The 57,671-nt window shown below is 29.8% G+C and carries 51 protein-coding genes (1 of these 51 running past the window's edge); 30 read left to right on the top strand and 21 right to left on the bottom strand.

Annotation, left to right across the window (positions count from 1 at the left end):
• Positions 1-213 precede the first annotated feature (213 nt).
• From Q1A46_RS10195 to Q1A46_RS10225, 7 genes are all read left to right on the top strand, one after another.
• Complete coding sequence (locus Q1A46_RS10195; protein WP_299677677.1) at positions 214-1,011, top strand: RNA methyltransferase; 798 nt, start codon at positions 214-216, stop codon at positions 1,009-1,011.
• Between the two features lie 7 nt (positions 1,012-1,018).
• Complete coding sequence (locus tag Q1A46_RS10200; protein ID WP_299677680.1) at positions 1,019-1,753, top strand: hypothetical protein; 735 nt, start codon at positions 1,019-1,021, stop codon at positions 1,751-1,753.
• A 28-nt stretch (positions 1,754-1,781) separates the two neighbouring features.
• Entirely contained in the window at positions 1,782-2,654 is an 873-nt protein-coding gene (locus Q1A46_RS10205; RefSeq protein ID WP_299677683.1) for a helix-turn-helix domain-containing protein, read from the top strand.
• A 103-nt stretch (positions 2,655-2,757) separates the two neighbouring features.
• Entirely contained in the window at positions 2,758-3,639 is an 882-nt protein-coding gene (locus Q1A46_RS10210) for a nuclear transport factor 2 family protein (protein WP_299677686.1), read from the top strand.
• Between the two features lie 165 nt (positions 3,640-3,804).
• A complete protein-coding gene (locus Q1A46_RS10215; protein WP_299677689.1) occupies positions 3,805-6,021 on the top strand; it encodes a bifunctional (p)ppGpp synthetase/guanosine-3',5'-bis(diphosphate) 3'-pyrophosphohydrolase in 2,217 nt (738 codons plus the stop codon).
• A 75-nt stretch (positions 6,022-6,096) separates the two neighbouring features.
• Entirely contained in the window at positions 6,097-6,546 is a 450-nt protein-coding gene (locus Q1A46_RS10220; protein WP_095072286.1) for a Fur family transcriptional regulator, read from the top strand.
• 34 nt (positions 6,547-6,580) lie between these two features.
• Entirely contained in the window at positions 6,581-7,852 is a 1,272-nt protein-coding gene (locus tag Q1A46_RS10225; protein WP_299677692.1) for an adenylosuccinate synthase, read from the top strand.
• A gap of 37 nt (positions 7,853-7,889) precedes the next feature.
• On the opposite strand, the gene Q1A46_RS10230 is transcribed toward Q1A46_RS10225, so the two are convergent.
• Complete coding sequence (locus tag Q1A46_RS10230) at positions 7,890-9,332, bottom strand: aspartate aminotransferase family protein (protein ID WP_299677695.1); 1,443 nt, start codon at positions 9,330-9,332, stop codon at positions 7,890-7,892.
• Between the two features lie 124 nt (positions 9,333-9,456).
• Between Q1A46_RS10230 and Q1A46_RS10235 the strand changes: the two genes are divergently transcribed.
• The 3 genes from Q1A46_RS10235 (at position 9,457) to Q1A46_RS10245 (ending at position 14,229) form a co-directional block, all read left to right on the top strand.
• Entirely contained in the window at positions 9,457-11,082 is a 1,626-nt protein-coding gene (locus tag Q1A46_RS10235; RefSeq protein WP_299677698.1) for an OstA-like protein, read from the top strand.
• A complete protein-coding gene (locus Q1A46_RS10240) occupies positions 11,079-12,275 on the top strand; it encodes an aspartate aminotransferase family protein (protein WP_299677701.1) in 1,197 nt (398 codons plus the stop codon). The genes Q1A46_RS10235 and Q1A46_RS10240 overlap by 4 nt, the downstream gene beginning before the upstream one ends.
• Positions 12,276-12,456: 181 nt before the next feature.
• Positions 12,457-14,229, top strand: a complete 1,773-nt coding sequence (locus Q1A46_RS10245; RefSeq protein WP_299677704.1) for a long-chain fatty acid--CoA ligase — start codon at positions 12,457-12,459, stop codon at positions 14,227-14,229.
• A gap of 45 nt (positions 14,230-14,274) precedes the next feature.
• Here Q1A46_RS10245 and Q1A46_RS10250 read toward each other — a convergent pair whose 3' ends face one another.
• A complete protein-coding gene (locus Q1A46_RS10250; RefSeq protein ID WP_299677707.1) occupies positions 14,275-14,634 on the bottom strand; it encodes a DUF3887 domain-containing protein in 360 nt (119 codons plus the stop codon).
• A 141-nt stretch (positions 14,635-14,775) separates the two neighbouring features.
• Positions 14,776-16,422: a M1 family metallopeptidase gene (locus Q1A46_RS10255; protein WP_299677710.1), complete on the bottom strand. Its 1,647-nt coding sequence runs from the start codon at positions 16,420-16,422 to the stop codon at positions 14,776-14,778.
• A 167-nt stretch (positions 16,423-16,589) separates the two neighbouring features.
• Here Q1A46_RS10255 and gcvT point away from each other — a divergent pair, with 167 nt between their 5' ends.
• Positions 16,590-17,672, top strand: coding sequence for a glycine cleavage system aminomethyltransferase GcvT (gcvT, locus tag Q1A46_RS10260; RefSeq protein WP_299677713.1), 1,083 nt, complete (start codon positions 16,590-16,592; stop codon positions 17,670-17,672).
• 20 nt (positions 17,673-17,692) lie between these two features.
• Here the strand turns inward: gcvT and Q1A46_RS10265 are convergent, their stop codons facing one another.
• Positions 17,693-18,253: a 1-acyl-sn-glycerol-3-phosphate acyltransferase gene (locus tag Q1A46_RS10265; RefSeq protein WP_299677716.1), complete on the bottom strand. Its 561-nt coding sequence runs from the start codon at positions 18,251-18,253 to the stop codon at positions 17,693-17,695.
• A 221-nt stretch (positions 18,254-18,474) separates the two neighbouring features.
• Here Q1A46_RS10265 and rmuC point away from each other — a divergent pair, with 221 nt between their 5' ends.
• The 7 genes from rmuC to Q1A46_RS10300 all read left to right on the top strand — a co-directional run bounded on the left by rmuC (position 18,475) and on the right by Q1A46_RS10300 (position 27,220).
• The gene (gene rmuC, locus Q1A46_RS10270; protein WP_373456511.1) at positions 18,475-19,740 is read left to right on the top strand and encodes a DNA recombination protein RmuC; all 1,266 of its coding nucleotides are present in this window, start codon (positions 18,475-18,477) and stop codon (positions 19,738-19,740) included.
• Between the two features lie 18 nt (positions 19,741-19,758).
• Positions 19,759-20,463 carry a DUF4178 domain-containing protein gene (locus Q1A46_RS10275; RefSeq protein ID WP_299677722.1) on the top strand — a complete coding sequence of 235 codons (705 nt, stop codon included), beginning with the start codon at positions 19,759-19,761 and terminating at the stop codon, positions 20,461-20,463.
• A gap of 6 nt (positions 20,464-20,469) precedes the next feature.
• Positions 20,470-21,369 carry a DUF350 domain-containing protein gene (locus Q1A46_RS10280; RefSeq protein ID WP_299677725.1) on the top strand — a complete coding sequence of 300 codons (900 nt, stop codon included), beginning with the start codon at positions 20,470-20,472 and terminating at the stop codon, positions 21,367-21,369.
• Complete coding sequence (locus Q1A46_RS10285) at positions 21,370-22,926, top strand: polyamine aminopropyltransferase (RefSeq protein ID WP_299677729.1); 1,557 nt, start codon at positions 21,370-21,372, stop codon at positions 22,924-22,926.
• Positions 22,927-22,928: 2 nt separating this feature from the next.
• On the top strand, positions 22,929-23,231 hold the full coding sequence (locus Q1A46_RS10290; RefSeq protein WP_299677732.1) for an S-adenosylmethionine decarboxylase: 303 nt from the start codon (positions 22,929-22,931) through the stop codon (positions 23,229-23,231).
• A 332-nt stretch (positions 23,232-23,563) separates the two neighbouring features.
• Entirely contained in the window at positions 23,564-24,301 is a 738-nt protein-coding gene (locus tag Q1A46_RS10295) for a hypothetical protein (protein WP_299677735.1), read from the top strand.
• Between the two features lie 297 nt (positions 24,302-24,598).
• The gene (locus tag Q1A46_RS10300) at positions 24,599-27,220 is read left to right on the top strand and encodes a starch-binding protein (protein WP_299677738.1); all 2,622 of its coding nucleotides are present in this window, start codon (positions 24,599-24,601) and stop codon (positions 27,218-27,220) included.
• 88 nt (positions 27,221-27,308) lie between these two features.
• On the opposite strand, the gene glyA is transcribed toward Q1A46_RS10300, so the two are convergent.
• Genes glyA through Q1A46_RS10315 form a run of 3 tightly spaced genes read right to left on the bottom strand, consistent with a single transcriptional unit; the run spans position 27,309 to position 30,049 of the window.
• A complete protein-coding gene (gene glyA / locus Q1A46_RS10305; protein ID WP_299677741.1) occupies positions 27,309-28,583 on the bottom strand; it encodes a serine hydroxymethyltransferase in 1,275 nt (424 codons plus the stop codon).
• A gap of 12 nt (positions 28,584-28,595) precedes the next feature.
• Entirely contained in the window at positions 28,596-28,886 is a 291-nt protein-coding gene (locus Q1A46_RS10310; protein ID WP_299677744.1) for an LETM1 domain-containing protein, read from the bottom strand.
• On the bottom strand, positions 28,886-30,049 hold the full coding sequence (locus Q1A46_RS10315) for a proline dehydrogenase family protein (RefSeq protein ID WP_299677747.1): 1,164 nt from the start codon (positions 30,047-30,049) through the stop codon (positions 28,886-28,888). The genes Q1A46_RS10310 and Q1A46_RS10315 overlap by 1 nt, the downstream gene beginning before the upstream one ends.
• 100 nt (positions 30,050-30,149) lie before the next feature.
• Between Q1A46_RS10315 and aroB the strand changes: the two genes are divergently transcribed.
• On the top strand, positions 30,150-31,208 hold the full coding sequence (gene aroB / locus Q1A46_RS10320) for a 3-dehydroquinate synthase (protein ID WP_299677750.1): 1,059 nt from the start codon (positions 30,150-30,152) through the stop codon (positions 31,206-31,208).
• 35 nt (positions 31,209-31,243) lie between these two features.
• On the opposite strand, the gene bshA is transcribed toward aroB, so the two are convergent.
• Both bshA and Q1A46_RS10330 read right to left on the bottom strand, forming a co-directional pair.
• The gene (gene bshA / locus Q1A46_RS10325; protein ID WP_299677753.1) at positions 31,244-32,365 is read right to left on the bottom strand and encodes an N-acetyl-alpha-D-glucosaminyl L-malate synthase BshA; all 1,122 of its coding nucleotides are present in this window, start codon (positions 32,363-32,365) and stop codon (positions 31,244-31,246) included.
• Between the two features lie 126 nt (positions 32,366-32,491).
• Positions 32,492-33,337 carry a transketolase gene (locus tag Q1A46_RS10330; RefSeq protein WP_299677756.1) on the bottom strand — a complete coding sequence of 282 codons (846 nt, stop codon included), beginning with the start codon at positions 33,335-33,337 and terminating at the stop codon, positions 32,492-32,494.
• A gap of 313 nt (positions 33,338-33,650) precedes the next feature.
• On the opposite strand from Q1A46_RS10330, the gene Q1A46_RS10335 reads away from it, so the two are divergent.
• The 3 genes from Q1A46_RS10335 to Q1A46_RS10345 all read left to right on the top strand — a co-directional run bounded on the left by Q1A46_RS10335 (position 33,651) and on the right by Q1A46_RS10345 (position 39,108).
• Positions 33,651-35,351: an AraC family transcriptional regulator gene (locus Q1A46_RS10335; RefSeq protein WP_299677759.1), complete on the top strand. Its 1,701-nt coding sequence runs from the start codon at positions 33,651-33,653 to the stop codon at positions 35,349-35,351.
• 78 nt (positions 35,352-35,429) lie between these two features.
• On the top strand, positions 35,430-38,672 hold the full coding sequence (locus Q1A46_RS10340; protein WP_299677762.1) for a S41 family peptidase: 3,243 nt from the start codon (positions 35,430-35,432) through the stop codon (positions 38,670-38,672).
• Between the two features lie 16 nt (positions 38,673-38,688).
• Positions 38,689-39,108, top strand: a complete 420-nt coding sequence (locus Q1A46_RS10345) for a hypothetical protein (protein WP_299677765.1) — start codon at positions 38,689-38,691, stop codon at positions 39,106-39,108.
• 68 nt (positions 39,109-39,176) lie between these two features.
• On the opposite strand, the gene Q1A46_RS10350 is transcribed toward Q1A46_RS10345, so the two are convergent.
• The 3 genes from Q1A46_RS10350 to dnaB form a co-directional block, all read right to left on the bottom strand.
• Positions 39,177-40,436, bottom strand: coding sequence for an asparagine synthetase B (locus Q1A46_RS10350; protein WP_299677768.1), 1,260 nt, complete (start codon positions 40,434-40,436; stop codon positions 39,177-39,179).
• A 72-nt stretch (positions 40,437-40,508) separates the two neighbouring features.
• A complete protein-coding gene (locus tag Q1A46_RS10355) occupies positions 40,509-40,700 on the bottom strand; it encodes a hypothetical protein (protein WP_299677771.1) in 192 nt (63 codons plus the stop codon).
• A 9-nt stretch (positions 40,701-40,709) separates the two neighbouring features.
• Entirely contained in the window at positions 40,710-42,239 is a 1,530-nt protein-coding gene (gene dnaB / locus Q1A46_RS10360; protein ID WP_299677774.1) for a replicative DNA helicase, read from the bottom strand.
• Between the two features lie 126 nt (positions 42,240-42,365).
• On the opposite strand from dnaB, the gene Q1A46_RS10365 reads away from it, so the two are divergent.
• From Q1A46_RS10365 to lysA, 4 genes are all read left to right on the top strand, one after another.
• Complete coding sequence (locus tag Q1A46_RS10365; protein ID WP_299677777.1) at positions 42,366-43,433, top strand: DUF3810 domain-containing protein; 1,068 nt, start codon at positions 42,366-42,368, stop codon at positions 43,431-43,433.
• A 2-nt stretch (positions 43,434-43,435) separates the two neighbouring features.
• The gene (locus Q1A46_RS10370; RefSeq protein ID WP_299677780.1) at positions 43,436-43,984 is read left to right on the top strand and encodes a hypothetical protein; all 549 of its coding nucleotides are present in this window, start codon (positions 43,436-43,438) and stop codon (positions 43,982-43,984) included.
• A 26-nt stretch (positions 43,985-44,010) separates the two neighbouring features.
• Positions 44,011-45,249: a peptidase T gene (gene pepT / locus Q1A46_RS10375; protein WP_299677783.1), complete on the top strand. Its 1,239-nt coding sequence runs from the start codon at positions 44,011-44,013 to the stop codon at positions 45,247-45,249.
• A gap of 276 nt (positions 45,250-45,525) precedes the next feature.
• Positions 45,526-46,728 carry a diaminopimelate decarboxylase gene (lysA, locus tag Q1A46_RS10380; RefSeq protein WP_299677786.1) on the top strand — a complete coding sequence of 401 codons (1,203 nt, stop codon included), beginning with the start codon at positions 45,526-45,528 and terminating at the stop codon, positions 46,726-46,728.
• Positions 46,729-46,995: 267 nt separating this feature from the next.
• Here lysA and rplI read toward each other — a convergent pair whose 3' ends face one another.
• From rplI to rpsF, 3 genes are read right to left on the bottom strand one after another with little or no spacing between them, the layout of a single operon-like run.
• Entirely contained in the window at positions 46,996-47,445 is a 450-nt protein-coding gene (gene rplI, locus Q1A46_RS10385; RefSeq protein WP_299677789.1) for a 50S ribosomal protein L9, read from the bottom strand.
• Between the two features lie 15 nt (positions 47,446-47,460).
• Complete coding sequence (gene rpsR / locus Q1A46_RS10390; protein WP_072554894.1) at positions 47,461-47,757, bottom strand: 30S ribosomal protein S18; 297 nt, start codon at positions 47,755-47,757, stop codon at positions 47,461-47,463.
• Between the two features lie 6 nt (positions 47,758-47,763).
• Positions 47,764-48,105, bottom strand: coding sequence for a 30S ribosomal protein S6 (gene rpsF, locus Q1A46_RS10395; protein WP_299677792.1), 342 nt, complete (start codon positions 48,103-48,105; stop codon positions 47,764-47,766).
• Positions 48,106-48,225: 120 nt separating this feature from the next.
• Between rpsF and Q1A46_RS10400 the strand changes: the two genes are divergently transcribed.
• Positions 48,226-49,110 (top strand): sterol desaturase family protein, encoded by an 885-nt coding sequence (locus Q1A46_RS10400; RefSeq protein ID WP_299677795.1) that lies wholly within the window; start codon positions 48,226-48,228, stop codon positions 49,108-49,110.
• 27 nt (positions 49,111-49,137) lie between these two features.
• On the opposite strand, the gene Q1A46_RS10405 is transcribed toward Q1A46_RS10400, so the two are convergent.
• The 5 genes from Q1A46_RS10405 to mqo all read right to left on the bottom strand — a co-directional run bounded on the left by Q1A46_RS10405 (position 49,138) and on the right by mqo (position 54,957).
• Complete coding sequence (locus tag Q1A46_RS10405) at positions 49,138-50,214, bottom strand: hypothetical protein (RefSeq protein WP_299677798.1); 1,077 nt, start codon at positions 50,212-50,214, stop codon at positions 49,138-49,140.
• A 74-nt stretch (positions 50,215-50,288) separates the two neighbouring features.
• The gene (locus Q1A46_RS10410) at positions 50,289-51,095 is read right to left on the bottom strand and encodes a hypothetical protein (RefSeq protein WP_299677801.1); all 807 of its coding nucleotides are present in this window, start codon (positions 51,093-51,095) and stop codon (positions 50,289-50,291) included.
• Positions 51,082-51,642, bottom strand: a complete 561-nt coding sequence (locus Q1A46_RS10415; protein ID WP_299677804.1) for an RNA polymerase sigma factor — start codon at positions 51,640-51,642, stop codon at positions 51,082-51,084. Before Q1A46_RS10415 ends, Q1A46_RS10410 begins: the two co-directional genes overlap by 14 nt.
• Positions 51,643-52,032: 390 nt before the next feature.
• Positions 52,033-53,466 (bottom strand): YgcG family protein, encoded by a 1,434-nt coding sequence (locus Q1A46_RS10420; RefSeq protein ID WP_299677807.1) that lies wholly within the window; start codon positions 53,464-53,466, stop codon positions 52,033-52,035.
• Positions 53,467-53,481: 15 nt separating this feature from the next.
• The gene (gene mqo / locus Q1A46_RS10425) at positions 53,482-54,957 is read right to left on the bottom strand and encodes a malate dehydrogenase (quinone) (protein WP_299677810.1); all 1,476 of its coding nucleotides are present in this window, start codon (positions 54,955-54,957) and stop codon (positions 53,482-53,484) included.
• Positions 54,958-55,017: 60 nt separating this feature from the next.
• Here mqo and Q1A46_RS10430 point away from each other — a divergent pair, with 60 nt between their 5' ends.
• From Q1A46_RS10430 to Q1A46_RS10440, 3 genes are read left to right on the top strand one after another with little or no spacing between them, the layout of a single operon-like run.
• On the top strand, positions 55,018-55,539 hold the full coding sequence (locus Q1A46_RS10430; protein WP_299677813.1) for a hypothetical protein: 522 nt from the start codon (positions 55,018-55,020) through the stop codon (positions 55,537-55,539).
• Positions 55,540-55,554: 15 nt separating this feature from the next.
• On the top strand, positions 55,555-56,055 hold the full coding sequence (locus Q1A46_RS10435) for a hypothetical protein (protein ID WP_299677816.1): 501 nt from the start codon (positions 55,555-55,557) through the stop codon (positions 56,053-56,055).
• A 7-nt stretch (positions 56,056-56,062) separates the two neighbouring features.
• Entirely contained in the window at positions 56,063-57,061 is a 999-nt protein-coding gene (locus tag Q1A46_RS10440; protein ID WP_299677819.1) for a hypothetical protein, read from the top strand.
• A gap of 23 nt (positions 57,062-57,084) precedes the next feature.
• Here the strand turns inward: Q1A46_RS10440 and Q1A46_RS10445 are convergent, their stop codons facing one another.
• Positions 57,085-57,671: the 3' portion of a hypothetical protein gene (locus Q1A46_RS10445; RefSeq protein ID WP_299677822.1), read on the bottom strand. 100 nt of this gene lie beyond the right edge of the window; 587 of the gene's 687 nt are visible here — the last part of the coding sequence; its start codon lies beyond the right edge, outside the window; its stop codon occupies positions 57,085-57,087.

Raw genomic sequence — 57,671 nt, forward strand, 5'->3', positions numbered from 1 at the left:
TTCGCTTTTTCTTGGGTACAGTGTTATTCATAAAATAAGTCTAAATTGTGTAAACTTATTTCAGGACGGGACAGTTTTTAAATAAAAAGCTCGGTTAATTCCGAGCTTTTTGTATCCTTCTCCTATTCTATTAATTTTTCCCAATTAATTTAAATACAATATAGTTTAAGCTCTTATCAGAAAAAATAACCATAAATAGGTATTTTTGTCGTAATGAAAAATATATCAAGCTTACAGAATCCATTCATTAAAAACCTATTTAAACTTCAAGAAAAGTCTAGAGAACGAAAAAAACAAGGACTTTTTATTGTTGAAGGACAACGAGAAATTACTTTAGCCATTAACGGTGGATATACTATTGAAAATATTCTTATAGCTAAAGATATTTTCCAAGAAAAAGAGCAACTTGAAGAAAACCTGAACACAATTCCAACTATAGAAATCTCAAAAGAGATTTATCAAAAGTTAGCGTATAGGAATTCTACAGAAGGAATTATTGCTGTTGTAAAAACAAAAAACACAACCTTTAAAGATTTAAAATTACCTTCAGAAAACCCTGTAGTTTTAGTAATGGAAGGAATTGAAAAACCTGGAAATGTTGGTGCTATGTTACGTACTGCAGATGCAGCAAATGTTGATGCTGTATTTTTAGCAGATCCTAAAAGTGACTTATACAATCCTAATATTATTAGATCTAGCGTTGGTTGCGTATTTACAAATACAATTATTACAGATTCTTCAGAAAATATTATCAACTACTTAAAAGAGCAAAAAATAAATATTTATAGTGCTACTTTACAAAATTCTAATGCATATCATGTAGAAGATTATACTAAACCTACTGCAATTGTCGTTGGTACAGAAGCGACAGGTTTAACACAAGTTTGGAGAGAACAAGCTACACAAAATATTAACATACCTATGCAAGGTGAAATAGACTCTATGAATGTTTCTGTTGCCTGTGCTATTTTAATTTTTGAAACGAAGAGACAACGTAATTTTTTAAACTAAAAACCAAATGAAAACTACATCCCCTTTATTAACCCTATTAATCATTTTATTATTTTCATGTTCTTCAGATAATGAAAATACAGGAGAAAATCCAAATACTGGAAATCCTGGAAGTCAGACTTGTGATGATCCTACAAGTTTTATTTTTAACGAAAAAGATAATTTTGTTCTAGTAGAATTTGAAAACAATGAGTTTCCTTCTGAATGGGAATTAAAAACAAGTAATTCTGCTACAGGAAAAGGATATCATGTTTGGGCTGGAAATCAGTCTTTAGGCACTCCTGGAAACGGATTAGTCGAATTTAAATTAAGCATTAACAATCCTGGTATTTATCGTTTTTTGTGGAATTCTGCTGTAACAACAGGAACAAACGGTTCTGACCATAACGATAGTTGGTTAAAGTTTCCTGATGCAGATGATTTCTACGGAGAAAAAGATGGAAGCAAAATATATCCAAAAGGAACAGGAAAAACTCCAAACCCGAATGGTTCTTCAGCAGACGGATGGTTTAAAGTATACAGAAGCGGAAATGATTTAGACTTTAAATGGCAAGCTGCAACATCAGATAATGATGCGCATAAAATTTATGTAGAATTTAAAAATGCTGGTGTATACAAAATGCAAGTTTCTGCAAGATCTTCAGGACATGGAATAGATAAATTTATGCTATTCAATGAAGCTAATTATAGTCAGAACGAAGCAACACAAAAAACTACGTTTAGTGAAATAACTTGTAACTAAACCTAAAAATTAAGTTGACTAAATCGAAATGAAAGAAGATATTAAAAAAATAAAGTTTAATAACGTACAGAAACCTAACTTTCAATTCGATTTAGTTGAACTTAATGAATTACTGACTCGAGATTTAGACCACGATCTTACACAAATACATAGAGTTGAGTTTTATCATATTTTTTTAATTACAGAAGGTACAGGCTCACACACTATAGACTTTTCTGAATATTCTTACCAAAAAGCAACACTTTTCACCTTAAAAAAAGGACAATTACATTGTTTTAATTCCAACACAAAAGCGAACGGCTACCTTCTTTTGTTTACAGAAAATTTCTTATTAAGCCATTTTAATAAAATAGAAGTTTCTAAATCTATTCAATTATTTAACAACTTATTATCAATGCCTAAGATCGTTTTAGACAATGACGATTTTAATGATATTTTAAGTTTAATAGAACGTATAAAATCAGAATATTTTGACACTTACGATGAATTCTCTGTAGGAATAATTCGTAGTGCATTACATATGATTATCACAAAATTATTTAGAATAAAAACCAGAGATAATCAAAAATTACTTCAAAGAAAATACTTTAATGAGTTTATTGAGTTTCAAAAATTAGTTGAAGAAAATTACACTAAAACAAAAAAAGTAATTGACTACGCTAACATGATGAATTGCTCTACAAAAACATTAAATAACATTTGTCATAATATTATTGGTAAATCTGCTAAAGTTGTGATAGATGAATTAATTATCACTCAAATCAAGCGTTTTTTAATAAGTACATCCTTATCTGTAAAAGAGATTGCTTACAATGTAGGTTTCGATGAACCTTCTAACTTATACAAGTATTTTAAAAAATACACATACATGTCTCCAGAGTCTTTCAGAAAAAACAACTAAACTTAATTTTCCCATTTTTACAGTACAAACAACTTTTTTTACAGGGTTTACACTAGATTAAACTTATAATTTTGAACTCGTTATAAATTATGAATTTAATCTAATGAGAATTAACACCTATTCTACTTTACTAATAGTTACACTAACATTAAGTAATTGTAAAACAACTAACAACGAAATTAAAACAGAACAAAAACCAATAAAAAAAGAAGTAAAAATGGAATTATCAAACAAAGAAAAAGTTGTAGCACTATTAAACAGCTTTAATACCGGAGACAAAACTCCAATCTCTTACATCAATCCTGAAAAATACATTCAACATAACTTAGCTGTTGGTGATGGTTTAGCTGGTTTTGGAGAAATTATGAAAGCTGCTCCTCCACAAGGTTTTAAAGCTAACGTAGTTAGAGCTTTTGAAGACGGAGATTTTGTTTTTACACATACAGAATATGATTTTTTTGGTCCTAAAGCTGGTTTTGATGTATTCCGTTTTGAAGATGGAAAAATAGTAGAACACTGGGATAATCTTTCTGAAGTAACATCAGCAAATCCTAGTGGAAGAACTCAATTCGACGGAACTACTGAAATTACTGATATAAATAAAACTGAAGCTAATAAAGCTGTGGTAAAGCAGTTTACTGAAGAAGTATTAATGAATGGTAAAATGGATAATTTAACAACATTAATCAATCCAAATAAATACTTACAACACAATTCTCAGGTAGCAGACGGTTTAGATGGTTTAGGAGCGGCATTAAAATATTTTGCAGAAAACGGTTTAGTTATGGAGTACGAAAAAGTTCATAAAGTTTTAGGTGAAGGTAACTTCGTTTTAACTTTAAGTGAAGGTAAATTTGGCAAAGGAGACCATGTAGCATATTATGATTTATTTAGGTTAGAAAACGGACAAATTGTAGAGCATTGGGATGTGATACAACCTATTCCGGTAAAATCTGAATGGAAAAATGAAAACGGTAAATTTTAATCCCTATTTTTAAATAATGCTTGTTAAGAGAGTCAGTTTATACTGGCTCTCTTTTATTTTAAATCAGTATGAATTACCTCCCATTTCCTAAACATTTTTGTGTAATACAAATCTTTATAGTAACTTCACTTTACAATCTTAATTTGTATAGAAATACCCCTGTAAATGAAGTATACGGCAACTGTAGAGGAAGAAAACAAAGAAATCGCAAACAGATATAAAGATTTACTAAAAGGTACGTATCAAACCTTATCTGAAGATGATAAGAAATTAATACGTAAAGCCTTTGAAGTTGCTGTTGAAGCTCATTCAAGTCAAAGAAGAAAATCTGGTGAACCTTATATCTTCCATCCTATTGCAGTTGCAAAAATTGTAGCTTATGAAATTGGTCTTGGAGCGACTTCTATTGCCGCTGCCCTACTTCACGATGTTGTTGAAGACACACATTATACAGTTGAAGATATGGAGCAACTTTTTGGTGAAACCGTAGCACGTATCGTTAGTGGTTTAACCAAAATTTCTCGCTTAAAACAAGATCAAGATTACTCTATACAAGCAGAAAACTTCAGAAAAATGCTATTAACATTACATGACGATGTTCGTGTAATTTTGATAAAAATTGCCGATCGTTTGCACAATATGCAAACTATGGATGCAATGCCACCGCATAAACAAGTTAAAATAGCTTCTGAAACATTATACATTTATGCTCCACTTGCACACAGATTAGGATTATATAATATTAAGACTGAACTTGAAGATTTAGGATTAAAATATACTGAACCAGAAGTATACAACGATATTTTAATCAAAATAAAAGAGAGTAAAGAAGAACAACAAAAATATATAGATCTTTTCAACTCTAAAATTAGAGAAGCCTTAGATAAAGAAGGATTTAAATATGAAATAAAAGGTAGATTTAAATCGATATTCTCTATCAGAAGGAAAATGCGTAAGCAAAATGTTTCTTTCGACGAAGTGTACGATAAATTTGCTATTCGAATCATTTACACTCCTACTTCCGATGATGAAAAATTCGATGCTTGGAAAATTTACTCTATTGTAACCGACTTTTATAAACCAAATCCTGCTCGTTTACGAGATTGGATTTCTCAACCTAAATCAACGGGTTATGAAGCGTTACATATTACTGTAGTTGGACCAGAAGCTAAATGGGTAGAAGTTCAAATTCGTTCTCAACGTATGGACGAAATTGCTGAAAAAGGTTACGCAGCCCATTTTAAATATAAACAAGGAAATGTTCGTGAAAATGGTTTAGAAGGTTGGTTGAATAAACTTAAAGAAACCCTAGAAAACAATACGTTAAATGCTGTAGATTTTGTTGAGGATTTTAAACTGAATTTATACGCTAAAGAGATTTATGTTTTTACTCCTAAAGGAGATTTAAAATCTTTACCAAAAGGAGCTTCTGCTTTAGATTTTGCATTTGCTATTCATACTGATGTCGGATTAAAATGTAGAGGTGCTAAAGTAAATGGTAAACTTGTTCCCTTAAGTCATGAATTAAAAAGTGGTGATCAAGTTGATATTCTAACTTCTGCTACAAACAAACCTAACTCTCGTTGGTTAGATTTTGTAATGACTGCAAGGGCTAGAACAAAAATAAAATCTGCTCTTAAAGCCGATGAAAAGAAAATTGCTGAAGAAGGAAAAGCAATTTTAATGAGAAAGTTAAGACACTTAAAAATTAACTACGACGAAAAGTTAGTACATGAAATAGCAAGCTTCTTTAATTTGCAAACTAGTTTCGATTTATTCTTTAGAATTGGAAACGGAGCTATCGACAATACTCAACTTAAAGAGTTTGTTGCACAACGTTCTAGTCCAATTATGAGTTTCTTAAAGAATCCTTTCAAAAGAAATGCTCATAAAAATGTTACTGATAATGAAGAAGTAACAGACAAATACGACGCTTTAGTTTTTGGTCAGGATGAAGAAAAACTAGAATATTCACTTTCTGTTTGCTGTAAACCAATTCCTGGAGATGCCGTTTTTGGTTTTGTAACCATTAATGACGGAATTAAGGTTCATAAAAACAATTGTCCGAATGCCATTTCTTTACAATCCAATTTTGCGTATAGAATCATTAAAGCAAAATGGATAGATTCTACAAAACAAGAATTTTCTGCTATTTTAAAAATTAGTGGTGTTGATAATAAAGGAATTGTAAATAATATTACTCGAATTATTTCGAACAATATGAATGTTTATATAAATAGCATTAACATCTCTGGAAATGCTGGAATTTTTGAAGGTAAAATATCACTTACTGTAAAGAATAGAAACCAGTTAACTAAGTTGATTAACAACATTAAAAAAGTAGATGGAGTTCAAAAAGTAACTCGTGTTAATACTTTGTAAATATTATTCCTTACATCATTACTTTTTATATCAAGAAATAAACGTAAATTTGTCTTTTGGTAAAATTCTAGATATATGAGTAGCACGGCTGAAAATCAAGAAATCGTAAAAAAAGTTTTCACTTCTTTCTTAGAGGAAAACAAGCACCGTAAGACACCTGAACGTTACGCTATTTTACAAGAAATTTATGATGCCGACGAACATTTTGATATCGAATCTTTATATATCAAAATGAAAAATAAAAACTATCGTGTTAGTAGAGCAACACTTTATAACACAATGGATTTACTTTTAGATTGTGGTTTAGTTCGTAAACACCAATTTGATGGACAATCTATGGCACGATATGAAAAAAGTTACTTCGATAAAAATCACGATCACGTTATTTTAACTGACACAGGAGAAGTAAAAGAATTTTGTGATCCAAGAATTCAAATTATCAAACAAACAATTGAAGAGGTTTTCGATATAGATATCCATAACCATTCTTTATACTTCTACGGAACTAAGAAAAAACCGAATTAAACTTTAAATACACATAACACAACACACTAATATAATGGCAGTAGATTTATTACTAGGCTTGCAATGGGGAGATGAAGGTAAAGGTAAAATCGTTGACGTTCTTACTCAAAATTACGATATCATCGCTCGTTTTCAAGGTGGCCCTAACGCTGGTCATACTCTAGTTTTCGACGGAAACAAGTATGTTTTACATACTATTCCTTCAGGTATATTCCACAAAACAGCTTTAAATGTAGTTGGTAATGGAGTTGTTATCGATCCTGTAATTTTTAAAAAGGAATTAGAAAATTTAGATCAACATAATATCGATTATGCTGGTAAACTTTTAATTTCTAGAAAAGCACATTTAATTTTACCAACACATAGATTATTAGACGCAGCTTCTGAAACTTCTAAAGGAAAAGCTAAGATTGGTTCTACTTTAAAAGGAATTGGACCAACTTACATGGACAAAACAGGAAGAAACGGAATGCGTGTAGGTGATTTAGAATTAGATAACTGGAAAGAAAAATATAAAGCATTAACAGAAAAGCATATTAAAATGCTTAATTTCTTTGATGTTGATATTCAGTATGATCTTGATGAGTTAGAACAAGAATTCTGTGATGGAATTGAAAAATTAAAATCATTACAATTTATCGATTCTGAAGCCTTTTTAAACAACGCAATGAAAGAAGGTAAAAAAATTCTAGCGGAAGGTGCTCAAGGATCTTTATTAGATATTGATTTTGGAACATATCCGTTTGTAACTTCAAGTAATACTACAGCTGCTGGTGCTTGTACTGGTTTAGGTGTTGCTCCAAACAGAATTAAAGAAGTTTTCGGAATTTTTAAAGCATACACAACTAGAGTTGGTTCTGGTCCATTCCCTACTGAGTTATTTGACGAAGTTGGAGAAACTATGGGAAAAGTTGGACACGAATTTGGTGCTACAACTGGTAGACCAAGACGTTGTGGTTGGTTAGATTTAGTAGCTTTAAAATATGCTGTTGAAGTAAACGGAGTTACACAATTAATGATGATGAAAGGTGATGTACTTTCTGGTTTCGACACTTTAAAAGTATGTACTGCTTACAAATATAAAGGAGAAGAAATTACGCATTTACCATATAATATTGAACCTGAAAATGTAACCCCAATTTACTCTGAATTTAAAGGTTGGGAAGCTGATTTAACTGGAATGACAGATGAAAAGTCTATGCCAGAAAACTTAGTTAATTACATCAACTTTATTGAAAAAGAAACAGGTGTACCGATTAAGATTGTATCAGTTGGTCCAGATAGAAAACAAACTATCGTAAGATAATTCATAAAAAAAAGAGTTCTTTTCAGAACTCTTTTTTTTATTTAGTTATTGATGTTTCAGTAGCGTAACTTTCGCATTGTTGTAATGTTTCTAAAACATCATCTAAGGTAGTTCTTGGATTAATTAAACACATTCTTAAAACCACTTGTTTATTTAAAACCGTAGTAACAAAAACTGCTTCTCTAGAATCCATTACTTTCTTAGAAATTTCTTGATTAATTTTATCTATTTCTTCTTCAGAATACTGTTTATCAATAGGATTATATCTAAAATTAATTACAGCTAAAGTAGCAGGAGAAACCACTTCCCATACCCTACTCTTTCGTAAATAATCTTCAACTTGTTCAGTTAAATCAATATTATACGTAATTGCCTTTCTAAAAGCTTCTAAACCGTAAGTCTTAATAGACATATAAAATTTTAAGGCACGTAAACGTCTTGTTAACTGTACTCCATAATCATAGAAATTAATTTCAGATTCATTTCCTTCTATATCTCTTAAATACTCAGGTTTTTCACTAAATGTACTACTTAACCAAGAAGCATCTTTCACTAATAAACACCCAATTTCATAAGGTTGAAAAAACCATTTATGTGGATCTACGGTAAGTGAATCTGCTCTTTCAATTCCTCTTAACATTCGCTTTCCTTTTTTAGATAAAATAGCTGCTCCTCCATAGGCTCCATCAATATGCATCCAAATATTTTCAGCTTCACAGATATCTGCAATTTCATCTAAAGGATCTACAGTTCCTGTATTTGTAGTTCCTGCATTTGCAATAAAACAAAAAGGTTGTAAACCTTCTAGTTTATCTTTAGCAATAGCATTTTTTAATTTGTTTACACCTAACCTAAATTCAAAATCAGTAGGAATAATACGAATTTGTTCTTTTTTAAATCCTAATACTCGAATTGCTTTAATATTAGAAGAATGCGCTTGGTCTGAAAGGTAAATTACTGCTTTAGAGAAATCATCTCCACACTTTTGTCTTCTAGCAGTTACTAATGCTGTTAAATTCGCCATAGAACCACCACTCGTAAAAATTCCTCCACCTTTTTTTACAGGAAAATCATACATTTTTAACAACCAGTTAATCGTTACAATTTCTAACTCTGCAGCTGCAGAAGAAACCAACCATCCACCAGAAAAAATATTAAATCCTGTTGCTAAGGAATCCGACATTGTGCTGATAAAGTTACTTGGTCCAGGCACAAATGAATAAAATTTAGGATGTGATGCTATTGTACTATTTGGCACAACATTTTGCATTACAAAATCTAATATTTCATTAGCATCAGTAGGTTGCTCTGGAGCTTCTTGTAAAAATATAGCATCTAATTCTTTACGGTTCTTAAATTCTGGAACCGGTTTCTTTTGATTCATGCTATCCCAATGTTCAGCAATTAAATCTACTATTTTATATCCATAAGACTTCATCTCTTCTAAAGATAGATCGAAGTAATTTTCCATGTTTGTCATTAAATTTGTTGCAAAATTATACTTCTTTTAACGAATAGAAATAGGAATTCAAACTAATTTTATAACATCATTTAGAAATTTGGCATGTTCTTTTCTTTATTTTTGTGCATTAAATTGAAAAATTTTGAAGAGAATACTTCTTTTTATTTTAATAATAACTTCATTACAAATTTGTTCTCAAAATAAGAGAATAAAGATACTATCATCTAAAATCTCAACTTTTGATGAAAAAAGATGGCCTGGAGCAACGATATTAATAGGAAACGTTAAAGTAGCTCATGAAGGAGCGACACTGGATTGTAAGCGAGCTCTTTTATACAGAGAACAAAATATTTTTAAAGCTATTGGTGAAGTAGTTATCGAACAAGGTGATAGTATTATTCAGTACTCTGACTTTGCCAATTACGATGCAAACACCAAAATTGCAAAATCTTGGGGTAATGTTGAAGTAAATGACAAAGAAATGAAGTTAACTACAGATACTTTATACTTTGATAGAAGCCAACAAAAATTATTTTACCCAGCAAAAGGAACAATCAGAGATAAAAAAAACACTTTAAAAAGCGATAGAGGGACTTATTATTTAAAAGACAAAAAATTTACTGCTAAAACTCAAGTAAATGTTCTTAATCCTGATAATGAATTAAACTCAGATCATTTAGATTATTATACGAATACAAATTTGGCTTATGTTTATGGTCCATCAACAATTTTTAACTTTAAAGATAGTACAAAGGTTTATGCTGAAAGAGGTTTTTTCGATACCAACACAGATATTTCATACTTTGTAAAAAACGCAAAATTATATTTAAAAGATAGAACTGTAGCTGCCGATAGTTTATATTACGATAAAAGAAAAGGATTTGCTTCTGCAAACAATAAAATTAAAGTGATTGATACTGTTCAAAAAATGGTAATTAAAGGAAATTATGCTGAAATTTTTGAACTAAAAGATTCTATGTTTATTGTAAAGAAACCCGTTGCTATTTCTATTATGGAAAAAGACTCTCTTTACATTCATGGTGACACTATATTAGTTACCGGAAAGAAAGACAACAGAATTGTGAGAACTTATCATCATGTAAAAATTTTCAAATCAAATTTACAAGGTAAATGTGATTCTATACACACAAACCAAGCTACAGGTTTAACCCGAATGTTTAAAAATCCTGTTTTGTGGTCTGGTAAAAGTCAAATTACAGGTGACAGTATTCAATTTACAACTCATAAGGAAACAAATAAACTTGATTCTCTTCGTGTGTTAAGAAACGCATTTGTTATAGAGAATGATTCTTTAGATCCAAAAAATTTCAATCAAATTAAAGGTCGAGACATCTTTGGAAAATTTGAAGAAAATGACTTAAAAGTTCTATTAGTAAAAGGAAATGCTGAGTCTTTGTACTACAATCGAAACGAAGAAACGTTAAAACTGGAAACGGTTACTAAAGAAATCGCTAGTGATATTGAATTTTTATTAGAAAATAACGAAGTTATTCAAACAAAATACTTCAAAAAATCTGAAGGAAAAACATATCCTCCATCTGATTTCCCTAGTGATAAAGCTAAATTCGCTGGCTTTATTTGGAGAGAAGATGAACAACCTAAAGTAATGGAAGATATTTTTAAAAGAGATACTCCAAAAGTGAAAACTGAAACTAAAGTAAATTCTGCTGTTCAAAAAGCAAAAGATCAACTTATAAAAGAGAGCAAAAAACGCGAACTACAACAATTAAAGGAAGAAGAGGAATGAAAAATGATTTCTTAAAATATCAGGGACAAACTACTCCTCATCCTTTAAGTATTGAAATATCTCATGCATCTGGAAGCTATATATACAGTAATGATAATAAAGCATATTTAGATTTTGTTGCCGGTGTTTCTGCAAATAGTCTTGGACACAACAATCCAATTGTAAATAATGCCATAAAAGAACAAATAGATCAATACACACATGTTATGGTCTATGGAGAGTTTATTCAAAAACCTCAATTAGAACTTTGCAAAGCTTTAGCCAATACATTACCTGAAAGCTTATCGTGTGTATATTTGGTAAATTCTGGTACAGAAGCAACAGAAGGTGCTTTAAAATTAGCTAAACGTTTTACAGGCAGAACAGAAGTTATAGCGGCTAATAATGCTTACCACGGAAATACTGCAGGAGCTATGAGCGTTTGTGGCGCAGAAGAGCAAAATAGAGCTTTCCGCCCATTAGTTCCTGGTAGTAAGTTTATACAATTCAATAATGAAAATGATCTAAATAGAATTACTAGTAAAACTGCTGGAGTAATTTTAGAAACAATTCAAGGTGGTGCCGGTTTTGTTATTCCAAAAAACAACTTTCTAGCTAAAGTGAAAAAGCGTTGTATAGAAGTTGGTGCTTTATTAATTCTAGATGAAATACAAACTGGAGTTGGAAGAACTGGTAAATTTTGGGGTTTTGAAAACTTCAATGTTATTCCTGATATTATAATTACAGGAAAAGGTCTTGGTGGAGGAATGCCAATTGGTGCATTTATTTCTTCTAAAAAGATTATGGATTGCCTAAAAGACAACCCTAAATTGGGTCACATCACTACTTTTGGTGGACATCCTGTTATTGCTGCTGCTGGATTAGCAACTGTGAATGAAATTAATTCTAAAGCTTTAACTAAAGAAGCGCTTAGAAAAGAACAATTATTCCGCAAACATTTACAACATTCTTTAATAAAAGAAATTAGAGGTAAAGGCTTGATGTTGGCTTTAATTGTAGAATCACCTGAAATTGCAAATACTATAGTTTTAAATACTTTAGAAAATGGTTTAATCTTGTTTTGGTTATTATATGAAAAAAGAGCTGTACGAATTACTCCTCCGTTAACTATCTCAGATGAAGAGATTATTAAGGGTTGTAAAATTTTAACAGAAATTTTAGACAATATAAAAAAGTCCCCTGCGTTTTATTAATACTTTATAGTTGATTGGGGATTTTATTAACTATTGAAATCGGTTTAAGAGATTTTTCTTAGCCGATTTTTTTTTACATATGTTAAACAAAAGGCTCTAAGACCAAGCAAATCAAGGATAAACATTTTTTGTCTAAACAAGTTAATTTGTTTAATTTGGAACACACAAATTTTAGGTTTATATGTCGATTGAAATTACGCGTTTATTTGACTTTCCATACTACCAATTGGAAAAGTACAATCTTGAAAAATCACTAACTACTAAGTATAACGGAAAATGGGAATCCGTTTCTACAAAAGAATACATTGATAAAGCTAACGCTATAAGTCGTGGACTTTTAAGATTAGGTGTTCAACCTAATGATAAAATAGCTATTATCTCTACAAATAACTGCACAGAATGGAATATTTGTGATATAGGTATTTTACAAACAGGAGCTCAAAATGTTCCTATATATCCTACAATCTCTAAAGAAGATTACGAATATGTTTTAAATCATTCAGAATCTACGTACTGTTTTGCTTCTGATGAAATGATTATAGAAAAACTAAATCAGATTAAAGGAAATACAAAATTAAAGGGAGTATTTACTTTTGATCAAATCGCTGGAGAAAAAAACTGGAATGAAGTTTTAGAGTTAGGAAAAGATGAAAGCAATCAACAAGAAGTTGAAGAAAGAAAAGCTAATGTAAAACCTGAAGATTTAGCTACATTAATATATACTTCAGGAACTACAGGTAGACCTAAAGGTGTAATGCTTTCTCATAACAATATCGTTTCAAATGTTTTAGCAAGTTCTTTACGTGTACCTGTAGATCAAGGACAAGGTAAAAGTTTAAGCTTCTTACCAGTTTGTCATATCTTCGAACGTATGATCTTGTATTTATATCAATACTGTGGTATTTCAATCACTTTTGCTGAATCTATTGAAAAATTAAGTGAAAACGCACAAGAAGTTAAACCTAATGTAATGACTGCTGTTCCTAGGCTTTATGAAAAGATTTATGACAAAATCTATGCTAAAGGAACTGAATTATCTGGTATTAAAAAAGCTTTATTTTTCTGGGCTATAGAACTTGGATTAAAATATCAACCATATGGAGCTAACGGTTGGTGGTATGAAAAGCAATTAGGTATCGCTAGAAAATTAATTTTTTCTAAATGGCAAGCTGCTTTAGGAGGAGAACTTAAAATTATGGTTTCTGGTAGTGCTGCTTTACAACCGAGATTAGCTAGAGTTTTTGCAGCTGCTGGAATGCCTGTAATGGAAGGTTATGGATTAACTGAAACTTCTCCTGTTATCTCTGTAAATGATGAAAGGAATGGTGGTTTTAAAATCGGAACTGTAGGAAGATTAATTGAAGGAGTTGAAGTTAAAATTTCTGAAGAAGATGAAATTTTAGTAAAAGGACCTAATGTTATGATGGGCTACTATAAAGATCCAGAAAAAACTGCTCAAGTTTTAAAAAATGGTTATTTCCATACTGGTGATAAAGGTAAAATTGAAGACGGATTCTTAAGTATTACTGGACGTATTAAAGAAATGTTTAAAACTTCTGGTGGTAAATATGTTATTCCTACTTTATTAGAAGATAAATTAAAGCAATCTCGCTTTATCGAACAAGTTATGGTTGTTGGTGAAGGTGAAAAAATGCCTACAGCTTTAATTCAACCTAATTTTGAATTTGTAGGTGAATGGGCTAAACGTAATAATATCAATGCTACTTCAGAAAAAGATTTGGCTAGTAACGAAAAGGTTATCGCTAGAATCCAAGAAGAATTAGATGAATGTAATTGTCACTTTGGAAAATGGGAACGTATTAAACGTTTTGAGCTTACTCCTGAGCAATGGACAATTGATGGCGGACATTTAACTCCAACAATGAAAATGAAACGTAAAATCATTAAAGATATTTACAAAGATCTGTACGAAAAAATGTACGACAGAGCTTAACAATAAAAAAGCCTTCTCTAATCGAGAAGGCTTTTTTTATCATCATTAGTATTCTTCTATATTAAAAACAGATATTTTATTATCTGGAAGTAACTTTACTATTAAAACCATTGAAGCTTGTTCAAACTCTAGCAAGTAACAATTTCCTAATTCACCTTCCATCCAAAATTCTGTGGAAGTAATCTTACCTAGCTCTTCTTGGTAAGCTAAAATAGATTTCTCAAAGTTTTCTAAACTATTTTCTTTTTTTAAAGTCTCTGAAAATAAATTATAAATACTTTTTACATCCTTAGTATTTATCAAATTCGTAACCTTTTCAACTAATTTTTCATAATCAGCATCTGCTTGAGAAAAAGATACTTGACTAAAGCATAACAACAAGATTATGCAAATCATTTTCTTCATAAATCTATGAATATTTCTGTTAATATTGGGGCTTTAATAAGTTATAACTAACTATTAATCAATTATAAATATAATATTTAACTTTTAATTTCAAGTTAATATGTACAACTATTTAATTAAGAAACAGAAAGTATTTTAAAGTCACTTTTTCTCTTTTTTTATGTAATAATTATTGTCTATTGAAATACTATTATAATTAATATTTACTTTTTTCCATGATGTTGTGGGGTGTAACGTAGTTTCTTTACCATCAAATTTCGTTCTTAATGGCATATCAAAACCTTTAACAACATTACTCCATTTGTAAAAAAGTTGTTTGTTTTCAACTTTATATTCAAAAGAAGGAATTTGTACAGTTCTTAAATACTGATCGAAAACTTTAGATAAATCAATTCCAGCCATTTTACTGATATAATTTTCAATTTCTTCAGTAGTAACTGTCTTATGAAAAAAAGTTTTATTTAAACCTCTTAAAATCTCTCTCCATTTTTCATCGTTATTAATTATTGTTCTTATTGTATTAATCATGTTTGCTCCTTTATAATACATATCCCCTGAACCTTCATGATTTACATTATAAACACCAATTATTGGTTTGTCATTAGCAATACTTCTTCTTGTTCCAATTACATATTCTGAACCTGCTTTTTTTCCATAGTAATATTCTAAAAATAAACTTTCAGAATACGCTGTAAAGCTTTCATGAATCCACATGTCAGCAATATCTTTATTGGTAATGTTATTTGCAAACCATTCATGACCAGCTTCATGAATAATGATAAAATCAAACTTAAGTCCCCAACCTGTTCCAGATAAATCACTTCCTTTATATCCTTTTAAATATTTATTCCCATAAGTCACAGAACTTTGATGTTCCATTCCCAAATACGGTACTTCTACTAATTTAAAACTATCCTCATAGAAAGGATATTTACCAAACCAATATTCAAAAGCTTTCATCATTTTTGGTGCATCTGTAAAATGTTCTTTAGCTTCTTCTAAATTATCTTTTAAAACATAATAATTCATATCTAACTCCCCTCCTTCTCCATTAAACTTTTCAGAAAAATTGGCATAATCTCCTATATTCACATTTACTCCATAATTGTTAATTGGATTCTTTACATACCAATGATAACTTGTTGTGTTATCTTTATGTTCTTCTACTTTACGTAATCTTCCATTAGCAACACCTGTTAAATCCTGTGGTACTCTAACACTTATAGCCATACTATCTACTTCATCATACATATGATCTTTATTCGGCCACCATACACTAGCACCTAAACCTTGACAAGAAGTCGCTACAAAATGTTTTCCATTCATATCTTTTTTCCAAGAAAAACCTCCATCCCATGGTGCATTTCTAGCGGATTTAGGTTTTCCTTCATAATACACAGTAATTGAATTTTCTTCTCCTTTTTTCTGCTTCTTTTTTAAGTTTACAAAATGTGCATTTATATCTGAAGTAAATTTTAATTCTTTTCCATCTTGGGTAATTTTGGTAATTTTTAAAGGCGGCTGTAAATCAACTTGTAGTGTTTGAGATGAGTTTAAAACCTTATATCTAATTTCATTTTTTCCTTTAATAAATTTCTTATCTGGATCTACAGCAACATCTAAATGATAAAATGTTAAATCCCACCAAGCTCTTTCAGGAGTTATACTTCCTCGTAAAGTATCTTGTTTTGAAAATTTATGGCCATGACTAAACAAACCATCTTGTGCGTTAACAGCGTATAAAAAACATATAAAAACTACTAAAAAGCTACTTCTTTCTTTAATCATTATTTAAAAAATTTTGTAATCACGAAGATATTGTATTTGTAAAACATAACTACAGATTACTATGAATAATAAAGTTTATATAAAAAATTAAGAGAATTCCTAAAAAGATTATAGTCTTTAAAAAGGATTCAATATTTTTGAATCATCTAAAAAACAAACAATTCAAAATGAAAGATACTGCGTTATCACACGTACATGAAGCTCTTGGTGCAAAAATGGTTCCATTTGCTGGATATAACATGCCTGTGCAATACGAAGGTGTAAATATTGAACATGAAACGGTTAGAAAAGGTGTTGGTGTTTTTGATGTTAGCCACATGGGAGAATTTTTTCTTAAGGGAGAAAATGCTTTAGCTTTAATTCAAAAAATTACGACTAATGATGCTTCTAAATTAGTTCCTGGAAAAGCGCAATATACATGTATGCCTAACAATACAGGTGGAATTGTAGATGATTTAATTATCTACATGATTCAAGAAAATGAATACATGCTAGTTGTAAACGCTTCTAATATTGAAAAAGACTGGAACTGGATTTCTCAACATAATGATTTAAATGTTGAAATGGAAAACAGATCTGAAGATTGGTCTTTATTAGCAATTCAAGGCCCTAAAGCTGCTGAGGCTATGCAGTCTTTAACTAAGGTTGATTTATCTGCTATCAAGTTTTATACATTTGAAATTACTGATTTTGCTGGAATCCCAAATGTAGTAGTTTCTGCTACTGGTTATACAGGTTCTGGAGGATTTGAAGTATATGTAAAAAATGAAGATGTAGAAGCTTTATGGAAAAAAGTATTTGAAGCTGGTGCAGATTGGGATATAAAACCTATCGGATTAGCAGCTCGTGATACGTTACGTTTAGAAATGGGATATTGTTTATATGGAAATGATATTACAGATACCACTTCTCCTATTGAAGCTGGTTTAAGTTGGATTACTAAATTCTCTAAGGATTTTGTAAATGCTGAAACTTTAAAAGCTCAAAAAGAAAACGGTGTTTCTAGAAAGTTAGTTGCTTTTGAAATGACTGAACGTGGTATTCCTCGTAAAGATTATGAAATTGTAGCTACAAGCGGAGAAGTAATCGGAGAAGTTACTTCCGGAACTATGAGTCCGAGTTTAGGTAAAGGAATTGGTTTAGGATATGTAACAATCGAAAACTCTAAAGTAGATTCTGATATCTTAATACAAATACGTAAAAAACAAATTCCTGCTAAAGTGGTTAAACTACCATTTTATAAAGGATAAAACATAAAAAAAGCTGCTTTTTAAAGCAGCTTTTTATTATTAAATTGTTCTGGTTTTGCTGGAACAATATCTTTATAAAATGCTAAAAAAGCATCGAAATCTTTTTCTATACTATCTGTTAAATAATAAGGTTCTGCAACTACGATTTGCTTATTTTCAAAATCAAAAGCAAACATTACAACAGGAATATTAGCTCCTTTGGCGATGTAATAAAATCCTGTTTTCCATTTCTTTGTATATTTTCGTGTTCCTTCAGGAGACAAAGCCAATCTAAACTCTTCTTTTTCATTATAAATTTGCACAACAGAATCTACAAAATTGTTACTTTTTGTTCGATCTACTGGTGTACCTCCTAACCATCTGTAAATAAAACCAAATGGAGGTTTAAAAAGTGAAGCTTTACCAACGAAATCAATTGGAATTTGAATTACATTTCGAGTTAAAATTGCAATAGGAAAATCTTTCCAGCTAGTATGCGGAGCTCCAATAATAATATACTTTTTTAAGTCTTTAGGAAACGCTCCAACGATCTTCCATCCTAAAATTTTATGGAAAATAAATTTAGAAATTGCTTGTGTCATTAATTCATGTTAAAGTGGTAAATTTACCGTTTTAATTTTTTATGCAGATGAGCGAACAGCTATTATACATTTTAGCAACTGGTTTTGTAGGAATTATCATAGGTTTTTTGGTAGGTTTTATCATTCAAAAAAATAAAGCTTCTGTTCTAGAAAAAGACAATTCTAGTCTTCAAGAACGAAATTCAATGCTTTTAGAGCAAAAAACTGTTGCAGAAAGTGAAATGATGACTTTAAAAGAAGAATTAAAAACTATACAAACAGAAAAGGATACTTTAAAAGAAAGAAATCAATCTTTAACTGAATATAAATCTTCTTCTGAAAAAAATGTAGAAGAATTAAAAAGCGAATTAAAGTTTTTACAAACAGAGAAAGAAAGTTTAATAAAGGTCAATACGCGTCAAGATGTTGATCTAAAAAACTTACAACATAAGCTTACTGAACAAAAAGGTGAGTTAGAAGGATTACAAGAAAAATTCACAAAAGAATTCGAAAACTTAGCCAATAAAATTTTAGAAGAAAAGTCGAATAAATTTACTGTTCAGAATAAAGAGAATATTCAAAACATTTTAAATCCGCTAGAAAAGAAAATTAAAGATTTTGAGGATAAAGTAGATAAAACTCACAAAGAGAGTATTGATTACCACTCTGCTTTACGTCAACAAATTCTTGGTTTAAGAGAATTAAATGCTCAAATGAGCAAAGAAACTTTAAACTTAACTAGAGCTTTAAAAGGTGATAGTAAAACTCAAGGAAATTGGGGAGAATTAGTTTTAGAACGTGTTTTAGAAAAATCTGGTTTAGAAAAAGATAGAGAGTATTTTGTACAACAATCGTTTACAAATGAAGAAGGAAAACGTATTTTACCTGATGTTGTAATTCATTTACCAGATAACAAAAAAATGGTAATCGATAGTAAAGTGTCATTAACTGCGTACGAAAAGTTTGTAAATTCTGATGATGAAACAGAAAAAACAACTTTCTTAAAAGAACATTTAATTTCTTTAAAGAGACACGTTGAACAACTCTCTGAGAAAAAATATGAAGATATTTACAAAATAGAATCTCCAGATTTTGTATTACTTTTCGTTCCTATAGAACCTGCTTTTGCTGTAGCTTTAAATGAAGACAATACGTTATACAACAAAGCCTTTGAAAGAAATATTGTAATTGTAACTCCTACTACGTTATTAGCGACTTTACGCACAATCGATACGATGTGGAATAATGAGAAACAACAACGTAACGCTATAGAAATTGCTCGTCAAGCTGGCGCTTTATATGATAAATTTGAAGGTCTTTTAAAAGATTTAATTAATATTGGTAAAAAAATAGACGCAACTAAAAGTGATTATAGTTCAGCTATGAATAAATTAGTTGAAGGTAGAGGAAACTTAATTACCAGCGTAGAAAAACTTAAAAAAATGGGAGCTAAAGCTAAAAAAGCACTTCCTGAAAGCATTATTGAAAGAGCAAACGACAATAGCTAACCAAAAATTGAAATGTAAATGCAAGAGTTAAAAAAAGGATACTTATTCAATTATAAAACTCAGACCTGGAAAGTCACTGATATTTATAAAATTAATTGGGACGACGGTTCTAATACTACAGAGTATAAAGTAAAAGATAAGAACGGTATTGTTAGATACTTAATGATCGAATATGTTAGAAAGGAATCTCCTAAATACACATTTTGGGAAAAACTACATAACATAGATCATTTCTTATCTCAAATTACTAAAACTGAAACTGATTACGTATCTATTAACAATGCTAAGTTTCCTAAGAAATTCAATTACAAAAATGTAGCGTATGATTTTGATGAGCGTTGCGATGGAACTTGTTATTATGATTACGAATCGGAAAGAGTAAATTCTTTAGATTATACGAACACAGACGATACAAAATTTTTCTCTATTCAATTATGGGATGATGAAATTGAAATTTGTACTGGGAAATTGATTTCTAAAACTGAAATCAAAAATATTCAAGAAAGAAAAACTTTTGTTGATACTAGTTCTTTAGGAAGTTTTATTAGTCGATATTTTGTAGGGTTAATATTTGGAGCTTTTATTTTAATGACATTAATGCTTGGAAAATGCTCAAATAATAATTCTTGGAATGGTAACGGAGATTATAATGACTCAACGAAAGTTTATAGAAATACAAACAATTACTACAGAGGTAGAAGCTCAAGAGGATTTGGTAAATAAAAAATTATGGAAGAAAACACGCTTATTTGGCTTACTAAAACCGTAACATATGTAACGTTATTTTATGCCTCATTTATTATTGCTAAACTGTTTTTTAAATTTAAAAACAGAAAAATAAACATTGAAAACGAATTAACCATAAAAGATAATGTAGCATTTGCTGTAACTGCTACAGGTTATTTTATTGCTACTTTAACCATTTTTGTTGGCGTTCTGCATGGTGAATCACACGGATTAATAAAAGATGTTATTTTAATCTTATTCTATTCTTTCTTCGGAAATTTACTATTAATTCTTACATCTATTATTAATGAAAAAATAGTTTTTGGTAAGAAGTTCCGATTTTATAAAGAAATTATAAAAGATGAAAATTTAGGAACTGGTTTTATGGAAGCAGCCAATTTTATTGGAGCAGGATTAATTATTTATGGTGCTATTTCTGGTAGAAACATCAATTTATTTCCAGATCAAGGAGAAATGGGTCATTATTTATCTGACTTTTTAAGTTTGTTATTCTTCTGGTTATTAGGTCAAGTTATCTTATACATATTTTTAAAAATATATCGCAAATTTGTGAAATACGATTTCATCAAAGAAATTCAAAAAGACAATAATGCTGTAGGAATAGTATATGCTAGTATTTTTGTGGCTGTTTCTTTCTTATATTCATTTGCTTCTAGAGGAGATATAGAATCATGGGAAATAGCTTTAGAAGATATTGCATATCATTTAGGTTTAGCTATTATTTTACTACCATTATCTAGAATTTTTGTTGAAAAAATAATACTACCTAAGAGTAATTTAACTCACGAAATTGTACATCAAGAAATTCCGAATAAAGGAGCTGCTTTAATAGAAGCTTTTGCTTATATCGGTAGTGCAATCATTATAAGTTATTGTATGTAAATGGCATCCATAAAAGTTAAAAGAAGAATTTTATTTCTTGCCTTGTTTGCAACAGGATTATCTGGTATAGTTGCAGAATATTGTTTCGCCACATTATCTACTTATTTTATTGGAGATTCTGTTAAGCAGTGGTCTATTGTAATTTCTTTGATGCTATTTAGCATGGGATTAGGTAGTCGAATTACAAAATCTTTTGATGGAAATGTATTTAAACTTTTCATTTTTACAGAATTCGCTCTTTCCTTATTAGTTTCTTTCTCGGCAGTTACAACCTATTATCTAGCTACTCAATTAGAATATGTATCTATTTACATTTATTCAATGGCTATTTTAACAGGAATGTTAATTGGTATGGAACTTCCTTTGGCCATGCGATTAAACAACGATTTTCAATCACTAAAACTAAACGTAGCTAATATTTTAGAAAAAGATTATTACGGAAGTCTAATTGGTGGATTATTTTTTGTGTTTATTGGTCTTCCTTATTTAGGACTAACTCATACGCCTTTTATCTTAGGTTTTATTAATCTTTTTGTAGCCATTCTTTTACTTATATTTTTTAAAAATAAATTGAATAAGCAAGAGAAAAACATGCTATTCTCTTTTGCAGGAGTATTGGTTACCATATTAATTATCGGAAATATTTTTGCTGGAAAAATCATTTTACATGGAGAACAAAGTAAGTATAAAGATAAAATTGTTTTTCAAGAACAATCTATTTATCAGAAGATTGTAGTTACCAAATGGAAAAAAGATTACTGGTTATATTTAAATGATAATTTACAGTTTTCTACTTTTGATGAACCTATGTACCATGAAGTTTTAGTGCATCCTATAATGCATATTTTGAATAAACCTAAAAAAGTTTTGATTCTTGGTGGTGGAGATGGTTGTGCTGCTAGGGAATTATTAAAGTATCCTTCTTTAAAACAAATAACTCTTGTCGATTTAGATAAAAAACTAACCGATCTTTTCATTAATGAATCAGAATTGGTAGCTATTAATGAAAAGTCTCTAACCAATGAAAAAGTTCGTATTGTTAATCAAGATGGATTTAAATATGTTACGGATACCAAAGAGTTTTTCGATTTAATTCTTATCGATCTTCCTGATCCTAGAAATGTAGAATTAGCTCGTTTGTATTCTAAAGAATTTTATGAATTGTGTCGATTAAAATTAACTCCAAATGGTGGTTTAATTACTCAAGCTGGTAGTCCTTATTATACTCCTTATGCATATAAATGTATAGAAAAAACGATGAAAAAAGCTAATTACAGTGTTCTAGCATTACATAACCAAGTACTTTCTATGGGAGAATGGGGTTGGATTTTAGGAACTAAAAATCAACTTTCTAAACAAGAAATGATGACTAAATTGAATCAATTAGATACGCAAGTAATCACAACAAAATGGTTAAATAAAGAAGCCATGCAATTAATTACTTCCTTCGGAAAAGACTTTTTTAAAAAGAAAAAATTAGATTCAATAGAAATCAATCAGATTAGTAATCCTGTGCTCTACGAATATTATAACAAAGGAAACTGGGACATTTATTAATTATGAAAAAAAATAACGAAAAATACATTGCTTTAAAGGCAGAAATGTTCCACTTTGATACTTGGTTATCTACCACTAATACTGATCAATTAAAACATGAATTAGAAAGGTTATTAATCAATTCGGGATTTAACATTGTCAACTTCATAGAACATAATTTTCCTATTAAAGGATACACTGCTGTTTGGTTATTAGCTGAAAGTCATTTAGCGATTCATACTTTTCCAGATCAAGAAAAAACATATTTGCAAATCAGTAGTTGTAATGAAAATAAGCTATCTTTATTGAAGAAAAAGTTAGTTTAGTTATGAAAATTAAAATTACATGTTTAATATTTTCTTTAGTCTTTCTATTTTCTTGTAATTATAATAAGGATGAAATATATTTTAAAGACAGTAATAAGTTAAGTAATAAAACTAAAAAAGCGGTTTCTAAGTTAATTAATTATGGAGCAATTACGGGACCTCTTTTGGGTTAGACTGGTGATAAATCAGAACAATGGGATAACTTTATTGAATTTAAAAAAAACGTAACTGATTCTGAATTAATTACTCTATTAGAATTTCCCCACCCCGTTGTTCAATGTTATAGTTTTGATATTTTAGTGAGAAAGAAACATAACAATTGCTTTGAAATATTGAAGAAAAAGCTTAATGATTCTACTAAGTTTGGTATACAATATGGATGTGTTGGATGGGAAGCTAGAGTTAATGACTATTTCATAAATTCATATTTTTCACGAACATTAAATTACAAATTAAAAGAAAAAGAAGAACTTGATAGCTTAGTTATCTTTAACAGTAATCTAACTACAAATTACAAGAATAAATTATTAGAAAAAATTAAACCAAAACCTAAATTTTATAATAAAATTAGAGAATTAGCATTGCAAAATAACTACTCAGCAGTTATAGCTTTATCTAAATTTAAAAAAAATAAAGATGTATTTATTATTAATTCATTACTCAAAAACAAGGAAAAAAGTATCCAATATTTTGGATTAGTTGCTGTAAAAAATTTTCCTAACAAAGCTTTCTTCAAAAACATTATAAACATACACCAAAAAGAAATAAATATTCCTGGATATAATTATCAACATACAAAAGCTTTATATAAAGCTATAGTAAGTTATAAAACACCAGAATCAAGAAAATTACTAGAAAAGTCCATTAACAAAATACGTGAGTCAAAAGATCATAAACACAAAGGTCATATTTGGAAGACTTTAAAGGCAAAACCAGATTACATGTATAAAGGCCTTATAGAGCAAATGGAATTTTCTAAATATGAATTAATGTCTCTAAAATATGAATTACATAGCTACAATAGCACTATATTCGATACGATAGTTAATAATTATCTATTCTCATTGTAATCTTACAAATCTACAACGGTATCGTAATACATAAAACTTAGTTTTTAAGGTTAAAAATTTCATTTTCCACAAGTAATATAGAACGAAATCGATTTATTTATCAACACGAAATCGATTTAGTACCCTCCTTCTTTTTTTTGATTGATTATTTCACAATAAATTCGTTAAAAAATGGTTAACCTTCATTTTTTTAACATTTAAAAAACCATATCTACAACGTAAGTTTTTCACAATGTTTTTTAAACAATAGCGGCCCTATTTTAACCTTTTTCAAAAAAACCTAATAACACAAACACAATGAAACAAACCCTAAAAACTTTACAGCTTGTCTTCATATTCTTCTTTGCGTGGAATATACAAGCACAAGACGAAGATGTAATGTTCCAAGCTTTCGATTGGAATGTTCAAAATCAACCTGCCGGACAAACATGGTTCAATGTTGTCACTCAAAATAGTGCAGAAATAAGTAGTGCTGGTGTCGATTTAATTTGGTTACCTCCAGTGAGTGATTCTGCAGCTCCACAAGGATATTTACCAAGAGAATTATATAATTTTAATAGTGCTTATGGTACAGAAGCTCAATTAAGAGGCTTAATTAATCAATATCATAATTTAGGAATGAAAATTATTGGAGATATTGTAATTAACCATAGAGTTGGTACTAGTGACGCTGTTACTTTTACTAATCCTGCTTGGCCAACTACATTTATTACTGCCGATGACGAAGGAAGAAACTTTGTAAACTTTCCTGTAGAGTTTAGTATTAATTCAGATTACTTTCCTGGTACAGCTTTAAAAGCTGATGGTTCAAACGGAACTTATGGTCCTGCTAGAGATTTAGATCATAGAAATCCAGCTGTTAGACAAGAGATAAAAAACTGGATGAATTTCTTAAAGAATGATTTAGGATTTGACGGTTGGAGATATGATTTTGTTCATGGATATGATCCAATATATAACAAAGAATATAATGACGCTACACAGCCTTACTTTTCTGTAGGAGAGTTATTAGAGAGTAGTAGAGTTCAAACAAATAACTGGGTAAACTTTACACAACAGTCTTCTTCTGCATTTGACTTTAATACTAAAGTTACTTTACAAGATGCTATTAGAGACAACAATATGTCTTATTTAAGAGATGGACAAGGAAGACCATCTGGTATGATTGGTATTAATCCAGGAAAATCGGTAACGTTCTTAGATAATCACGATACTGGTTTTGCGCAACAATGTTGTGGTTCTAACTATGTTTTCCCAGGTGGTGAAACAAACTTAAGAAAGGGATATGCTTACATTCTTACTCACCCAGGTAATCCTATGATTTTCTGGACACATTATTTTGATGCTGGAAATGGTGTAAGACAAGCAATTAAAGATTTAATAGCAATTAGAAAAGATGTAAGAATTTTTGCGAGCTCTTCTATTAATATTGCTGAAGCTAGAAACGATGTTTATGCAGCTTACATTGATGGAAGAAATGGAACTATTGCAATGAAACTTGGTGGTGGTAATTGGTCTCCTCAAGGTTCAGGTTGGACTTTACGTACTTCTGGAACAGATTATGCGGTTTGGACAAAAGGCGGAACTGTTACGCCTCCTCCTCCACCTCCAACTCAAGTAGATCCTTTTACTGTAAACTTTAAAAAACCTAGTGGATGGGGAAATAATCTAAATGTATATTTATTTGATGCTTCTACAAATGCTATTATTCCTGGAACTTCAGGTTGGCCAGGACAATCAGCTACTAATATTAATGGAACTCCATGGTATTCATTACAAGTTAATCCACCTTCTGGTGTTGCTGCTCAAAATATTAGAGTGATTTTTAACGATGGAACTAACCAAACTGATGATTTAAGCAGAAGTACTAATGGTTGGTATGATAATGGAACATGGTCTAATACATGTCCGTCTGATTGCAGTGGAAGTACAAATCCACCGACAACTAATACTAGATTTATTGTTAACTTTAAAAAACCAAATGGTTGGGGAAATGGTGTAAACGCTTATTTCTTTGATGCTGGTTCTAATACTACAATTTCTGGAACCGCAGGTTGGCCAGGACAGGCAACAACTAACATTTCTGGAACACCTTGGTATTCTTATGAAGTTGCTATTCCTTCTGGAACTTCATTAAATAATGTTCGTGTAATTTTTAATGATGGAAATAACCAAACTGATGATTTAACTAGAAGCTCAACTGGTTGGTATGATAATGGAACATGGACAAATACATGTCCGTCTGACTGTGATGGCGCTACTCCACCACCTCCAAGTAATAATAATGTTACATTAAACTTTTTAAGAACATCTTCTTGGGGAAATACTGTAAATGTATATTTATATAATAGGAATACAAATTCTACTTTAGCTGGAACTCCTGCTTGGCCAGGTAGAACAATGCAAAATCAAGCTAGTACTTCTTGGTCTTCAACTTCATTTACATTACCTAGTAATGTTTCTACAAATAATGTTGGAGTTGTTTTTAACAATGGAAATGGTCAGCAAACTGTAGATTTAAATAGAGGAACTTCAGGATGGTTTAGAATTACTGGAAGCTCAAGTGGAAAAGCTACAGGAGTTTGGTCTAATTCATGTCCTAGTGGATGTGTTTCTTCAAGACAAATATCAGTAAATAATGATTCTGATTTAATAACAGAAAACTCTGTAAGAATAGCACCTAATCCAATTAATCAGAATGGAAACTTATTTATCACAACAACTCAAAAAGGTGTTTTAAAAGTATCTGTAATGAATTTATTAGGACAATCTAAAACAGTTTATGAGAAGACTAATAATGCTGGAAAGCATACAATTCAATTAAACAATGATGATTTTGGAGCAAAAGGAATTTATATTATCTCAACTACTTTAGATAATGTAAATATTACGAAACCTATCAAAGTAATTAAAAATTAATTCCTTTCAATAGTTTTAATATAATCCCAATAAAAAACGGTTGTTTTAATTAACAACCGTTTTTTTAATTATATATTTTTATAAAAAATTACATTACAAATAATCTTCTGTGGTGCATTAAATCTTGTACCTTTTCTCCTATTTCGTGTAATTTCTCATCATTATCAGCATTTTGTATTGCTTCGTCAATTAAATCAACAACAACAAGCATATCTTCTTCAACTAAACCTCTTGTTGTAATCGCTGGAGTTCCAATTCTAATTCCTGAAGTTACAAATGGAGATTCTGTATCAAATGGAACCATATTTTTATTTACAGTAATTTCTGCTTTACCTAAAGCTAATTCAGCATCTTTTCCTGTAATTCCTTTATTTCTAAGGTCAATTAACATCATATGATTATCTGTTCCTCCCGAAATAATATGATACCCTTTCTCTACAAATGCTGAAGCCATAGCTTGAGCATTTGCTCTAACTTGAATTTGATACTCTAAGAATTCATCAGTTAAAGCTTCTCCGAAAGCAACTGCTTTAGCTGCAATTACATGCTCTAATGGTCCTCCTTGGTTTCCTGGGAAAACGGCACTGTTTAATAACGTAGACATTTTCTTTAATTTTCCACTCTTTAATTTTAAACCGAATGGATTTTCGAAATCTTTACCAATCATAATCATACCACCTCTTGGCCCACGTAATGTTTTATGAGTAGTAGTAGTTACAATATGACAGTGAGGTAATGGATCACTTAAAATACCTTTAGCAATTAATCCAGAAGGGTGAGAAATATCTGCCATTAAAATAGCTCCAACGCTATCTGCAATTTCACGGAAACGTTTAAAATCCATATCTCTTGAGTAAGCAGAAGCTCCAGCAATAATTAACTTTGGCTTATGTTCTTTTGCTTGACTTTCGATATGATCATAATCTAGTAAACCAGTTTCTTTATCAACTCCATAAAAAACAGGATTGTATAATTTTCCTGAGAAATTTACTGGTGATCCATGAGTTAAATGTCCACCGTGTGATAAATCGAAACCTAAAATAGTATCTCCAGGTTGTAAACAAGCTGCAAAAACAGCAGTATTTGCCTGACTACCAGAGTGAGGTTGTACATTTACATATTCAGCTCCAAAAAGTTCTTTTGCTCTATCTATGGCAATTTGTTCTACGATATCTACAACTTCACAACCTCCATAGTAACGTTTACCTGGATATCCTTCAGCATATTTATTCGTTAAAACAGAACCTTGTGCTTGCATTACTTGATCACTAACAAAGTTTTCTGATGCAATTAGTTCTAAACCATTTAACTGACGTTGTTTTTCTTCCTGAATTAAATCAAATATTTGATGATCGAACTGCATTTATTATTGTTTTTAGTTGTTGTTATTCTTTTTTTGAAAAGAGCTAGGCAACAGTGTTGGAAATAATTTAAAGAACAAAAATAACCATAAAGTTCCAGCGGGTAGCATAAAAATTAGAAAAGCTGGTATTACTTTTAATATGTCTATTGTTTGTTCTTTAACTTTCTGTTTTTCTTCAAGATTCAATTCCTGTTTAAAGGATTTTTTTATTAAGAAAAACCACTCTATAGTCTCTTTATATTCTTGTATAAAACTAGTTTTGTAATGATGAAGTAATGCTTTAATTTCTTCAATAGTTAACATTACAGTTTTCTACGTTTCTTTTCTGTTTTTATAAGATTTAACTCTCTAGAAGTTTGTCCTTCTACAGATGTATTTTCTTCTGCTCTTCTTATTAAATAAGGCATTACATCTCTAACTGGTCCAAATGGAACATATTTAGCTACATTGTATCCTTCTTTAGCAAGATTAAAACTTATATGATCGCTCATTCCATATAATTGTCCAAACCACATTCGTTTATCTCCATTCTCTATATTATATTTCTCTGCTAATTCCATTAATAAGTAAGAACTTTCTTCATTATGCGTACCTGCAAATAAAGCCATATTCTTATGTTCCATCATATATAAAATGGCTTCATCGTAGTTCTTATCAGTAAGCTCTTTTGTTTTACATATTGGAGATAGATAAGCGTATTCTTCTGCTCTATCTCTTTCTTTCTCCATGTATGCACCACGAACTACTTTCATTCCAATATGAAATCCTTTCTGATGTGCTCTTTGATGTAAAGATTTTAAGTACTCCATACGATCATGACGATACATTTGTAGTGTGTTAAAAACTAATGCTTTCTCTTTATTATATGTTTCCATTAGTTCTTCTACTAAATCATCTGCTGCATCTTGCATCCAGCTTTCTTCAGCATCAATTAATAATGGAACATCTTTACTAAAGGCTAATTTGCATACTCTATGAAATCTAGCTTTTACACGTTCCCATTCTTGCTCTTCTTCTTCGGTCAATGCTTTTTTCTCTCCTATCTTTTGATATAAAGCAAATCGACCAAATCCAGTTGGTTTAAAAACAGCAAAAGGAATTGAGTTTTTTTCTTCTGAGAATTTAATAATATTTTCAATAGTTTCTACTGCACTATCGAAGCTTTCCTCCTCTTCTTTTCCTTCCACAGAATAATCTAATACACTATGTACATTACCTTGATTGTACATTTTTTCGATATTAGGAATACAATCTTCTTCTGTGATTCCTCCACAGAAATGATCGAACACTGTTGAACGGATTAAACCTTCTACAGGTAAATGCGCTTTTAAAGCAAAATTTGTAACAGCTGTACCTATTTTTACCATAGGTTGACTCTGTATTAAGCGAAATAGAAAATGAGCTCTTTCTAGCTCAGAATCAGATTTTAATTTAAACGCTACTTCGGTATTTTCAAAAAGTTTCATTAATAGTAGTACCTAGTTTACTTTATTCCGACAAATATAGAAGACAACATTTAAATATTTTAATATTTTCTACTTAATTTGCATCTTATTAAATCAACCAATGAATACAATTCAAGCAACTACATACCCAGTACATTTTTCTGATAAAGCATATCAAGAATTAAATTTACATTTAAAAGAAAATACGTATTCATCAATTTTTATATTAGTTGATGATAACACTATTGAATGTTGCTATCCTAAATTTATACAACGTTTAGAAACAAATACTAAGATTGAATTAATTCAAATTGATCCGGGTGAAGTTTATAAAAACTTAGATACGTGTTTAAGTGTTTGGAATGTAATGACTGAATTAGGAGCAGATCGAAAAAGTTTATTAATTACACTTGGTGGTGGAGTTATAACAGATTTAGGTGGTTTTGTTGCTTCTACATTTAAACGAGGAATCGACTTTATTAATCTTCCTACTACATTACTTTCTATGGTAGATGCTTCTGTTGGTGGAAAAACTGGAGTAGATTTAGGAGTTTTAAAAAATCAAATTGGAGTTTTTGCTAATCCACAGATGGTATTAGTTGATCCAGAATATTTATACACATTAGACCCAAGAGAAATACGCTCAGGAACTGCTGAAATTATTAAATATGGAATGACACACGATATTCATTTATTTAATGAAATAAAAGACAATGCTGATTTAAATATCATTGACTTAATTCATAGATCTATTGAAATTAAAAACGAAGTTGTAACTGAAGATCCTAAGGAAAAAGGGTTACGTAAGGTTTTAAATTGGGGACATACAATTGGTCATGCTGTTGAATCTTACTTTTTAGATTCTGAACATAAAGAAAACCTTACTCATGGTGAAGCTATTGCAATCGGAATGGTTTGTGAAGCATATTTATCTTCTCATATTTTGGATTTTCCAAAAGATAAAACAGCTGAAATAAAAGATGCAATTATTAAGATATACGGTAAAATTGAAATTCTACCAGAAGATATTAGTCCGATTATGGGATTATTGATTCACGATAAGAAAAATGAAGCCGGTGTTGTAAAATTTGTTTTACTAAATGATTACGAAGATTTTGAATTAAGCTGTGAGGCTTCTGAAGAATTAATTCGTGAAAGTATTGAATATTATAATTTATAAAAGTTAAAAGTTGGTTTAAAAGCCAACTTTTTTATTTAAAAACAAGCTTGATAAATCTTTTCGTATTGTGGTAAAATTTTATCCAGAGAAAACTGTTTTGTATGCGCTTTAGCTCTTTGTTTGAATTCTAATAAAGTAGCGTCGTTTTCTAAAATTTTCAGTGTGTTATTTGCCATATCTTCAACATCACCAACATCACTTAAAAAACCTGTTTCTCCATGAACATTAACTTCTGGTAAACCTCCAGCATTTGTTGAGATTACAGCTGTATTTGCTGCCATAGCTTCCAAAGCTGCTAACCCGAAACTTTCTGCTACAGATGGTAACAAAAACACGTCAGTATAACATAAAAGTTTAGCTACTTCGTTACTATTTCCTAAGAATAATATTTTATCTGCAATTCCTAATTCTTTAGCTAAATTTTCAGCTTTTAAACGCTCTGGTCCATCACCTACCATTAATAGTTTTGCTGGTGTTTTTTGTTGTACCTTATGAAAAACCTTAACTACATCTAAAACTCTTTTTACGGGTCTAAAATTACTTACATGAGTTAAAATTCTTTCATCAGGATTTGCAACAGCACTTCGCATGCATTCTTCCTGATCGGCAATATCATATTTAGCAGTATCTATAAAGTTATATACTACTTTAATATCTTTTTCAATAGAAAACAATCGTAATGTATCTTCTCTTAAACTACTTGAAACAGCTGTAACTTCATCTGATTTATTAATACTAAACTCAGCTGCTGTTTTGTATGATGGATGACTACCTACTAAAGTAATATCTGTACCGTGCAATGTAGTTACAACCTTTACCTTAATACCTTCATCTTTTAACATCTTTTTTGCCATGTAAGCTGCATAAGCATGAGGAATAGCATAATGTACATGTAAAACTTCTAAATTATATTGTTTTACAACTTCTACCATTTTAGTAGATAATGCTAATTCATAAGGTTGATATTGAAATAAAGGGTATTCTTCTAACATAACTTCATGAAAATGCAAGTTATGCGAAATAAAATCTAAACGAACAGGTTGATTGTATGTTATAAAATGAACTTCGTGTCCTTTGTTAGCTAATGCCATTCCTAATTCAGTTGCCATTACTCCACTTCCACCAAAAGTAGGATAGCATACAATACCTATTTTCATTGAGTTAAAATTGTTTGATCTTTTAGTACGTAAAAATACATATTTGTTTGCGCTGATATGTTAATAATAATAAAAAAGAAACGCCGCTATGTTAAGTAGCGGCGTTTTATATTGATATTAATCTGATTAGTAATCTCCTAAAGTAGCAGGATTTTGAGCTAATGCAGATTCTAATTGCTCATCGTTAGGAGCTTTTCCATGCCAAGCATGTGTATGCATCATAAAATCTACTCCATTCCCCATTTCTGTATATAATAAAATACAAACTGGTTTTTCTTTTCCTGTTCTAGATTTAGCTTCATTTAAACCTTCTAAAACAGCGGCAACGTCATTTCCTTGTTTAACTTCTAAAACATCCCATCCAAAAGCTTCAAATTTAGCTTTTAAACTTCCCATAGCTAATACTTCATCTGTAGTACCATCTATTTGTTTTTCGTTTACATCTACAGTAGAAATTAAGTTATCTACTTTTTTAGCAGCTGCGTACATTACAGCTTCCCAAACTTGACCTTCTTGTAATTCTCCATCACCATGTAAAGAGAATACTAATTTATCGTCGTTATTTAATTTTTTAGCTTCTGCTGCACCAATTGCAACACTCATTCCTTGCCCTAAAGAACCAGATGCAATTCTAATTCCTGGTAAATGTTCGTGAGTAGTTGGGTGACCTTGTAAACGAGAATCTAATTTTCTGAAAGTAGCTAATTCTTCTACTGGAAAGAAACCACTTCTTGATAAAACACTATAATATACTGGTGAAATATGACCATTAGATAAGAAAAATAAATCTTCATTTTCTCCATTCATATTAAAATCAGTAGAATAATCCATTACCTCCTGATATAAACATGTAAAAAACTCTGCACATCCTAATGATCCACCAGGGTGACCTGAATTTACTGCATGCACCATACGAAGTATATCTCTACGTACTTGTTGTGTAAAATCTTGAAGTTGTTGTGTTGTTGGCATTGTATATTATTTTGTGGACACAAAAGTAATAGATTCAGAATGAAAACAAAGCTAATTGACAAAGAAAAAAGGGCTCGATTATTTAGTTGATTAAATTTTCTTTTTCGTAAGAGATTTTCCCGTCCTCTTTAATTCCCCCGAACCCTTTTCTTACCCCAAAGAAAATCTTAAAGTTTTAATTACACAATAAATTGTGCCCACGTTTTATAAAAAACGAGTCCTAAAACATCTAAACCGCTGTAAAACAAAACCGTAAAACGAGCACTTATTTTTAACTTTTTAATACTTATTTTTGTTGAAAATCGCTTCGTTAATGAAATTTTATAAATTCTTTTTTCTCTTTTTTATTACTTTTTTTATCAATCAAAATTTAAAAGCACAAGAAATTATAAACGATAGTTTAACTGAGAAATCATATGGTTATTTAATAGACTCTTTCTACAAGAATTTAAAAGATACTGCAATAGCAAAAGTTTATGCTCGTGCATATTTAAAAAAAGCAGAAAAAAATAAATCATTTACTTATAAACTTTACGGAAACTTTTTATTATCTCAATACAAAAATGATTATAGGGAATTTCATGTTTTTTGTGACTCTCTTATAAAAATATATGAATCTCAAAAAAAATATGATTTTTTAATTAAGATAAGAAGTCAGAAAGCAAATGCATACGAAGTAAAAAAACTTAAAAACAAAGCTTTAAAAGAATATTTAGCGATTAAAAAAATTATAAATTATTATAAAAATGATAGTATTTATGAATTTGTTAATTATAGAATAGGAACAATTAAACTCGCTAACAAACAATATAAAGGAGCAAAAGATATTTTTAATGATATATTGAAAAAAAAGAAAACTAATTCAAATAACCCTATTCTAACATATAAAATATATAACAAGCTTACATTAATTTACTCATTATTAAAAAAATACGACTCCGCATATTATTTTTTAGATAAAGGTTATGGAATACCATATCAATATAAATCTTTAGAACATACTAGAACTCTTCTATACTACAATGCTAAACTTAAATTTGAAGAAAAAAAGTATGACATCGCTATTAAACATTTAAAAAGATATATCAAATTTATTATTCCTGATCACGTAGCAATTAATCGATTGTCTTACTGTTACACACTACTAGCTATATGTTATGATAAAACAAATAACTATAAAGAAGCTAAAAGATTTCACTATAAAGTTGACTCTATTTACAAGAAAGAAAACATCATAAATCCTGAAATTGAAAAGACTTATTATTTTCTAATTGAAAAATCAAAAGATGAAAATAACTTAACTGAACAATTAAACTACTTAAATAGTCTAATTGATATTAACAATTATAACAACAAAATAAACCAAGAGCTAAATAGATCATTATCAGAAAACTACAACAAACCTAAGCTCATTTCTAAAAAAAATGAAATTATTGCTAAGTTGCAAAAAAAAGCAAATCGAAACCAACTTTATAAACTATTATATGGAACTGGAATTTTAATAGTTCTTCTAATTTTAATCTACCAAACCAAGAGAAAACGTAATTATAAACGTCAATTTTTAAAACTAATTGAAGAAGAACAAAACTCTAATACAGTATCATTTAACAATACAACTTTAACACCAAAACAAGATTCTTATAAAATTTCAAAAGAAGTTAGCAAAACTTTATTGAATAAATTAGATTTATTTGAGAAAAACAAAGGTTTTTTAAATCCAGAAATCAACCTTAAAAAATTAGCAAATAGTTTAAATACAAATTCTTCTTATTTATCCAAAGTTATCAATCAGCACAAACAACAAAATTTCGCTAATTACATTAATCAACTTCGTGTAAAATACATTGTTAACGAGTTAAAACATAATACAACTTTTCAGAAATATACTGTAAAAGCACTTGCTGAAGAAGTTGGTTTTAAAAGTGCTGAATCTTTCTCTAAGGCATTTTATAAATTCACTAATGTAAAACCTTCTTACTTCATTAATGAATTGAAAAAAATTAATTCAAATTAAATATTTTTCAAACTTTTTAACCAAAATTAACATAATTAACCTCCATCTATTTAGTAGATTGGCCGAAAAATTAACCAAATGAAATACATTTCAATATTATTTACATTATTAACCTTTAATTTATTCTCTCAAGAGAAACCTAATTGGTTAAGACACTCATCTATTTCACCTGATGGAAAAGAAATAGTATTCACTTATAAAGGTGATTTGTATAAAGTTTCTTCTACTGGAGGAAACGCAACACAATTAACTTTCCATAAAGCACATGATTATAAAGCTATTTGGAGTAAAGATGGTAAAAAAATCGCTTTTGCATCTAATCGTTACGGAAACTTTGACATTTATGTTATGGATGCTCGCGGAGGTGCAGCAGAAAGATTAACTTTTCATTCTAGTAATGAAACTCCATTTTCATTTTCTGCAGATAATAAAACTGTAATCTTCGGTGCTCAACGTCAAGATCATGTAAAACACAGACAATACCCTACTGGATCGCAACCAGAATTATATAGCGTTCCTGTTTCTAGTGGTAGAGTGAGCCAGTTGTTAACCGTACCAGCTGAAGATGTTCAAGTATCTAAAGACGGACAAACAATGTTATATCATGATAAGAAAGGTGGAGAAAATGAATGGCGTAAACATCATAAATCTTCAATTACTAGAGATATCTGGAGTTATAACACTAAAAATAAAACTCATAAAATGATTACTTCATTTGAAGGAGAAGATAGACAACCTATTTTTTCTGAAGATGAAAAAAGCATGTATTATTTAAGTGAAAAAAGTGGAACATTTAATATTCATAAAATTAACTTAAACAATCCTAATCAAGATCAACAAATAACTAGTTTCAAATTGCATCCTGTTCGTTTTCTAAGCATGGGTAACGGAACTTTAAGTTTTGGTTACGACGGTGAGTTATACACCATGAAAGAAGGACAAAAGCCTTCAAAAGTAAATGTTATTATTAGAACACAAAGTATTGATAACAGTGACAAATTTATATCTATAAATGGAGGTGTAAATGAAATGGCCATTTCTCCTAATGGAAAAGAAATTGCTTTTATAGCTCGCGGTGAAGTTTTTGTTACTTCTGTAAATGAATCGTTTACTAAAAGATTAACAAACACCCCAGAAAGAGAACGTTTTGTTACTTGGACACCAGATGGCAAATCTGTAGTATATAGTAGTGAAAGAAATGGTAAATGGAGTATTTACAAAACTGAAAAAGTTAGAAAAGAAGAGCCTTTCTTTTTTGCTTCTACTTTAATTAAAGAATCTCCAGTAATTGAAAATAAATTTGATAATTACTTACCTGAGTTTTCTCCTGACGGATCTAAAATCGCTTTTGTTGAAGGTCGTCGTACTTTAAAAGTAATGGATTTAAAATCTAAAAAGCAAGTAACTTTACTTACTCCAAAAGACTTATTCCATATGAGAGATGGAGATAAATATTATACTTGGAGTCCAGATAGTAAATGGTTATTAGTCGGATGGAGTAAAACGTTAAGCAATAGTGAAGTTTTATTAATGGCTGCAGACGGATCTAAACGTATTAATTTAACTGAAAGCGGATACAGTGATTATTATCCGAAATGGGTTAACGGAGGAAAGCAAATGTTATGGTTTAGTAATCGAAATGGTTTAAAATCTTACGCAACTAGCGGTCAGTCTCAAACTGATGTGTATAGTATGTTCTTTACTCAAGACGCTTGGGATCAATTTAATCTTAGTGATGAAGATTTCAAATTAATGGAAGCTATTAAAGCTGAACAAAAGAAGAACAAGAAAAAAGAGACTGCCAAAAAGGACAAAAAAGACGATAAAAAAGATAAGAAAAAAACTGATAAAAAGAAGGAAATTAAACCTCTTACTTTCGACTGGGACAGTATGAAAGATCGTACTAAGAGACTTACTATTCATTCTTCTAGTTTAGGTGACGCCGTATTGTCTAAGAAAGGTGATATTTTATATTACTTAGCTCGTTTTGAAGGAAAAATGAACCTTTGGAGTACAAATTTACGTACAAAGGAAACTAAAATGGTAATGCGTTTAAATGCTAATTTTGGTTCACTTCAATGGGATAATGATATGAAAAACCTATACTTATTAAGTGGCGGAAGAATTTCGAAAATAGCTCCAGCTAAGAAAAGTAATAAAGGCGTTAAAATTAATGGTGAAATGCTATTAGATACTGATGCTGAAAGAGAAGCAATGTTCGATCACGTTTGGATTAGAACTAATGCGATTTTCTACCACCCTGATTTTCATGGTATCAATTGGAAGCAAATGAAAAAGGAATACAAAAAGTACCTACCATCAATTGGTAATTCTTTTGAGTTTTCTGAAATGCTTTCTGAAATGTTAGGTGAATTAAATGTATCACATGCTGGTGCAGGTTATAGAACTAGTATCAATAATGCAGATGCTACTGCTTCTCTTGGAATTTTCATGAATTACAATCATAAAGATGATGGTATTTTAATTGATGAAATCATAAAAGATGGTCCGTTAGACAAATCATCTTTAAATGTAAAATCAGGAATGATCATTGAAAAAATTGATGGTGTTACTATCGATAAAAATGTTGATGTTGCTAAATATTTAAATAGAAAAGCTAGAAAATTTGTTTTATTAGATATTACTGATCCTAAAACTAAGAAAAAACAAACTATAACAGTAAAACCAATTTCTCTTGGTGAAGAAGGTAGCTTATTATATAAAAGATGGGTAAAAACTAACGAAAAAGAAGTAGATCGATTAAGTAACGGAAAATTAGGATATGTTCATATTCCAGGAATGAGTGATGGTCCATATAGAAGTATTTACAAAGATATTATGGGTAAATTCTTCGAACGTAAAGGAATGATTATCGATACTCGTTTTAACGGCGGTGGTGATTTAGTTGCCGACTTAGCTATGTTCTTTACTGGTGTACCTTTTATTTCTTACGAAACAGAAGCTAAAGTTGTTGGTGGTGAACCTACCTCTCGTTGGACAAAACCAACATTAACCATGTTTAATGAAAGTAATTATTCTGACGGACATTGTTATGCCGCAGGATATACTGATTTAAAAATTGGTAAAACTGTAGGAATGCCAGTTCCTGGTACTTGTAGTTTTGCTGGTTGGGAAGGTTTACCTGACGGAAGTTATTGGGGAGTTGTTCCTGTAAGTGCTAAAGATAAATCTGGAAGATGGATGGAGAATAATCAAACTGAACCAATGATTAAAGTAAAAAATATGCCTGGTATTATTGATAATGGTCGTGATCAGCAATTAGAACGATCTGTAAAAGAAATGCTAAAAGATATTAAATAGTTTTACTTGAATTTAAATGATAATAAATCAACCTTTTATAATAACTAATTCTGTTACTCTATCAGATGGAGGGACTAAATATGTTATTGGTAATGATAAAAATAGTAATGAGTTTACTATATGTATTTATCAATTTGTACTTGAAGAAAATTTTAATTCTAAACGAATTCCTGGACGACTATATTTTAATGACGTATTAATTGACATTCGTTCAGATATCGAAAAAAATATAATTGAAGCTTTAGAAAAATGTATCGTTAAGAGTGATTTAACCGAATTTAGTTTTTCAAGTAGTTTAACAAAAATTAAAGATGCTACTAGTTTATTAGAAGCAAATGATATAGGTCCTGGATTTGCTAATGCGTATCTTATAAAACTTATACTTGATTATATTAAATCTGACCTTTATATTAAAAATTCAGAAAAGTTTAAGTAAAACAAACTATTTAAATTAAAAAAAGCAAAACCAATTGGGTTTTGCTTTTTTATTATTCAATATATATTTTAAGTCTTTTGCTTCTTCTTTTTAGCAGCTGGAAACAGAACATTATTTAAAATTAAACGATATCCAGGTGAAGTTGGATGTAAATCTAACTCTGTCTTTGGATCCCCTACTCTATGTTGATAATCTTCAGGATCATGTCCTCCATAAAAAGTAAATAAACCTTTCCCTTTTGTTCCATGAATGTATCTTGCTTCTCTATTGGTTTTATTCTCTCCTAAAACCATTACATTAGACTTAACAGCTCTTCTCTCAAAAGAAGTTGTTTGCCCCATAAAACCTTTTACAAGTTGAGTATGATTTTGACATAACATTGTTGGAACTTGATCCCATTTTGCAGAAAAATCTTTCAAAACAAAATAATCTACTTCTTTATTAATTCTTCTCTTTCTTGTCATATCTATTGAAGAAAACTCATAAGTAGTTGGGTTACGAATTAATTCGAAATTTTTAAATGCAAAGGTTTTGTTATAATCAATTTTCGATTGATAATTTGGTTCAGAAGGATCTCCATCAAACATAGCTTCACAAATATCTACACCATCTGCTGCTAAAGCAATATCAAAACTATCGGTAGCAGAACACATAGCAAACATAAATCCTCCCCCAATAACAAAATCTCTAATCTTTTTAGATACATCTCGTTTTGCTTCAGAAACTTTACTATATCCTAATTTTGTAGCTAAGGCTTCAGCATCTTTCTTTTGTTGAATATACCAAGGAGCAGTTCTAAAAGCTCCGTAAAAACGTCCATACTGTCCTGTAAAATCTTCATGATGTAAGTGCAACCACTCATATAATAACAATTTATCAGATAGTACTTCTTCATCGTAAACAACATCAAAAGGTATTTCTGCATAAGTTAATACCATAGTTACAGCGTCATCCCAAGGCATTTTATCTTTTGGTGAATACACTGCTATTTTAGGAGCTTTCTCTAAAGTTACAGCTTCTTGATTTTTACTTGGTGATGATATCTCTTCTAATATTAATTGAGATTTAGCATCTGAAATTACTTCGTAAGAAACTCCTCTTATTTTACATTCGTTAACAACAGCATCATTATGCTCAATTAAAAAAGCTCCTCCATCGTAATTTAATAACCACTTCGCCTTTAATCCATTTTGAAGTCCGTAATAAACAATACCGTAAGCTTTTAAATGGTTTTTTTGATTATCATGACTCATCGGCAAGTAAATAAATGATGCCGATACTGTATTTGATAATAATATAATTACTAGTAATATTATGTATTTCTTCATATGTAAAAACTAAAATACACAATTACCATAAAGCAATTGTGTATTTTAATATTTTTTGTGATTTGTTTATTGTTATTTTTCTGTCCAATCTTTAATTTTCTTATCTAATTCAGGAAATCCCATATACGAAGCAAAGATGGCTATTGGCATTCCTATGATAGTTTTAAAAAAACCTTTAGGATCTTTTTTATATTCATAACTGTATCCCCAAATAAATATGAATAGATATATAGATATTACTATTATGATAAAAACTGTTCCCACTTTTTAAGTTTAGAAAGGTACATCGTCATTAAAATCCGGAGTTGAAGGTGGTTCTGGAGCTCCAAAAGCATCTGCAGCAGATGGAGATGGTAAAGAACCAGACTCAAATGTATTCATACTAGATTGAAATTCACTACTAAATCCTTCTTCTAAATCTGAGAATTTAGCTAAATGTCCTGTAAACTTCAATCGAATATTATCTAAACCACCATTACGGTGTTTTGCAACAATAAATTCTCCTTGACCTTCACAAGGTGAATGATCATCGTCATCCCATTCTGTCATTCCATAATATTCAGGACGGAAAATAAATGATACAATATCGGCATCCTGCTCAATTGCTCCAGATTCACGAAGATCGGATAAAAGCGGACGTTTACTTCCTCCACGTGTTTCTACCGAACGTGATAACTGAGATAATGCAATTACTGGTACATCTAATTCCTTTGCTAAAGCTTTTAAGTTACGTGAAATCATCGATATCTCTTGTTCACGGTTACCTCCTGCTCCACCAGCTGTCATTAACTGTAAATAATCAATAATTAAAATTTTTACATCGTGTTGAGATACTAAACGACGAGCTTTTGCACGTAAGTCGAAAATAGATAATGCTGGAGTATCATCAATATAAATAGGCGCATCAGATAGTTTCTTAACTTTTACGTTTAATTGCTCCCATTCATGTGGTTCTAAATTTCCTTTACGCAATTTCTCAGAAGTTAAACCTGTTTCTGAAGAAATCATACGGGTAATTAACTGTACAGATGACATCTCTAAAGAGAATAATGCAACCCCGTGATTAAAATCAATAGCCATATTTTTTGCCATCGAAATTACGAATGCTGTTTTTCCCATACCTGGACGAGCAGCAATAATAATTAAATCCGTTGGTTGCCATCCAGAAGTAAGTGCATCTAGCTTAGTGAAACCAGTTGCTAAACCACTCATTCCTTCTTTATTTGAAATCTCTTGGATTTTATTGATTGCCTGTTGTACAAGCGATTGAGCATTCTCTGCTCCTTTTTTAAGATTTCCTTGCGTTACTTCAAAAAGTTTTCCTTCGGCATCATCTAATAAATCAAAAACATCTGTAGTTTCGTCATAAGCACTTTCAATAATTTCCGAAGAAATAGAAATTAATTTTCTCTGAATAAACTTTTCAAGTATAATTCTCGAGTGAAACTCAATATGAGCAGAAGAAGCTACCTTTTGTGTTAAACCAATAATGTAAAAATCTCCACCAGCTATTTCTAGTTTTCCTTCTTTCCTTAATTGATTAGATACGGTTAATAAATCTATTGGCTCAGAATTCTGAAATAAAGCATAAACAGCTGCATATATTTCTTGATGTCTTTTATCATAAAAAGCTTCAGGATGCAAAATATCGATTACTTCATCAATCCCCTTCTTATCTGTCATCATAGCTCCTAAAACCGCCTCCTCAAGATCTAATGCTTGTGGTGGAAGTTTTCCTTTCTCTAAATTTACAACTCTAGAACGGTCAACTCTACCTCCCCTTAAACTTTGTGTTTTCTCCATGGTGACAAAAGTAATTTTTTAGGTTCATATTGTTCCTTGTTTTATACATTTTTCTTTTTTCACAAAAAATGTAAACAAAACTGTTACTAACATGTTGATAACATTTTAGTTTTATATTTTTACGTAATGAAATTACAAAAGAAACATGTAATAGTTGCTATATTATTACCATTACAATTCTTCCTAGTACAACTTTTAAGCCAAAAACCAGAGTTCATTGAACGATATTATTCTACAGGAATATATCCATATATCTCTAGATTTTTTAGAATTCTTTTAGGTTGGTTACCTTTTTCTTTCGGAGATGTTTTAGGACTTACTCTAATTATTCTCTTTGTTCGTCAGCTTTATATTTTAATTAAAAATAAATTAAAAAACATATTTCCTAAACTAGTACAACTTATTGCTGTTTTATCTGTAGTTTATTTTTGTTTTTATATGTTTTGGGGATTAAATTATTTTAGAAAACCTTTAGCTAACAACTTAGGTTTACAACAATCTAAATATACTACAGAACAATTAATTAGAACTACAAAAAAAACTATTGAGATTTTCAATAGCATTCATTTCAACATAACAAAAAACGATACATTAAAAATTAATGTTCCTTATTCGTCAAGTGAAATTTATGCTAAAGTACCTGATGCTTACAAAAAAGTAGCAGTTGATTATCCGCAACTTGCATATAAAAATACTGCTATAAAAAACTCATTAGTTAGTTTATTTCAATCTTACAACGGAACTGCAGGATATTTAAATCCAATAACAGGTGAAGCTCAAGTAAATAGTATGCTTCCAAAATCAGGTTATCCCGCAACTACTTGTCATGAAGTTGCACATCAGATTGGTTGGTCGGCAGAAAATGACGCTAATTTCTTAGGATTTTTAGCTTGTACTTATAGTGATGATGTTTATTTTAATTACTCTGGTTATCGAATGGCATTTCGATATTGTATGCGAGAAATAAGAAAACGTGACAAAGAATTATATAAAGAACTTTGGAAAACAGTAAATAAGGGCATAAAAAAAGAACTAAACGACAATTATTTATTTTGGAAAAAGTATGAAAACCCTATTGAACCTTACTTAAAAAAAGGATATAATTCTTATTTAAAAGCGAATAATCAAACAAAAGGAATAGAATCTTACAGCTATGTTGTAGATTTGCTTATTGCTTATTTTGAACAAAAATAATTATGACAAAGTATTTACTATTTTTCTTTACTGCATTTATATTTATATCATGTGATTCTAACGAATTAAGTAAAGAATTTGCCTGTGAGTCTCCTTCTCCAGGTAATTTAGAAACAGTTGAAGATTTTAAGAAAAAATTCACTGTAAAGTTCCCAAAACACTGGAAGATTAATTTGTATTATGAAGAAGCTGTTTCTTCTATTTATGCGGCAGATACGACATTAAGTTTATCTAAAGCTACTTTAATCGATATTTCTTTTATCACAAACCCAGACAATATTGATAATGATTTTATTAATAAAGTGAAAAGCGATAATAAAGAGTTACAACTTGAAGAAGTACAATCGAAACAAATACAATTCAAAAGAAACGACGCATATTATAATTTAGCTAAAGGAAAAAGAGGAAAGTTTAATTACCATATTTTAAATCTTTATGGGAAAACTGAAACTGGTTTTATACATGCTAAAACAGAAATTTATGGTGACTCATTAATTAATGAGAGACTTTGCTCTGCAATTACTTTAATTAATAATGTACATGTAAAATAAACATTCAAAAAACAAACAAAACATAAATGAACAAACAAAACATAATTAATAGATTTATTAAATACGTAACAATTGATACTGAATCTGATCCTACAAATCCTGCTTTTCCAAGTACTGAAAAACAATGGGATTTAGCTAGATTATTAGAAAAGGAATTAATCAGTATTGGAATGGAAGATGTAGAATTGGATGAAAATTGTTATTTAATGGCTACATTACCAAGTAATATTGATTATGAAGTACCAACAATTGGTTTTGTTGCACATATAGACACAAGTCCTGATTACACTGGAGCAAATGTAAAACCTCAAATTCATGAGAATTACAATGGCGAAGATATTGTTTTAAACCAAAAAGAGAATATTGTTTTATCTCCTTCATATTTTGAAGATTTATTACAGTATAAAGGTCAAACCTTAATTACAACAGATGGTACAACTTTATTAGGAGCAGATGATAAAGCTGGAGTTACAGAAATTGTAACTGCGATGGAGTATTTAATTCAGCATCCAGAAATTAAACACGGGAAAATCAGAATTTGTTTTACTCCAGATGAAGAAGTTGGAAAAGGAGCTCACAAATTTGATGTAGAAAAGTTTGGAGCAAAATGGGCATACACAATGGATGGAAGCCAAATCGGTGAATTAGAATATGAAAACTTCAATGCTGCAGGTGCAGTTGTTACAATAGAAGGAAAAATTGTTCATCCTGGTTATGCTAAAGGAAAAATGGTGAATTCTATGACTATTGCCAGCCAATTCATTAATACTTTACCTGCAAATGAAGTTCCAGAACAAACTACAGGTTATGAAGGTTTTTTCCATTTACACACAATGGAAGGTAAAGTTGAACAAACTGTTTTAAAATACATCATTAGAGATCATGACATGGAACTTTTTCAGCAAAGGAAAGAAACTATGAAGTCTGCTGCTGAAAAAATTAATAATGAACTTGGTAAAGAAGCAATTAAAGTAGAGATTAAAGATCAGTATTTTAACATGCGTGAAAAGGTTGAACCTGTAATGTATATCGTAGACATTGCTGAAGAAGTAATGAAAGATTTAAGCATTACGCCATTAATTAAACCTATTAGAGGAGGAACTGATGGTTCTCAATTATCTTATATGGGACTTCCTTGCCCTAATATCTTTGCTGGAGGACATAATTTTCATGGTAGGTACGAATATGTTCCTGTTGAATCTATGATTAAAGCTTCAGAAGTTATTGTTGGTATAGCTGAAAAAGTTTCAGTGAAGTTTAAATAGAAAATTTACTACATATTATAAAAAGAAAAAACTCTGGTGAAGAAATACCAGAGTTTTTAATTAACCTCCTATTAAAATCAAATATATGAAAACACTCCCATCAATTTTGATTTCGAGACAAAGATAATACTATTTTTTACCAAAAACCAAAGAAAAATTGCAATTTGTAATAAAAAAATGTAATTTTTTCACATAATAGGCTATTGTGTTATATTCTCTTATTCAATTTTTTTTAAATTTTTATATCAATACATTTGAAAAAAATTAATTTTAAAAATGGAGAACAACTTACTATTAGATTTAGCAAAGAAGCATGGAAGTCCTTTATATGTGTATGATACAGAAAAGATTACAAGCCAATATAAAAGAATTACAAAAGCTTTCTCTAAGGTAAAGAATGTAAAAATTAATTACGCTACTAAGGCATTATCTAATGTTAATATATTAAAGGTATTTAATAAATTAGGAAGTGGCTTAGATACTGTATCTATTCAAGAAGTTAAGCTAGGTTTATTAGCTGGATTTGAGCCAAAAGACATTATTTACACTCCAAATGGTGTTTCTTTAAAAGAAATTGAAGATGTAGCAAAGCTTGGTGTACAAATAAATATTGATAATTTATCTATTTTAGAATTATTCGGTCAAAAGCATCCAAACATTCCGGTTTGTATCAGAATAAATCCTCATGTAATGGCAGGTGGAAATTCTAAAATTTCTGTTGGACATATCGATTCGAAATTTGGAATTTCAATACATCAGGTTCCACATATAAAAAGAGTAGTAGAAAACACAGGTATGAATATAAATGGTATTCATATGCATACAGGTTCTGATATTTTAGATGTAGATACTTTTTTAATGGCTACTGAAATTCTTTTCAACACCGCAAAAGAATTTAAAAACATTGAATTTATTGACTTTGGTAGTGGTTTTAAAGTTCCTTACAAAGAAGGTGATATTGCTACAAATATTGAAGATTTAGGAAAACATTTATCTAAAAGGTTTAATGATTTCTGTAAAGAATATGGAAGAGATTTAACTTTAATGTTTGAACCTGGTAAATTTTTAGTGAGTCAAGCAGGATATTTCTTAGCTACGGTAAATGTTATTAAACAAACTACCTCTACTGTATTTGCGGGAATTGATAGTGGTTTAAATCACCTTATTCGTCCTATGTTTTATAACTCGTACCACTTTATAGAAAACTTATCTAATCCTAAAGGAAGAGAACGTTTTTATAGTATTGTAGGATATATATGCGAAACAGATACTTTTGGTACAAACCGAAGAATTAATGAAATTAGAGAGGATGATATTTTATGTTTCCATAATGCTGGAGCATATTGTTTCTCTATGGCATCCAATTATAATTCTCGATACAGACCTGCAGAAGTTATGATTCATGAAGGTAAAGATTATTTAATACGAAAAAGGGAAACCTTCGAAGATATTATGAGAAACCAAGAAATGGTAATTTAACTTATAAAAAAACTCCGACTTTCGTCGGAGTTTTAGTTTCTTATATAATTAAATAATCCCCTAAATAAATTATATAAAAGTATATGCACTAGCAATTTGCAACTTATTCAAGGATTTTTTAACAGGAAAAATCCTGTTTTTGAAATAGGAAAACCGCAATTTAAATTGCGGTTTTCTGCATTTACCAAATATTTTAGGTTTAATACAAATAAAAAACACACTCAAATGAGTGTGTTTTTATATTTCTTTTAAAGTATTTAACTGATCTTATTTCTCAGCAACAACTTCAAATACGATATCAACGATAACTGATCTGTGTAAACGAACAGCTGCGTTGTATTTACCTAATCTTTTAACATTACCACCAGTAACTTTGATAAATTTCTTATCGATCTCTGTACCTTGCTTAGCTAAAGCAGCAGCAACATCAATGTTATTTACAGATCCAAATAATTTATCTCCACTTCCTACTTTAGAAGCGATCTTTAATTCGTAACCTTTAACAGTCTCAGCTAATTTATTAGCATCTTCTACTAACTTAGCTTCTTTAAAAGCACGTTGCTTTAAGTTTTCTGCTAATACTTTTTTAGCTGAAGAAGTAGCTAAAACTGCATATCCTTGAGGTATTAGGTAATTACGTCCATAACCATTCTTAACAGTTACAACATCATCTTTAAAACCTAAATTTTCTACGTCTTGTCTTAATATCAATTCCATTGTTCTACTCCTTTTTTATTTTAACATATCACCAACGTATGGCATTAAAGCTAAGTGACGAGCTCTTTTGATAGCTTGTGCAACTTTACGTTGATATTTTAATGAAGTTCCTGTTAAACGTCTTGGTAAGATTTTACCTTGCTCGTTTACTAAGTACATTAAGAAATCAGCATCTTTGTAATCGATGTACTTGATACCGTTCTTTTTGAAACGACAGTATTTAGCTTCCTTTTTTGTTTCAATGTCAAGTGGAGTTAAGTAACGTACTTCTCCTTGCTTGTTTCCTTTTGCTTGTTGTTCAATTGATGACATAACTGATTACTTTTTTGCAGATTTAACACGTTCTCTTCTCTTCTCAGCCCAAGCTGCAGCATGCTTGTCTAACTTTACAGTTAAATAACGCATGATACTATCGTCACGTCTGAACTCTAATTCAAACGGTGCAATAGTTTCACCTGCTACTTTGTACTCGAATAAGTGATAAAAACCACTCTTCTTCTTTTGAATTGGGTACGCTAATTTCTTTAATCCCCAATTTTCTTTGTGGATCATTTCTGCACCTTTAGAAACCAAATAGTCCTCGAACTTTTTTACTGTTTCCTTTATCTGAGTCTCAGATAAAACGGGATTCAAAATGAAAACAGTTTCGTAATGATTCATAATTAAATGTTTAAATTAATTTTTTAAAGCGTGCAAATATAACATTTATATCTCTAATAAATACAGATTAAAAACAAATATTTTTCTTTTTAGTATATTCACCAAAACAAACCCTAACTTATGACTGTACCTGAAATGCCAGAATTGGTTCATTATGCTATCCCCTTTTTTGTAATTACTGTAATTGTTGAAGCTATTTTAACAGTAAAAGTTAAACTCGATGATTATGAGTTTAAAGACGCCTATACCTCTATTTTAATGGGATTGGGTAATGTTTTCATTGGTTTATTTACTAAAGGGGTTATGTTAGCTATTTTTTTATTCTTATACGAATATAGAATTTTTACAATTCCTTTTGTATGGTGGACTTGGATTATTCTATTGTTTGCTGAAGATTTTGTATACTATTGGAATCATAGAATAGCACATGAAAGTAGATTATTTTGGGCGAGCCATGTAGTACACCACTCTTCACAGAAATATAATTTAAGTACAGCTTTGCGTCAAACTTGGACAGGTAGTTTTTATACTTTTGTTTTTTGGCTTCCTTTAATATTTATTGGTTTTCACCCAGCCATGGTTATGGTTCAAATGAGTATTAATTTATTGTATCAATACTGGATTCATACTGAATTAATACAGAAAATGCCTAATTGGTTTGAAGCCATTTTTAATACTCCGAGTCATCATAGAGTTCATCACGCAACAAATCCTCAATACTTAGACAGGAATCATGCTGGTATTTTTATTATTTGGGATAAGATATTTGGAACTTTTGAACCTGAAGTAGAAAAACCTGTTTATGGATTAGTTAAAAATATTGATACTTACAATCCTATTAAAATTGCTTTTGTTGAATGGTATCATATGCTTTCTGATGTATTTAAAAGTAAAACATCTGTAAGAAAAAGATTTTTATATTTTTTTAAACCTCCTGGATGGAAACACGATGGTACAGGAATTTTATCAGACGATTTAAGAGCCGAATGGGAAAAGAAAAAGTAGCGGAAATTCCGCTACTTTTACTAAAGTTTAGTTGATATCGAAACGAACTCCTAAAGATATGTTTCGAGTATTGGTATTTTTGAATAATGGATTTAAATCATATTTTAAATACAGTCCGTACCATTTGTATGACAAATAAGCACTTAATCCATAATTTAAAGTATTCATGTTAAAAGGATCTTTTTGAATCTCTTCAATCTCAATACCATTACTATTTTCATATTCTAAGTATTGTCTTGTACCCAATTTAAATCCAAAGAAACCTCCTACACCTAAACGAATTCCTTTGTTTGTTCTATCCTTTACAAAACCATCATCGTATTTTTTATTTTTTGAAAAATCAAATTCTAAATGCATTGGAAAAATCATTTGTACATGACGTAATCTACTTTCTTTAAGTTGTTCAGAAAACGTAACTAGATTAGTTTGATCTCCATTTACTTCATGAATCTGATTATTATCTAATCTTAAATTATTCCATAAAAAAGAAAGTCCGTATTTAAAATAAGTTTTAGAAGCTTCTTTTGAAAGTCTTGTTTTTAAAGAAAAACCTACTTCATAAAAATGAGATTGCCAAAATTTGTATTCAGAATCGTTTATAGAACCCAAATTATGGTTTTCTATCACATTATTTGATCCCGCAGCAACAACTATTTGACTTGTAGTTCTCTTATTTCTTTTTCTACTTCTTTTTCTTCTACGTTCTCCAACTGAAGAATCACTAAAAGCTATTCCATTATCAAAAATTTGAAAATTAAAAATATAGTCATTAAAATCTGCATCATCACTTACAATCTTTCCTGTAGTTTTATCTTGAACTAATTGTTGAAGCTTTAATTCTTCTTTACTAACTCTGTTTTCTATATTTGAAGCGTGTAACTCTGCTACTTCTTTTTTTAATTGTTTTGCTTTTTCTTCTGTAATTTCTCCTTTACTTAATCTTTTATTAATAGCTTTTACTTTTTTCTTTAAGCTGTCTTTTTCTTGTTTCGTAATTTTCTCTATTTCAATTGAAATTTTCTTTACCTCTTTTTCAAAAATTTTCTCTTGAGATTGGGCATAAGTAGTACATAGAAGTACTAATATTAGTAGTATTCTTTTCATTTTTTAAATTTTAAATTAAACGTGATTTAAAGTTTGGTAAGACTAATTATCGATAATTATTTTTAATATTTTTTCTAGTTATTTCTTTCCGCTATTGCGACAATAACTTCTGATAGCTTTGATTTAAATTTATCCATAAAATTCTCTTGATAATAAGATTCATCTATAGCATTTTCAACTTCTGCTAAGATTACTTCAGGATCTATTTTTAAATTCGATTTACTTAATTTATATCTTACAGTATCTATAATATCATTTCGATTTATATTGTATTTAGCATAATATTCTTTCACCTGTTCGGGAGTATGCGTTACCGCATACAATAAATCATCTGCATTTACGTAAATTCTTTTTGTTGTTGGAATTACTGATTTTATTTTTTGTACTACTACTGTATCTTTTGTTAACTCTTGCTTTACTGCTAATAGCTTATCATCTTTAATTTCAGCTTTTACAAAATCTATCTTTTTATTAAATTCTTTCTGAGTTAACTTAATATCTTGATTCTTATCTATTGTTTTTGTAGTTGCTTTATTTTTTTCAACCTCATCTGTTTTGGCTAAAACTACTGGTTGAATATCTTCTTTTATAGTTGTTTCTAATATTTCGTTGTCTTTAACCTTAATATTTGTTTTAGTAACAATTTCTTCTTTTGGAAACTCAATTGAGTTGTTAGTTTCTCCTTTCAAATAAAAAATTCCTATTGAAACTAACAATAAAATACTTGCTACATAACCTAAAACAACCATTTTGTTCTTACGCTTAGACTGATCGACTTCATCTAACTGATTGCTTAGTCTTTCCCAAGCTGAACCAGAAGGTGATAATCTTCTATTTTTAAGCTTTTCAGCTATTTGTTTGTCAAAATTATCTGTCTGCATCTTTAATCCTATTCATTTTAATATAATTAGCTTGTAACCATTTACGAGCTTTAAATAATTGTGATTTAGAAGTACTTTCTGAAATAGATAGCTTCTTAGCTATTTCGTGATGTTTATAACCTTCTATAGCATACAAATTGAAAACCATTTTATAACCATTAGGTAAGGCGTCAATTAATTTTTGAATATCTTCTACTGAGGTGTTTTCAACATTATGTGTAATCAAATCATTAAATTGATATTCTTCATCTGTAAATTCTAAGTGATTTTTCTTTCTTAAGTAACTAATACAAGTATTCACCATTATTTTTCTAATCCAACCTTCAAAGCTTCCTTCGTTTTTAAATTTCTCTAAATTTTTAAAAACCTTTAAAAAACCTTGTAACATTAAATCTTCTGCATGATGAATATCTTTTACATATTGCCTACATACACTAAGCATAACAGGAGCGTGTTCATTAAATATTTGCTCTTGAGCTTCACGATCTCCTTTAATCGCTTTTTTACGTTGCTGTTGTGATTTTGTATGTAAAGAAATTATTTTCAATTCACTGTTTTTATCCTCTTACAAAGATATAGACTACATAGTTTTGAAAAAGGTTGCCTGAATAAAACATAAAACCTTCTAAATTTTGGTTTAGAAGGTTTAAAGCTACATACACAAGATGTAAATCGGGGGAAAGAAAGTATTTTGATTTTAGATTTACTTACATCATAAATTTACATATTAATTAAAGTTCTACAAAGAGGAAAAACCCCTTTTTAACTCACTGAATAACAGCTGTTTGTCCAGTGTTTTTGTTTAACATTTCTATTCATAAAAGAAACAAAAAAAACAACAAAAAAACTCAATCAACTGAATTACAGTTGCTTGAGTTTTTTTTCAAGAAAATTTGAAGTGTTAAACAATTTTAACGCTTATTAAGAAAAATGAAATTTACCAACTAACACCAGCTCCTCCTCCTCCAGAACTTCCACCTCCCCAACTTGAAGATGAAGAACTACTACTCCAACTACTTCCTCCTGAAGAATAGCTACTAGATGATTGAGATCTCACTTTTTTAGGTATTGTTATTATCACTGAGTTTGTATAATGACAATTTCTACATAAATAAATTTCTTCTTTTTCCCCTGACCTTTCGTATGTGGCACTTGTTATTATTCTTGTACTCGAACGTCCGTAGGTTTTATAACCACATTCTTTACAATCGGAATACTTTCTACTTGAACCTTCATACTCTAGAACCATCACATCAGATTCGTCTTCTGTGGCCCATACATCATACTCTGCTGAATCTAATTTTTCTTCTAAAATTTCACCTTCCTTTAAAAACTTATTTTCTGCCCAAGCATTTAGCAATTCCATTTTCTGTCCATTAACTCTGCTAAACCTTGGAGCATAACGATACTCTTTTAATTTCTTTTTTCTGGTAATGTATCTGAAATACGCATATATTGGAAAAAACACTCCTAAAAACAATGACAAACAACCTAAAGCTCCTTTAGTTGTGTCTTTTAATTCATTATACTTATCATAATAATCTTCTTTGCTATTATCTATAATTGCTATTTTCTCCTTCATTCGTTGAAAAAGCACTCCATTTAAACTTGCATAAACTAGTACTAATATTAGTAATGGTAAGAATGTTAAAAAAGTTTTATAAGGAGACGATTCTTTAGAATCTAGATATTGATCATACACAGAACTTAAAGATGAATTTCTCTTTTCTGGGTAACTAATATCTTGAGAATATACTTCTTCAATATTTTTAGGATCTTCAATTATTTGTTTTACTTTATTTGAAGCCGAAATTAAACCTAACCCAAATTCACCTTTTTTAAAGTTAGGCACTATTTCATCTGTTCCAATTCTATGACAAATTAAATCCGTTAAAATTGGTTCTAAACCATAACCTACTTCAAATTCTGTTCTTCGCTGATCTATAACAGTTAAGATTAACAAACCATTGTCTTTATCAGCTTGACCAATACCCCACTTTTCAAATAGCTTTACTGCAAAATCTTTAGGAACTTCATTTCCGATACTTTTTAAAATTACAACTGCAACTTGAGCTGTAGAATTTTCTTCCAACTCCCAAAGAATCGAGTTGATCTTATATTCTTCAGATGGATTAATATAATTGTTAGGATCTGATACAAATCCATTTGAACTACCCTTTTTAGGATCTGGAACATTATCAACTTTATAAATACTTATGTTTTCATATTTGGGACTTATAAATGTTGATGGTGGTATTCGTTGCTCTACAATGCTATCTTGTTCATAAAAATGAAATAAATTATTAGCATTCATTACTCCATGAAATAAAATAAAGCAAAAACACCACAATAGTTTAAAGTTAGCTTTCATAACAAATAGTTCGGTTTATAGATTTAAAATGGCATTTACTCTTTTTAGTTCTTTTTTGAATAAAATTTCTTCTACTTCTTGATTATAAAAAGGAACCACTTTATTTAATAGGTCTTTATTTTCTTGATTTTGTAACAATTCTGGAAAAGCTTTTTCTAATACTTCAAACATGATGGCTGTTGCTGTTGATGCTCCTGGAGATGCACCCAACAAACAAGTAATGCTTCCATCTTTACTACTAATTACTTCAGTTCCGAATCGTAACTGACCTCCTTCGAATTCATCTTTCTTAATAATTTGAACACGTTGACCTGCTTTTACAACATCCCAATCTTCACTTTTCGCATTCTTCATAAACTTACGAAGCGAATCCATTCGGTCTTCTTTATTCATTAATACTTGATGAACTAAATACTTTGTTAATGGTAAATTGTGCCAAAAAGCTCCTAACATTGGTGAAATATTATCAAACTGAATCGATTTAAATAAATCTAAATTCGATCCTTCTTTCAAAAACTTTGGACTAAAGCCAGCAAATGGACCAAATAATAATGACTTTTTTCCATCGATGTATCTTGTATCTAAATGTGGTGTAGACATAGGTGGATCTCCAATTCCTGCTTTACTGTATACTTTTGCGTTATGCTGATTGATAATTTCTTCATTATTACAAACTAACCATTCTCCACTAACAGGAAAACCACCATAACCTTCTTTCTCTTCTATCTCTACTTTTTGTAGTAATAATAAACTTCCTCCGCCAGCTCCAATAAAAACATGTTTTGCTTCTATATTATGTATCTCATCTGTTTTTGTGTTTTTAGTTGCTACAGTCCAATCTAAATCTGTATCTGGGTCAACATCTAAAACTTCTTGATTACAATATACTGGCGTATCAAATTTTTCTTCTAAAACTTTAAAAAGCGCTTTGGTTAATGCTCCGTAGTTCACTTCTGTTCCTCTATCCATTCGAGAAGCCGCCATAATCTCTTCCTCTACTCTATCTTTCATAATTAATGGGAACCACTTTTCCATTTCTGAAATATCTCTAGTGAAACTAATATTATCGAACATAAAGTGTTCTTTGTAAGCTTTAAACCTTTTTTCGAGATAATCACTATTCGCTTTACCTGTAACCCAGCTATGGTGTTTTACTGGCATTACAAAATCATTAGGGTTGTCTATATATCCATTTTGGGTTAAATATGCCCAAAACTGTTTAGAAATTTCAAATTGAGTACAAATACGAATTGCTTTTTCCATAGCTATAGATCCGTCTTCTTTTTCTGGGCAATAATTTAGTTCACACAAAGCTGCATGTCCAGTTCCTGCATTATTCCAAGCTGCTGAACTCTCTAAAGCTACTTGATCTAAACGTTCAAGGATTAAAATTTTTAAATTAGGATCTAACAATTTAGCTAACAAAGCTAAATTAGCACTCATTATACCACCTCCTACACAAATTAAATCGTACTCTTTTTCGAAATTCATGGATTTTATTTTAGTTTTGAAGTAAATATATTTAGAATAAACTCTTTATAAAAGATTGCCATGATAAAAAATACTGATCACTGTAGATTATGTAATAACCATGAACCAGATATTAAACACGGTTTTATTTGTCGATTAAATAATAAGCCTCCTACGTTTAACAAAACTTGCAACACAATAGAATTCGATACTGTAGCTCATCATAGAATAAAACATATAGACCTAAAAAGAAAAAAACTATATGAATCTAAATTTGATGCATATGGAGGAATTGTTTTCTGGCCTCTTGTAGGAATAGCTGTTCATTTTATTAATTACTATCTCTTCAATTACATCTATGCTAAAAATGCATATTCTGTATTAAATATCATACTTTTTGTAGTTGGTATTGTACTTATCGGAATGGGAGTTGGTCCATTTATAGAGTTTAAAAAACAGAAAGAAGTTGTAGATAATGAAATAGAAAACACAAATTCAGTTTTAAACTTATATCAAAAAAAATACATCGCTGAATATTATCCTAAAAGAAATTTTTTAGATACTCGAATTATGTTAAAGAGTATAAGGATTGAAGATAAATAAATCCAGTATTTCTCCTTGAAAAAAGATAACACATTAATAAAAAACACAGATCACTGTACTATTTGTGATCTTAGTAAAACTAACTTAGAATTAGGTTTGATTTGTAGTTTAACGAACCACACTCCTATTTTCCATAGAAGTTGTACAAATATTAAACTAGATGAAAAGCTTGAAGAAAAAAGCCACGAACTTTATTTACAGCGTGATTTTCTAAGTTTAAAAAACAAGCGAATATACATTAGGCTTTTTCTTTTTCCTTTATTAGGAATGATAGTTTTAATTCTTGACTATTTTTTCTATTTAAAATACATAAAACCTTATGGATGGTTATCAACTGAATATGGAATTTATCGTAGTTATTATTCTTTTACTGTTTTAGCTCTTTCATTTGTATTTGGTTGCCGTTTATTTGGTAAAGGCATTGGTCCCTTTTTAAATTACCAAGAAGATAAAAAAATGAATAAAGAGAAGATTACGAAACTCAAAAAAATTCTTAAACTTTATAAAATCTATTAAAAACTCTATGATCAAAAAACTTTTAAAATCAGAACAATTGAAATCTAATATTTTATATATACTTCGGCTTATCTGTAGATATTACATTGCTTTTCGAATGTTTTCTTATGCATTTGCCAAAATCCTTAAAAGTCAGTTTGATCTAGGATTATCATATTTAGGAGACGAATCTATAAACCATTTTAATGGATTCATGTTAACATGGAATTATTATGGCTATTCAAGAACGTATGGATTAATTATAGCATCTACCCAAATAATTGCAGCCCTTTTACTTTTATTTAGAAAAACAGAACGTATTGGGGTAATCTTATTCTTAAGTTTCATGATTAATATCTTATTAGTAGATATTTTTTATGATATTCAAGGAGCACTTTCTATGGCTATCAAATTAAGTGTTATGGGAGTTTTCTTATTAATTTCTGATTGGAGTGGAATTAAGTCGTATTTCTTGAAATTCAAAACTAAAACTCCTTTATTTCCTGATTTACTACCTAAGAAACTTAAAAACTTATATTGGATAAAATTTTTAGTTATCGGCGGAATGATTTTCTACGGATACAACTATATTTCTACAATCAAAAAGAATTTTTTGCTAAAAAAAGAAATCTTTGGAATTTATAAAGCTGTACCTAAAAATTTTAATGAGCGATATTTTAGGGTTTATTTTGATTACGATTATGGTTTAAAAATTAAAGACTTTAATGACAATATCTACTACGGTAACTTTGCTATAGATTCATTACAAAAATCGGTAACATTAAATGCAAAATGTTATACAGAAACTGGTTATTTCTTAGTTAAAGACAGTTTAAATAAATTGAATTTACCTAAAGACAGCATAAAAGTATTTACAAAAGAAATCACAAATTATTTTAATAAAAAAAGGATTAGCGAATCTTATAATGAAACTTTTGACTTTAAAATAAAAAACGACACCTTGATTTTAAAAAACAAGGCAACAAGTTTTAAACTAGTTAACGTCACAGATAAATACAAACATTAAAAACAAAAGCGTAGAAATAAATTCTACGCTTTTATATTTCTTTTCTTAAAGAATTCTATAATTAACTCTTCACTATCTCCAATAACTTCATCTGTATCTAAATCTCCAGTAGAACCTAAACCTGTCGCTTCAAATAAAGTTCCTACAATTTTAGAGCTGGTTTCTTCTTTTGTTTTTCTCCAGCATTCTCTAAGTAAATTTTCTACCAAAGTATCTATACCTAATTCATTTGTTGAAATATCTTCTTCTTCCTTAAATTCTGAATAATCTACTTCTAATGCATCTAATAACTGCAATAGTAAGTGTTCTAATTCATTTAATTCAAACTCTAAATCTAACTCTAATCGATCTTGTACTAAACTTTCTTTATGAAGCGATCCTTCAGGTTCACAAGCAACAAAAATCTGATCCCAAATGTACACATGATAATACATCTGAACTACTTTTACATCTTCAGGCCCTGCATTCTTTTCATAATCAAAATCAGCTAACTGAATTCTTTTACAAAAAGAATTGATTTCTTTTCTAAATGAATCTAAAATCATTTTATCAAAAAAATAATCTCTTAAATCCCAAATCAACCAATCATAATACATATCAATTAATGCAG

This window comes from uncultured Tenacibaculum sp. (assembly GCF_947502995.1).
GTDB lineage: Bacteria > Bacteroidota > Bacteroidia > Flavobacteriales > Flavobacteriaceae > Polaribacter.

Coding starts and splice junctions, on each gene's coding strand:
- Q1A46_RS10420 (WP_299677807.1), bottom strand. CDS start 53,466: ATGAAAGCTAACTTTAAACTATTGTGGTGTTTTTGCTTTATTTTATTT.
- rmuC (WP_373456511.1), top strand. CDS start 18,475: ATGATGACTTTAAAAGAAGAATTAAAAACTATACAAACAGAAAAGGAT.
- Q1A46_RS10245 (WP_299677704.1), top strand. CDS start 12,457: ATGTCGATTGAAATTACGCGTTTATTTGACTTTCCATACTACCAATTG.
- Q1A46_RS10265 (WP_299677716.1), bottom strand. CDS start 18,253: ATGACACAAGCAATTTCTAAATTTATTTTCCATAAAATTTTAGGATGG.
- Q1A46_RS10440 (WP_299677819.1), top strand. CDS start 56,063: ATGATCAAAAAACTTTTAAAATCAGAACAATTGAAATCTAATATTTTA.
- Q1A46_RS10400 (WP_299677795.1), top strand. CDS start 48,226: ATGACTGTACCTGAAATGCCAGAATTGGTTCATTATGCTATCCCCTTT.
- rpsF (WP_299677792.1), bottom strand. CDS start 48,105: ATGAATCATTACGAAACTGTTTTCATTTTGAATCCCGTTTTATCTGAG.
- Q1A46_RS10315 (WP_299677747.1), bottom strand. CDS start 30,049: ATGAAACTTTTTGAAAATACCGAAGTAGCGTTTAAATTAAAATCTGAT.
- Q1A46_RS10300 (WP_299677738.1), top strand. CDS start 24,599: ATGAAACAAACCCTAAAAACTTTACAGCTTGTCTTCATATTCTTCTTT.
- pepT (WP_299677783.1), top strand. CDS start 44,011: ATGAACAAACAAAACATAATTAATAGATTTATTAAATACGTAACAATT.
- Q1A46_RS10280 (WP_299677725.1), top strand. CDS start 20,470: ATGGAAGAAAACACGCTTATTTGGCTTACTAAAACCGTAACATATGTA.
- Q1A46_RS10365 (WP_299677777.1), top strand. CDS start 42,366: ATGAAATTACAAAAGAAACATGTAATAGTTGCTATATTATTACCATTA.
- dnaB (WP_299677774.1), bottom strand. CDS start 42,239: ATGGAGAAAACACAAAGTTTAAGGGGAGGTAGAGTTGACCGTTCTAGA.
- Q1A46_RS10230 (WP_299677695.1), bottom strand. CDS start 9,332: ATGACAAACATGGAAAATTACTTCGATCTATCTTTAGAAGAGATGAAG.
- Q1A46_RS10275 (WP_299677722.1), top strand. CDS start 19,759: ATGCAAGAGTTAAAAAAAGGATACTTATTCAATTATAAAACTCAGACC.
- Q1A46_RS10345 (WP_299677765.1), top strand. CDS start 38,689: ATGATAATAAATCAACCTTTTATAATAACTAATTCTGTTACTCTATCA.
- Q1A46_RS10250 (WP_299677707.1), bottom strand. CDS start 14,634: ATGAAGAAAATGATTTGCATAATCTTGTTGTTATGCTTTAGTCAAGTA.
- Q1A46_RS10285 (WP_299677729.1), top strand. CDS start 21,370: ATGGCATCCATAAAAGTTAAAAGAAGAATTTTATTTCTTGCCTTGTTT.
- Q1A46_RS10290 (WP_299677732.1), top strand. CDS start 22,929: ATGAAAAAAAATAACGAAAAATACATTGCTTTAAAGGCAGAAATGTTC.
- Q1A46_RS10255 (WP_299677710.1), bottom strand. CDS start 16,422: ATGATTAAAGAAAGAAGTAGCTTTTTAGTAGTTTTTATATGTTTTTTA.
- rplI (WP_299677789.1), bottom strand. CDS start 47,445: ATGGAATTGATATTAAGACAAGACGTAGAAAATTTAGGTTTTAAAGAT.
- lysA (WP_299677786.1), top strand. CDS start 45,526: ATGGAGAACAACTTACTATTAGATTTAGCAAAGAAGCATGGAAGTCCT.
- Q1A46_RS10215 (WP_299677689.1), top strand. CDS start 3,805: ATGAAGTATACGGCAACTGTAGAGGAAGAAAACAAAGAAATCGCAAAC.
- Q1A46_RS10330 (WP_299677756.1), bottom strand. CDS start 33,337: ATGCCAACAACACAACAACTTCAAGATTTTACACAACAAGTACGTAGA.
- Q1A46_RS10240 (WP_299677701.1), top strand. CDS start 11,079: ATGAAAAATGATTTCTTAAAATATCAGGGACAAACTACTCCTCATCCT.
- rpsR (WP_072554894.1), bottom strand. CDS start 47,757: ATGTCATCAATTGAACAACAAGCAAAAGGAAACAAGCAAGGAGAAGTA.
- Q1A46_RS10200 (WP_299677680.1), top strand. CDS start 1,019: ATGAAAACTACATCCCCTTTATTAACCCTATTAATCATTTTATTATTT.
- Q1A46_RS10195 (WP_299677677.1), top strand. CDS start 214: ATGAAAAATATATCAAGCTTACAGAATCCATTCATTAAAAACCTATTT.
- mqo (WP_299677810.1), bottom strand. CDS start 54,957: ATGAATTTCGAAAAAGAGTACGATTTAATTTGTGTAGGAGGTGGTATA.
- Q1A46_RS10210 (WP_299677686.1), top strand. CDS start 2,758: ATGAGAATTAACACCTATTCTACTTTACTAATAGTTACACTAACATTA.
- Q1A46_RS10335 (WP_299677759.1), top strand. CDS start 33,651: ATGAAATTTTATAAATTCTTTTTTCTCTTTTTTATTACTTTTTTTATC.
- Q1A46_RS10410 (WP_299677801.1), bottom strand. CDS start 51,095: ATGCAGACAGATAATTTTGACAAACAAATAGCTGAAAAGCTTAAAAAT.
- Q1A46_RS10340 (WP_299677762.1), top strand. CDS start 35,430: ATGAAATACATTTCAATATTATTTACATTATTAACCTTTAATTTATTC.
- Q1A46_RS10220 (WP_095072286.1), top strand. CDS start 6,097: ATGAGTAGCACGGCTGAAAATCAAGAAATCGTAAAAAAAGTTTTCACT.
- Q1A46_RS10350 (WP_299677768.1), bottom strand. CDS start 40,436: ATGAAGAAATACATAATATTACTAGTAATTATATTATTATCAAATACA.
- Q1A46_RS10430 (WP_299677813.1), top strand. CDS start 55,018: ATGATAAAAAATACTGATCACTGTAGATTATGTAATAACCATGAACCA.
- Q1A46_RS10405 (WP_299677798.1), bottom strand. CDS start 50,214: ATGAAAAGAATACTACTAATATTAGTACTTCTATGTACTACTTATGCC.
- Q1A46_RS10310 (WP_299677744.1), bottom strand. CDS start 28,886: ATGTTAACTATTGAAGAAATTAAAGCATTACTTCATCATTACAAAACT.
- bshA (WP_299677753.1), bottom strand. CDS start 32,365: ATGAAAATAGGTATTGTATGCTATCCTACTTTTGGTGGAAGTGGAGTA.
- Q1A46_RS10225 (WP_299677692.1), top strand. CDS start 6,581: ATGGCAGTAGATTTATTACTAGGCTTGCAATGGGGAGATGAAGGTAAA.
- glyA (WP_299677741.1), bottom strand. CDS start 28,583: ATGCAGTTCGATCATCAAATATTTGATTTAATTCAGGAAGAAAAACAA.
- Q1A46_RS10370 (WP_299677780.1), top strand. CDS start 43,436: ATGACAAAGTATTTACTATTTTTCTTTACTGCATTTATATTTATATCA.
- gcvT (WP_299677713.1), top strand. CDS start 16,590: ATGAAAGATACTGCGTTATCACACGTACATGAAGCTCTTGGTGCAAAA.
- Q1A46_RS10205 (WP_299677683.1), top strand. CDS start 1,782: ATGAAAGAAGATATTAAAAAAATAAAGTTTAATAACGTACAGAAACCT.
- aroB (WP_299677750.1), top strand. CDS start 30,150: ATGAATACAATTCAAGCAACTACATACCCAGTACATTTTTCTGATAAA.